The following is a 57,671-nucleotide window of genomic DNA, read 5'->3' as shown; positions in this document are numbered from 1 at the left end:
CTGATGAAAACAATTTGATTAATTAAACTAACGGCTTGTGGATATCGTTTTAGATTTTCATCTTTGGCTTGAGTTTGTGTGATATCGAGAAGGTATTGATCCAAAGCTCGCATGTCAGTGACATATTGTTTTAATGTTTGGTTTTTGTCTTTCATGGTTTGCGTTTTCACGGTTAATTCCTTTCATGGTGAGGTTAATGATGGATTTTGGGACGAAACTTTTTTATGCAGAGTTAAATTGGACATGGCCGGGCCGTGAATAACCTTTCCGTAGCAATCAAAACGTGAACCGTGCGCGGGACAATCCCAGGTTTTTTCGGCTGCATTCCAACACAGTCGCGCTTTGAAATGAGGACAAACTGCTGACATTTCGTGATAATTGCCTTGCTCATCACGATAAACGGCAACTTGTTCTAAGCCGTGTTGAATAATAGCCCCTTGGCCGGGTTTTATTTTTTTTTCCTGTATCTTGGGAGTAGGAATCCATTTCGTATATTGGCATATGACATTCCAATTTTTTTTCGCATAATTTTTAAAAATTTTCCACGGGGCGCGAGAGGGATCATAAATTTCAGCCCAAGGATTGTTGCGTTGCTGAATCAAATCGGTAAGAAGCAGGCCAGCAATCGTGCCATGAGTCATGCCCATGCCGGAATCACCCGTGGCAATATAAATGTTTTTTTCTTCAGCGGGATTAAGACCAATAAAAGCCAAGCCATCGAGCGTTTCCATGATTTCGCCTGACCAAAAATAAATGGGATCACTAGCTTGAGGAAAGTGATTTCTGGTCCATTGACTCAATCGCTGAAAGCGTTCGAAAGAATTTGTTGCTTGGCCAGTTTTATGGTCTTCACCGCCTACGATTAAAATATTTTTCGCATTATCTGTCGGAGTCGTTTCTGATTTTGTCAGACGAATATAATGATACGGATCCCAAGTATCCCAATAGAGACCCGATTTCAAACTCCCAACAGGTATTTCAACGCCAATGGCATAAGTTTGATATGCAGTTTGTTTGGTGTGAATGGCAAATCCATTAATAATGGGTGTATTGGTCGCTAGCACCAAGGCTTTGGCTTCAATTTGAAATCCTTGATCCGTTTTTATTTTAATCGAATCGCCATTTTCTATTTCAGTCATTGCTGTTTGCGTAAAAATTTTTCCTCCACAGTTATGGATTGCTCGCGCTAACCCTTGAAGGTAAAGAAGCGGATGAAATTGTGCTTGGTTAGGAAAAAGTAGATAATCATGATCTTCCAGACCGGTAATAGGCAAACCCGATGCGATTCGAACATCAATTAATCCCGCTCGATGTGCGGCCTCCAATTCTTTTTCAAGTTCGGGAGATTTAGGGTCTGGAGAAAAAAGGCGACCATCTAAACGTTGAAAATCGCAGTCAATATTTTCTCGTTTGATAATGGTCTCAATTTTATCAATAGCTTCGGTATGGCTTTGGGCCGCTAATTTTGCTTTTGCCAAACCATGTAGCTGCTCAATGCGATAGTAACGATCATCAATGGCGTTGGATAAGTGAGCGGTAGTTTTTTGGGTTTCTCCTGCAGCTAAAATTTTAGCCTCTAAAACGATAACGTTAACTCCTTCGCACGCTAAAAAATAGGCGGTCGATAGCCCCGCGATTCCCGCTCCAACTACGCAGACTTCAGTTTTTAAATTGTTGGATAAAGGCGGATGCGAAATTTTGGGCAAACTCTTCATCCAATACGATAGCGTTTGGCTACTCATACTCATAAGCTTGAAATCTTATTTGCGATTTTGTTTAACGTTGCAGCTTGTAAGACTGCAACGTGGTGAGTTAGACAGGAGGATTACGCCGACCAAAGAAGAGTGATATAATGAAAAGCACTAGGAATATGAAAAATAAAATTTTGGCAATTCCTGCGGCTGTTCCTGCAATCACTCCAAATCCTAATACTCCTGCGATAATGGCAATGATTAAAAAAGTAATGGCATAACCTAACATGGCTGCCTTCTTTCTAATTATGGGTTTGTTTCTTCAAACATTTCTTCAACTTCTTCCCGACTTTTTCCAAGTTTTTTTTGGATGTTACCGACGAGTTCGTCTTCTTTTCCTTCAGTGTAAACCAAGTCTTCATCGGTTAATTGTCCATATTTTTGTTTCAATTTACCTTTAATTACGTTCCAGTTTCCTTTTAATGATGTTTTGTTCATACTTTAATCTAAAGAAAAAACGCGATGACGCAAATGAGGCGAGGTTTCATTGCGTTGCTAATGTGTTAATATGTTATTACATTTTTAGTATGACGATTCTTTATGATGAAGCTTGTGCGGAGTATGAAAAAGAGGGGCATCCAGAGGCGGCTTTTCGTGTTCAAGACACTTGGTCTTATTTGCAGCGGCAGCATGGAGAGCGCTGGCATTGGCAAAAGCCTTTGTCATCAGTGATTACAGAATCAGATTTGCAACGGGCGCATGATAAAAATTATTTGGAAGATTTAAAACAGATTCGTAAAGATTTCGATGAGGATACGCCTTGTTATCCTGATGTGTTTCATTACGCCGTGCAAGCTGCGAGCGCAGCTTTAGAAATGATGCATATTGCGAAACAAGGAGAGCCAGTTTTTTCTTTGATGCGTCCGCCAGGGCATCACGCGACACGCGATCAAGCAATGGGTTTTTGTTATTTAAATTCTGTTGTCATTGCTGCTTTGAAAGCGCTAGAGGAAAATGCGAAGGAGCGAATTACGATTTGGGATTTTGATGCGCATCATGGTAATGGAACTGAGGCAATTGTTTTGGGGCATCCGCAGATCCGTTATGTTTCGGTGCATCAATCGTTATGTTATCCTGGCACAGGTTTAGTTTCTCAAGAGAACTGTTTTAATTATCCGGTAGAACCTTATATTTCAGCTCGAGAGCATATGGAAGTTTTGCGTCAATCTTGGAATAAAGTTGTGGATTTTTCGCCTACGCTTGTATTAGTTTCGGCAGGATTCGATGCTTATACTCAGGATCCCTTAACACAGCTTTCTTTGGAGAGAGAAAATTTTGCGGAATTGGGAAATTGGTTGCACCATGCTGGGTTGCCTTCAGGCGCGCTTTTGGAGGGGGGATACAGTCGCGACTTGCCTTATTTAGTGGATGGTTTTTTGGTGGGATGGGATTTAGGTGATTAGTGGAATTTAATTATTTTGCAATTCGTAGGATAGGATACTCAGTGAAAAAATGGCGGCGGTTTCGCTTTTCAGAACGATGGGACCTAATGTGACGGGTTGACAACCTTGAGAAAGAGCGAGATTGATTTCAGCGGGTGTGAAATCGCCTTCGGGACCGATGAGGATGCTAATATGGTTAGGTTTTTTTTGATGGTCTTGATGGTGGCGAGAAAAAATGGTTTTGAATGTCATGGCACCGGGTTGTAAGGAGCCAATTAAACTAAGATCTGAATCAAAACGAGTTTCGAAATAGTCGCGTACGGTTAAAAGGGGGTGGAGTGTTGGTAGCCAGTTTTGACCGCATTGTTTGGCGGCTTCGATGATGAGTTGCTGCCATTTTTCTCGTTTGTTTTCCGCGCGTTGTTCTTCGAGTTGAACGATGGTGCGTTCGGAAATGAGTGGAATAATATCGGTTACGCCCAGTTCTGTGGCTTTTTGCAATAGGTTATCCATTTGTTTTGCTTTGGGGATGGCTTGGACTAGGGTGAGGCGGTAATTGGGGCGCGGGGTGTGATGTAGGTTTAACTGTTTTAAGGTGAGACGATTTTTTTCAACACTCAGGATTTCATTCATGGTTTCATTGCCGCGTCCATCGAATAAAACGATGCGATCTCCGACCTGATGACGAAGGACGTGTAGGCAGTGATGGGCTTCTTCGCCAGTTAGGAGTAGTTCTTGAAGGGTAGGCTGATAAAACCGGTCGATGGCCATGAAGATTATTGTTTGAAGAAGGCTTTGGCTTTTTCAAAGAAGGAGCGATGAGCAGGGTAATTTTCGTGGTGACTGAGTTTGGAAAATTCTTCAAGTTTCTTTTTTTCTTCCACGCTGAGTCGCGTGGGGACTTCGATGGTGGTGCGGATATGGAGATCGCCAGCGATTTTTGTTTTGAGGTCTGGGATGCCTTTGTGACGCAAGCGAAAAACTTTTCCATTTTGTGTGCCTGCGGGAATTTTTAAGGTGGAAGGGCCTTGCAAGGTGGGGATTTCTATTTCACCACCTAGAGCTGCGATGGGAAAGGGAATAGGGATTTCGCATAAGAGATGGTTGCCTTCGCGATGAAAAAGTGGATGCGATTGGACGTGGAGAATGACGTATAAGTCACCTGCTTCACCGGTTCGAAAGCCGGCTTCGCCATTGCCGGTGGAGCGAAGACGCGTGCCGGTTTCCACGCCGGCTGGAATGCGCAACGGGATGGTGGAGGTTTTTTCTACGCGCCCGTGCCCGTGACATTTGTGGCAGGGTTTATCGATGGTTGAGCCTTCGCCTTGGCATTGGGGGCAGGTTTGCATCATGGCAATAAAACCGCCTACAGAAGTTCGGACTTGGCCGACACCATGACAGGTGGAACAGGTAATTTTTTGGGCGCCTTCAGCTGCGCCGTTACCGTGACAGGATTCGCATTGGCTGAGTTTGCGGACTTTAATTTCTTTTTCGCAACCGAAGACAGCTTCTTCGAAAGTGAGCTCTAAATCGTAGCGCAGATCGGCGCCTCGATATTGGTTTTTCTGACGACCGGAAGATGTGCCAAAAAAATCGTCAAAGATGCTGCTACCTCCTCGACCACCTCCGAATACTTCTCGGAAAATTTCGAAGGGGTCGATGTGCATGCCAGCGCCAAATCCGTTGCCACCACCGCCGTTGGCAAATGCGGCGTGACCATAACGGTCGTAAGCGGCGCGTTTGTCAGGATGACTTAATACTTCGTAAGCTTCACCAATTTCTTTAAATTTTTCTTCTGCCGCTTTGTCGTTGGGATTTTTGTCGGGATGATATTTAACAGCCAGTTTACGATAGCATTTTTTAATTTCTTCCGTGCTCGAGCTCCGAGTTATTTCCAGAACTTCATAATAATCTCGTTTGGTGGTCATAATTCGAGGTTTAACGTGGTAATTTAGTAAGAGACTTCTTTTCCTTTAGCTACGATAACGGTTGCGGGTCGCAAGAGACGATCTTTTAGTTTGTAGCCTTTTCGAAGTTGTTGCAAAACGATGCCGTCGTCAGCGGTTTCAACTTCTTGATGTGAGACGGCTTCGTGCCAATGTGGATCGAATGGGTGACCCAAAGCGTCGATGGGTTCGACGCCCACTTGTTTTAAAACGTTGAGGAGTTGATTGTAAGCAAGTTGCATGCCTTGAACAATGGGGTCGGTATTTTCTTTGGCAGCTTCCAAGCCCAGTTCGAAGCTGTCGAGAACGGGCAAGAGTTGTTCTAAGAGTGATTCATTAGCAAATTTGATGGCGTCTTCTTTTTCGCGAGCGGCGCGCTTGCGATAATTATCAAAATCGGCCACGGTTCGGAGCAAACGATCTTTGAGTTGATCGACTTCAGCGATTGGGTCGGAACCTAGATTTTTTAAATAATCGGTTGCTACTAAGGTGCAGGCTGGTTGTATGGGCGAATGTTTATGTGACATAGAGCGTAATTAAGGTAAGGTCATCGGTGGGTAAGGCGGAATCTCGATAGTGTTTGATTTTTTTGATAATATTTTCGAGCAGAAATTGGGCGTGACCCGTTTTGGGGCCATTTTTTTCTATTGTTTCAATTGATTGTTTTAATCTTTCCATTCCAAATTCTTCTTCGTTGTTATTTTGGGTTTCGTTGACACCATCGGTAAAGAAGGTAACGGAATCACCCGATTGCAGTGTGATAACACTGTCTTGAATTAGTCTATCGAAGCGTTCTCCTTTGTCAATGCCCAGGGCCATGCCTGGAGACTCAATAGGGGTAAGTGTGGCTTGAGTGCTATTGTAATGTAGAGGTATTTCGTGGCCGGCTCGAGCGATTGTTAAGCTGTTGTTTTTGATATCGACGATGGCGTAACAGGCGGTGATAAAAAGGTTATCGCAACAATCTGCATTTAATCGTCGATTCATTTCTTTTAATAAAGCGCTGGGAGAAGAGTGGGTAGGTGCCAGGTGACGAAAATGGGTCAGAGCGAGAGTCATTACTAATGCTGCTGGCAAGCCTTTTCCGGCTACGTCGGCAATCAAGATGCCGAGGCAATGGTCGGAGAAAGAAAAAAAGTCGTAAAAATCACCGCTTAAATATTGTGCAGGTTGGTAGGTGCTAGCGAGTTCTAATTGAGCAAAAGTCGGAGGTGTTTTAGGAAGGAGATGTTTTTGAAAAGTGAGCGCTTTGTTAATGTCGCTTTGGGAAAAGGGGGAGGGTAGGGAGGGAGTAGAAGGTTGAGTTGTGGTAGAAATTTTAGATTGCGGCTTTCTTAATGCAAAGAAAATCAGTGTAAGAAAAAGACAAATCAAAAAAACAATCAGAATCAAGGCCATGAGAGACCTTTTAGGGGCTAGGTGGTTGCAGTGGAAGGTTGTTTTTTCTGATTTTTTTGTTTTTTTGCGCTTCGATGAAGGTAGTCGACGACTTCTTGAAATTGTTCGCGGTTGCTTTCTTTAATTTTAATAAGGGTTTCGTGGGCGTCCAACATGGTTTGAGTGGTTTCGGGTTTAGTGGCTTCTTCACCTTGAATCGGTTCCAGAGGTGGAAAGTTGGAAGTGTCAGATGGGCTGGAAGGAATGACGATGAGGGAATCGAGCCCCATATTTCGAATGAGTTCTAGATTACGATTTTGCAAGTTAACTAAAGAAAGCTGAAGGTTAAGTTGGCGTGTTTGTAAAGCTAATCCAGCTAGCACACCAAGAAAAGTGCTGTCGAGGCCGGTGCAGGGATCAAAATCAATTGTTAAATTCACAACTCCTTGATTTAAAATGTCTTGAGTTGTATCTTTAAAAACGCAAGCGTTCTTGTAAGAACCTTTTCCGCGAATCTGAAAATAGGCCTTCTCCTCCTTCTGACTAAACCAAAGGGTTTGTTGTGTCACAGTTGTTATTATAAACCCTGAAAAAGGATCGTCAAATGATGAATTTGAGTAAGTGTTAAGTTTTTTATAATCAAATAATTAATGGATTAAAAAGATGAATCAGCCATTTTGATTTTAAGATAAGTTTTACTTATAACTTACCAAACCATACCTAAGATTACGTTTACTGACAAAGAAGGAGTCTGTTTTCATAAAATTGAGAGTTTGGGTGAGAATGAGGCAGCCTGCGGGCATAAGATCGGCTCGATCTTGGGGCAGAAAGGGATGAGATAACAGATCGGGTAGGGTTAAGGATAAAAGTGTTTCGGTGAATTGTTTGAGAAGGATGGTGGGAAAATGGGAATGGGATTTTTGAGAAGATACCTTTAGCCAAGGTAAAAGACAGGTAATAGCACCTCCCGTGAGAACGACGGTGTGAGAGAGTTGAAGGAAAGAGTGAGGCGAAAGTTGAGTTTCTAAAAATGTTTTCAAATTTTTTTGAGAAGCGGGAGAGATGGGGTAGTGCGTGAAAAATTTTTCTTTTATTCGTACGCAACCGATATCGAGACTGGCTTGAGTGAGTGGTTTGTTTTTTGATAAGCTCTGGTTTGATATGAATTCGACACTGCCTCCACCGAGATCCATGACGAGTAAGGGGGAGGCTTGTGGAATAAGGGGATCGCTTAACACGCCTTGAAAAATCAAAGTTGCTTCTTCCTGGCCGCTAAGAATGCGAGTGGAGAGTTGCAATTTTTTTTCAAGAAGATTGAGCAAAGCTTGAGGATTTTCGCAACTTCTCAAAGCGCTTGTGCCAAATGCGCGAATATCTTTAGCGCCTAAATTTTTTGCCTTTTCATGGAATTTTTCGATCGCTTCGAATGTTCGCTGAACGGCTTGGGAAGAAAGTTGGGGTTGATGTGATAGGCCTTCTGCTAGCCGAGTGGTTAGGGAGGATTCGAAGCGAGGCTGTACGTGATTTTTATGCACGTCGACTACCAAAAGTTTTACGCTATTGGAGCCAATATCAATTACGGCGTGGCGTTGTGGGTCAGTTGTCACGTAAATGAGAAACTATCAGGGAAGGAGTTTTTATTGTGAAGAAAAAAAGAAGTGATAATTTGATAAGAATGAGAATAGCTACTTTCTTGTTTCCTCTGATTTGTTTTGCATTTTACACGCCACCGCTTTGGAGCGCTCAGGTTATTCTTCCTATGGGTGTTGTGGATGAAATATCGACTAAACAAGTTCCATTATTTCCAGTGATTGCATGGAAAGGGAAGGGCGATCCCTTTGCAAGATTGGATGAAGCTTATTTGAAATTAGCGCGTTACACCGTCAGCGAAGGGTTGGAGCCGGTGAAGCCGTTAGTGATAGAATTGCCTGATCTGGATTGGAGTTCCGCTAAGAACGATTGGGAAGCGACGATTTATTTGCCTTTGCCACAATCTCAGGAATGGCATTCTCCAAAAGATAGAAATTTGTATCTTGAAGAGCGTGAAGCCAATCGCGTGATATCATTGGCTTTTCGCGGTGCGTATCAATGGGAGGTAGCCAGGCCGCAGTTAGAGAAATTAAAAAGTTGGTTGAAACAAAATAAAATAGTCATGGCCGGACGTCCACGTTTGCTGCTCTATCATTATCGTTCTTTTCGTCCTAACGGTTGGCGCAGCGCAGAATGGCAATTGCCGGTTCGTTAATTCTTGCTCATTCTTATTCCTGTGCTCGATCTTATTATTAACGACATAGCCTTTGGCGGTGAAGGGGTGGCCCGATATGAAGGTGTTGTGGTGTTTGTGCCATTTGTGATGCAGGGAGAAAAAGTGCGCATCACAATAGAAAAAAAGATGCGTCATTTTTGGCGCGCAAAATTAGTTGAAGTTCTTGAACCCAGCCCGCATCGCATTGCGCCACCTTGTCCTTATTTTTCGCGTTGTGGTGGGTGCCAATATCAGCAAATGACCTACGCCGAACAGTTGCGCGTAAAAGAAGAGCAAGTGCGCCAACTTTTACAACGCATTGGCAAAATTCATGCGCATCCATTTTTGCCCACTATTGGTTCGCCGGAAGGTTATGGTTATCGCAATCGTATCGTGGTGCATTCGGATGGGCGCGTCGTGGGATTTCGAGGGTACGATAATAAGACGTTAGTTGACATTGAGCATTGCGAAATTGCTAGTGAAGAAGTGAATCAAAAATTAATCACGTTACGCGCGACACCTGCGTCGCCCGGTCATTATTCTTTGCGAGAAAGCGCTTTACCGCAAACCGGTTTTTATCAAACGAATCGTTATCTTTTGGACGCCTTTCGTCAGACCGTAAAACAAGCGATGCCAACTCAAGGGAAATTTTTGTTTGAAGGTTATTGCGGCAACGGATTTTTTACAGCCGTGGTAGCAAACTATTTTGAAAAAGTGGTAGCAGTCGAAACGAATTCGGATGCTTTATCTCTAGCGCCTTCCCTTCCTCAGGTTCAATGGCTATGCAATTCGGTTGAGACGGTTTTGGCAAAGGAAAATCCGGATGTTCTCTTGCTCGATCCACCCCGCGAAGGGCTAAGTAAAAAGGTTATAGATTTGATTTTGCAAAAAAAATCTGTTCAGCATTTTATTTATATTTCCTGTAATCCAGCCACTTTTGCTCGCGATCTAGCAAAACTTTCCTCCCGTTTTGTTTTGTGTACTATTCAACTCGTCGATCTTTTTCCTCAAACGGCTCACATTGAATTGGTGGCAGTTTTAAAAAGTTAGAGTTGATTTTAATGATTGAATCGCCTAAGTTATAGCAAAGACAAATTTAGGAGGATTATTATGAAAAAAATATTGAATGTATTTTTATTGTTTTGTGTTTTTACCTTAACCGCAAGTGCGGAATGGCGCGTTTATAAAATGAAAGATAAACGTTCCGAAACATCGCGCGATTTTTTGGTGGAAACAAAAGATTATAACCCAGGCACAAACACTTATACGGTAATTGTTCCTGGCCCTAATTATGATACGAACGCCATTTTCACTTACCGAGCTTTCGGTCGAGTGGCTAGCAATGGGGGGACGCCAACGATTACTGATCCTTTAGCTTTGACGCCTTACGCTACCAGCAACATGAACTCCAAAGGGTTGGTTTTAATGAACGTGAACCCTAATGGTTCTTTATATCCTTCCAACGAAGTGTTTGTGATTCAGAACGGTGTGGTGGTTGATACCAATTATTGGTCATGGGCAGAAATTGAGTTGCCGGATGCCAAAGTTAAACAGTATCGTATTGTTTATCATAAGAACGGCGCTTTTCTGCAAGATCAAGCTCCTAAAGGTAGTAAAAAAATTGAAGTATTTACCGGAGCGGATGTGGTTGGTAAATTACCTAAAAATAAATCGTTTGCTAAAACTTTAAGCAAGCGTCGATTGGGTGATGTTAAATTTTCTCAAGATCCAGATGCCAATGTTCCTTTTGGCCTGAATGGAACTATGGTAACCCGTGAATCGTTAGGGTTACAAAACGACTATATTACCTCCATTACTGGTGATGGTTTGACACGTTATGCTTACAGTAAAAAACTCTCCAATAAAATTGCAGATAAATCGGGTCCGGATGCGGTAACAGCACTTTTGGATGAAAAACCGATCAAAGGAGCTACTCTGATTCAAGATCCTGTCATTGTTCCAGTAGTGTTACCGCCGTTTTGGTCGGAATATTGGTATTTCAATACTTTAACTAATTGGCCAGGAGGAAGCATTGATTTAACTCCTCCCTTTAACAATGGCTACGATAATTTAGGCGGAGACGTGGATATTTTCTAATTTATTATAGCTCTTTCATTTTTAAGCCGACCCTGTCATATCGACTCGGTCGGCTTAATTTTTTTTGTGTTTCTATAAAATGTTGTTAAAAATAAGGGTTTTTACTGATTGGCAATTTGGAAATCATGGATCCTTCATCAATTATCATTCGTGGCGCAAGACAGCATAATCTCAAAAATTTATCTCTTACCATTCCACGCAATCAATTGGTAGTGATCACTGGGTTAAGCGGTTCGGGCAAATCTTCTTTAGCTTTTGACACATTGTTTGCAGAAGGTCAGAGGCGTTACATGGAAAGTTTATCGGCTTATGCGCGTCAATTTTTAGATCAAATGCAAAAGCCGGACGTGGATCATATCGAAGGGCTATCACCGGCCATTGCTATTGAGCAAAGAACAGCCGCGACCAATCCACGTTCCACGATTGCGACTACAACAGAAATTTTTGATTTTTTACGATTGCTTTATGCCAGTATTGGCAAACCTCATCATCCAGTTTCGGGGCATTTGCTGAAACGTTACACTCGCCAGGAAATTGTGGATGAAGTGCTTCGTCTCGAAGGAAAAATGATGGTGTTGGCACCGCTCATCAACAAACAAAAAGGTGAGTTTCGCGATGTGTTAGAAAAATTGCGGAAAGAAGGTTTTATTCGTGCGCGGATTGATGGGGAAATTCAGGAAATCGAAAAACTGAATAAACTGGAAAAAAATCAAAATCACACCATTGAGGCCGTAGTCGATCGTCTCGTTGTTTCCGAAGCCATTCGCAATCGATTGTCCGATTCCATTGAAACAGCTTTGGGAAAAGGAAACGGGTTGGTAACCGTTCTCTGGCAAACGAAAAATGCCGATAGCTGGCAGGAAAAGACTTATAGCATTAACTATTTTGATCCTCTCACAGGTGAAGCATTTGAAAAGTTAACTCCACGCCATTTTTCTTTTAACAGTCCTTTGGGTGCTTGTCCTCGATGTCATGGATTGGGCACACTTCCGGTTTTGGATGAAAAACTCGTGATTCGAGATCCAACTTTATCTTTGGAAAAAGGTGTCATCGCGCCTTGGCGCCACGGGCATCGTCGTCTCATTATTTATTACAAAGCTTTGCTGCATGCTGTAGCACGTCATTTTAATGCTCCCCTTGATAAACCGTGGCACGATTTGGATGTCGATTTTCAGCGTGTTATTTTTTATGGAAGCGGTGAAGAAAAAATTGCATTTATGCACACTAAAGCGGGGAAAACTGTGAAAGTCGAAAAAACTTTTGAAGGAGTGATTCCACAGCTCAAGCGGTTGCATGAAGAAACCAAAAGTCAATTTACCCGTAGCAAAATTGAGCGCTATATGAGTCGTCAACCTTGTGCTGCATGTCAAGGAGCGCGTTTTAAACCTGAAATTTTAGCGGTCACTTTAGGAGGGCCATATTGTTCTGAAACGAAAAATAAAAAACCAGCGAAAGCCGTTGGGAAAAATATTCATGATATTTGTGAGCTGACGATTCACGAAGCGAAGCAATTTTTGGCTCAACTGCAAACTCAGCTAAGTGATACAGAACAAAAAATTTCCCACGAAATTTTTCGAGAAATTTTGCAAAGACTTCAATTTTTGGAAGATGTGGGTTTGAGCTATCTCACCTTAAATCGCGAAAGCGGGACTTTATCCGGCGGTGAAGCTCAGCGCATTCGCTTGGCCACACAAGTCGGTTCAGGACTCACTTCTGTGCTTTATATTTTGGATGAGCCGAGCATTGGTTTGCATCAAAGTGATAATGAGCGATTGTTGGGAACATTAAAAAAACTTCGTGATTTGGGAAATTCCGTCATTGTGGTGGAACATGATGAAGATACGATTTTGGCAGCGGATCATGTGATGGATTTGGGGCCTGCCGCGGGGGCGCGGGGGGGCTATTTGGTAGCGCAAGGCACGCCTCAAGATATTTTTAATCATCCCACTTCTTCAACCGGTCAGTTTTTGCGTGGGGAGCGGGCTGTTCCTATTCCGCGTCGTCGCGAAAGGGGGCATGGCATTTTTTTGACTGTTCAAGGAGCACGTGCTAACAATCTAAAAAATCTTACTGTTCATTTTCCTTTGGGAACTTTGACATGTGTTACGGGAGTGAGCGGATCGGGAAAGAGTTCGTTGGTGAATGATATTCTTTCGCGCGCGTTGTTTCGTCATTTTTATGGAAGTAACGAAATTCCTGGGGAATATGATCAGTTAGTGGGGCTTGAAGAAATTGATAAAGTGATTGAGATTGATCAATCTTCTTTAGGTCGCCATTCGCGAAGTAATCCTGTGACTTATATTGGCGTTTTTAATGAGATTCGAACTTTGTTTGCTGGTTTACCCTTATCGCGAGTGCGTGGTTATAGCAGTGGACGATTTAGTTTTAATGTGAAGGGAGGACGCTGCGAACATTGTCAAGGTGATGGCACGATTAAAATTCCCATGCATTTTTTGCCCGATGTGTATGTGATGTGCGAAATCTGCCTAGGCAGACGTTTCAATCGCGAGACGCTAGAGGTTACTTATCGTGGAAAAACGATTAGTGATGTATTAGAGATGAGTGTGGATGAAGCGTGCGATTTTTTTCGTAATATCCCAAAAATTAAAGATAAATTAGAGTGCCTGTCCCAAGTGGGTGTAGGTTATTTAAAATTGGGGCAATCAGCTGATACATTATCAGGGGGCGAAGCGCAACGGGTTAAATTATCGGCAGAGCTGGCTAAAAAACAGACGGGACGAACGCTTTATTTGTTAGATGAACCGACCACGGGTTTGCACTTTGCAGATGTGGAACTTTTAATTAAAGTATTGTTAAGACTTCGTGATTCAGGAAATACTTTGATTGTGATTGAACATAACTTGGATGTCATTAAATGCGCCGATCATGTGATCGATTTAGGCCCGGGGGGCGGTGTGCAAGGAGGACATATGGTGGCGCAAGGAACGCCCGAAAAAATCGCGGGCGATCCGCACAGTCTGACAGGAAAATATTTGGCTAAAGTTTTAAAAAAGGTTTCGACATGAAATCATCGCGCTTCCTTTTCTTTTTTTTACTAAGCGGTTTTCTGTTTCCATCTTCTCTTGTTTTGCGAGGGCAAAGCGATGAAGAGAAAAGTGAGTTTCAAGTCATTCAGAAAATTATAGATGATGGATTGTTTTTTTATGCTGAAGCAAAATTAAAAAGATTTTTGGCAAATTATCCCGAAAGCGAATTCCAAAGACAGGCGCGTTTATGGTTGGGGCAAAGTCAGTATTCACTCGGTCAGTTTGAGCAAGCCATCGCAACCTTAAAGCCTAATGTGGAAAATAAAAATCATCCTTGGCGCGAAGCCTCACTTTTTTATACCGCAAGCGCTTACGCTGATAACCAACAATGGGATAAAGCAGAAAATTTTTATCGAATGTTGCTTGCTGAAAATTCTCAACCTCGCGATGAAACTATTTTGGGTTTAGGTTGGGTGTTATTAAATCAAAATAAAGTAACGGAAGGTCAGGAACTTTTGAGAGCGGTAGTTGAGGACAAAAAAAATCAGTCCTTGGCGCAACTGGCGGAAATTGTGTTGGCGAAGGACAGGATTCGCCGTAGCGACTTCGAAGGAGCAAAGAAAATCTTAACCGAGTTGAAGGAGGAAAAATTAAGTTCCAAAGTAAAATATGAAGTTGAGCTTTGGTTGGGAAAAATTGCATTTGCGAATAAGAGTTTTTCTGAGGCGAGGCATCATTTTGAAGTCATCACTTTGGATCCTCAGGCTTTTCCCAAATCAGTGGTGGCACAAGCTATTTTAGGATTGGGAGAAAGTCTGCTTTCTCTTGGCGAAGCCGATGAGGCGCTATCCCTTTTTGAAAAAAATATTGTTGCGGCTAAGCAGGAGGGGAATGTATTGGTGGCTACGAAATATTATATTCAAGCTGCTAAGCAGTTGGGTAATCGTGGAGCCAGTGCTTTATCGCATTTACAAGATTTAATTTCCCAAAATTTGGATAAACCCTTTGCAGCGGCGTGTCTGTATGCGATTGGTGAAGCTCAAACCCAGGAACAACAAAAAGAGGCAGCAAAAGTAACGTGGAATCAGATTGTTGATCATTTTCCGGAAACTTCTTGGCATAGTTTGGCGTTGTGTCGTTTGGGAGAAATGGAATGGAAGGGAACCAATGTAGAAAATGCGGTGACTTTATTTCAGCGAGCGATGAAGGAAAAATCGGATCCGGCTTTGGTAAGTGAAGCGCAATTTCGATTGGGTGAAGTTTATTTTTCTAACCAGCAGTACGCCGAGGCTTACACGAATTTTTTAGCAGTTTTAGAAAATTCTGGAGCGGGATCGCTTAAAGAAAAAGCGGTTTTTAACGCTTTATTGGCTTTGTCTAAACAAAATCGGATTGCAGAGTTTGATCAATTGAAATCGCGTTTTGCTTCGTTATTTCCTGAAAGTTTATTGCAGGAGCAGACTATTCAAGAGCAAGCTCAACTGTATGTGCGGTTGGGTCAATGGGAACGCGCTCGCGAAAGATGGCAAATGTTGTTGGATAATTATCCGGAAACAGAATCGCGCGCTCGGGTGATGTTGGCTATAGGGCAATCGTTTTACGATGAAGCCAAATATCAAGAGGCAGTCGATCAACTGACGCAGATAACTCGCAAATTTTCGGAGGGGGACATTTTTGTTTCTGCAGAATTTTTAAAGCTTTGTGCGCTTTATCAGATCGATCGAAAGAATGCCGATAAAATATTAAATCAACTTCAAACTTTGCTTGCACAATTTCCTCAAGCTTCAGTTTCAGGATCGATTCAATTTAAAATGGGCCAAATTTATTTTGATAAAGAGGATTTTCCTAATGCACAGATTCAGTTTGAGACGATGGCGAAAAACTATGCTAAGCATGACTCGGCCGATGAGGCACTTTATTTTGCAGGTTTAGCGGCGTTGCGTCGCGCTAATTGGGAGGCTGCAGTGAGCTTGTTTGAGGAGTTGACGCGACGTTATCCCAATTCGTCAAGAGTTTTGGATGCTCGTTTGGGTCAAGGTGATGCTTTGACTTCACAGGCAAAATTTTCTTCTGCGATAGCGATTTATGATGCAATTATTCAACGATTTTTTGATCAACCGCAAGTAGCTTTGGCCTATTTGGGGCGGGGCCTTTGTTTGTTTCGGTTAGCCGCTGATGCGGAAAGTGAGAAGCGTTATACTGAAGCTTTAGCTGCATTCAATGAAGGTTTGAAGCAAGAAAAAATAAAGGTGGAGTGGAGAAATGAGGCGGGTTGGCGAAAAGGCAAGACATTGGAAAAGTTAGGAAAAACGCAAGAGGCACTGGAAGCTTATTTGGATGTAGTATATGGTCGATGGACGGCAACGACCCAAACTAATCAAGTTTTTCCACCGGAATATTATTGGTTTGGCAAAGCAGTGGTTGAGGCAGGAACTTTGTTGGAACAAAAACAGGATTGGAAAGGGGCCATTGCTCTTTATCGTGTTGCGGAAAAGCAAGGTGGTCCAGAGGTGGGAGCGTGGCGTGATCGGCGTCTTAAATTGCAACGCGATTATTTTATTTATGATTGATTGAAAGTGGTTGTATTATGGTTTGCTTTAAAATTTTGAATTAAGCTTTGTAAATAAAATCCAATTGAGACAATGAGAGCGGATTCTAGTAAAGCGATCCAAATTGAAAAAAGAATATCGCTCGGATAATGGGCGCCAGTATAAATGCGAGCGTAACCCATTAGAAAAAGCCATATAACGATAGGAATACGAAGCGTTGGAAAAAACAAAAAAGCGATGGCAAAGATAGAGACATTATTGGTCATATGTGAGGAAGGGGTGGATCGACCACTAGACTTAGGTTTGATGTGGGTGGTGATTCGAATACGGGGAGCTAGACTTTTTAGTTCCACACGCCGCGCTCCGATTAAAGCTTCGTGAGGTCTCGGACGATGAATCCAATGTCGCAAAGTTGGACTAACGATGCCGTCGTTAATAATGAGAGTGGCTACTGCCAAAATGAGAAAGAAACGGACGCGTTGTGTTCCGCCGATGAGCAAAACGATTCCTAAACCAATCAAAATGGGCATAAATAATTTTTGATCGCAAATAATCGCTGTGAAGTAATCCAGAAAACTGTGCGTCCAATGTTGATTCAATGTCGTGAACGCCATACGATCCCAGTTTAACCATTGCTCCCACATAAGTGGCAGCCTACCTTTAATGACTATGAAGAAACAAGCACTTTTCATCATGAGTTTTATTCTTTCGAGTTTGGTCTCCTCTATTTTGGAAGCTTCTCCTGACACGACTCAGGAAAAATCTTTGCCCTCAACAGTTACTATTATCAAGCGAGTTTGGGCCAATATGAAATGGGAACCTTTTACCATGGTTGGTATTTTACGAGTCCGGAATGAACGTTGGCCTTTGTCTTTGAAGACAAAACCTTATGAAATGGAGTATGAATTCAAAACAGAAGATAATTCCAAAAAGATTCGAGTGACTTATGATCCTCAAGGCTCACATGTTTTGACTCGCTCTCAGGATCGAGAACCTTGGGGGGAATTGCCTGTTGATCAATGGAATCAATCGATTTTAAGAACGGATTTGACTTATGAAGAGCTAGCGCTGGATTTTCTGAGTTGGCCAAAGATAGAAAAGGTGGATGTAGATTCTTTTAAAACGGAGGCTGCTTTTGTTTTGGATGCGTTTCCAGTGAAAAAAACTTCATCTTTTTCAAAAGTCAGATTTTGGGTGAGTCAGCAACATTATGTTTTGATGCGCGCTGATTTTTATAATCAAAACAATCAAATTGCCAAACGTATTGAAGTTAATGGTGTGCAAAAAATAGGGAATGTTTGGGTTTTGAAGGAGCTACAAATTTCCACTCGTTTTTTGGATCGTGATCTTTCTCGCTCCCGCACTTATTTGGAAATTCAAAAAGTGGTGGAGGATAACATTCATTAATTTGGCAAGGCTGAGTAGTTTTTAGCTTAGGAAATAAAATTTTGCGGCTCCTGCTAAAGCTCCAAATAAAATAATGGGCACGACGCGATACTCCAAACGTTTTAAAAGCCAAAAGCATGCTCCGGCAGTAAGAAGAACGAAAAAATTAATTTTGCCTTCTTTTAAGAATGCGGCTTGAGCAAACCAAAATGTTAAACTAGCTAAAACACCTAAAACGGCAGCAGCAATGGCCGCTAAAGCAGCGACAAAATTTTTTTTCTGTTGCAACTTTTCGGTATAGCTAGCACCCAGAAAAATCCATAAAAAACTTGGCACAAATGTGGCCCAAGCGGTAATTCCAGAGCAAAATGTAGCTGTAAGTAAAGGAGGCAAAGAACCGGCTTTGTGCCAACCTCCTAAAAAACCAACAAATTGTAGCACGATGACTAGAGGGCCTGGCGTGGTTTCAGCCAGAGCGAGACCATCCATCATTTGAGCGTGAGTAAGCCACCCAAATTGATCAACTGCGTGTTGGGCAACATAAGGTAAGACGGCATAAGCGCCGCCAAATGTGACTAAGGCTGCTTTGCTAAAAAAAAGACCTTGTTGAAAAAAAACTGATTGCCAACCAGCTAGAATGCCAGCCAATAAAATCGGTCCCCACCAAATCAATAATCCCAAAGTAAGAGTTTTAAAAAATTGATTCCAATTAAATCTCTCTTCTAAAACTAAGGCAGCAGGACCAGTAAGAGGAGTTGTTGGCAAAAGGGAAAGTTCTTTTTTAAAAATGATACCCGTTGCCGCAGCAGATAAAATAATCCACGGAAAAGAAATCTTGAAAAGGGTTAATCCTAAAAAAGCGAACCATGCAATAAGCACTAAAATTTTATTTTGTATTGTTTTTTTTCCTAGTCGTATTACAGCTCCTACGATAATGGCTAAAATCGCAGCTCGTAATCCTTCAAAAATAGAGCTGACCCAAAGCATTTGACCGTATAAAACGTAAAAATAACTCAATAGCCAAAGAATGATCAAGGAAGGCAAAACAAAAAAAATGCCAGCAGCTAACGCACCTCGAGTTCCATGCAGCAGCCAACCCAAATAAATCGCAAGTTGATGTGCTTCAGGGCCCGGCAATATCATGCAAAAGTTGAGAGCGTGTAGGAAATGGTTTTCTTCAATCCACTTTTTACGAGTGACTAGTTCATGATGCAAAATGGCAATCTGACCAGTAGGTCCACCAAAATTAATCCACCCTAGTTTCATCCAAAATCGCAAAGCGTCACGAAAATTGGGGGTGAAAGATTGAATTAACATAAATGTGTTTTACCATTAAGCTGAATTTATCCGAGTTTGCCAATGTTAAAAGAAACCAGAAAATGCTATTTATGCCTTCACAAAATTCTGTATAAAGAAATACTAATGAGCCGTTATTTTTTTTGGAATGCATTTTTTTTATTTTTTATTTTTAGCCAAAACGCTTGGACTCAAGATAATAAGATAGTTTCTTCATCGCAACCCATGAAGTTTACTTTAGCTGAGGCCGTTACTCGCGCTTTAGAAAAAAATCCGGATTTATTGAAGGCCAAGGCAGAAATTCAACGTTTGGCGGGGGTAACTTATGAAGTGCGGGCTGCGGCACTACCGCACTTGACTTTGGAAGGTAGTTTTACCCAAACCGATGAGTATTTATTGGGTCGAAACTCAGGACGGAATTTTAGTTCTCGAAGCAGTAGTTTGGAAGGTCAGGATTTTTCTTCGCAACCGAATTTTGATCAATTCACCGATGAGCAATGGCAGGTAGGTATACGATTTTCTAAACTGCTTTACGATGGGGGAGAGACACGTGCGCGTATTGAACAAGCGAAATTAGGTGAACAAGCTGGTTTTTATCAATTACAAGAAGCCATTTTGGATGTGGTGTTTAATGTGCGTCAAATTTTTTATACGGTTCTTGTCAATCGCGCTCGCATTGCAGTTGAGGAACAGAATATTCATTTACTAAGCGCAGAACTGGATCGGCAGAAAAAATTTCTCGAAGCGGGAACGGTGGCTCGGTTTAATGTTTTGCGGGCCGATGTGGCGGTGTCTAATGCGAAGCCGCAATTGATTGATGCCAAAAATCAGTATCGCATTTCATTGCGACAGCTGGCTAAATTGTTGGCGATTGATGGAGCGGAGAGCGAAGATTTTCATGAAGACACTTTGGAGGTAGTTGGGGATTTGGAAGTCAAACCGAGAAAGGTAGAACTTCGTCCTTTATTGATGTCTGCTTTTAATAAGAGGCCAGCCTTGCAAGTGGCGAAGTTGGGGGTTAGCTCACAACTTGTCGCGATTCGTGTGGCGCGTTCAGGTTATTATCCACGATTGGAAGCGTTTGCTACGTATGGTTATTCACATGAAAATTTTACGGATGAATTATATGCTAATGATGGAGGTTACACAGCGGGTGTTCAAGGTAGTTGGAATATTTGGGATGGGTTGGAAACTAAAGGGCGTGTAGATCAAGCACGAGCGCAATGGCGATCTTCCGTTGTGAATAAAGAAGACGTGGCGCGTGGGATCGATTTGGAAGTGCGCACGGCTTACTCTCATTTTGTTGAGGCTGCAGAGCTGGTCGAATCGCAAAAGGGCAATGTAAAATTGGCTGATGAAGCGTTGCGTTTGGCAGGATCGCGTTTTGAAGCGGGAGCCGGTACGCAACTGGAAACTTTGGATGCCCAAACGGAATTGAATCGCGCTCGTTTGAATGAATTGCAAGCGCGTTATCGTTATCAGGTTGCTTTAGCAGAAATTGCTCGGAGCGCAGGGGGTGACGCTTTCTTTTCGCGAATGCCTTAGTGTACTAACATGACCTAGGCTTGACGTTCGATTAAATTGTGGGGAAAGTGGAGGAATTAATCTTTGCTTAAATTGCGATGCTCTTTAATTCTATTTCCTTTGCGCTCTTTTTTCTGATTGTTTTTGGGGTTTATTGGTCTTTGGTGGATCGTCGTAGCCAGTTGAATTGGATTTTAATTAGCAGCTTTGCTTTTTATGCAGTATGGAGTTTAGCTTATGCGATTATTTTTGTTGGGGTGATCTCTTTGAATTATTGGGTGAGTCTTGCGGTGGCCAAGAGACATTCTAAGACTTTGCTGATTTTTATTCTTATTTTTGATCTAACTTTTTTGGCTTGGCATAAGTATGCGGAATTTTTGTTGGAGAATATTTTAAAATTGGTGGATCTTGTGGGAAGTCGGCCACTGGTTTGGAGTTTGCCAGAGATTTTGTTGCCGTTGGGAATTTCGTTTTATACGTTTCAATTGATTGCTTGTGTGGTGGATATTTATAAGGGACATGCACCGATTCAGTCGTGGCGCAATTTTACTTTGTTTGTGTTGTTTTTTCCGCATCAGTTAGCGGGGCCTATTTTTCGGATTGATGAATTGGTTCCGCAATTTAGAGAGCGCCCGAAGTGGAGTGAGATTCGTTGGCGGGAAGGAGGATGGTGGATTGGTTTGGGTTTGTTTAAAAAGGTGATTCTGGCGGATTCTTTGGGGTTTTATGTCGATGAGGTGTTTGAGGATTTGGATGAGGCGATGCCATTGGGCACGCTACTGGCGGTGTATGGGTTTGCATTTCAGATTTACTTTGATTTTAGCGGTTATTCCAATATTGCGAGGGGAGTGGGCTTGTTGTTGGGTTTTGATATTTTGCATAATTTTAACATTCCTTATTTAGCAAAAAGTTTTCGGGAATTTTGGCAACGTTGGCATATTTCGCTTTCGCGATGGTTGCGCGATTATCTTTATATCCCGCTGGGTGGAAATCGGGAGGGGGTTTTGATGACAAATCGTAATCTTTTGATTACGATGTTGCTTGGGGGTTTATGGCATGGAGCAAATTGGACTTTTATTTTATGGGGTGGTTATCATGGAGTGCTTTTAATCTTAAATCATTGGGCAAGTTCTTTGAAAATTCGGTTACCTGCTTTTCTAAATATTTTGATTGTATTCCATTTGTGTCTTGTTGGGTGGATTTTTTTTCGAGCGGAATCTTGGCAGGATGTTAAGTTAGTTTTTTATCAAGTTAGTCAGGATATGACAGGCTTGTTTGAAGAAAAGTTTTGGAAAGCTATTCATGAGGAACATCCTTTTTTATTTGTGATTCTTTTTGTTTCTTTGGCAGGTCATGTCATTGCAGTTTGGAAGCGACCAAGTTTTTGGTGGTCGTTGCCAGATTGGATATTAGCGGTAGGAGTGGTATTATTGATTTTTGTTATCATTATTTTTGCTCCCGATAATCAACCTTTTATTTATTTTCAATTTTAAATGGAACGCTTTTTTGCTGCTTATCGATTTTGGCTGATTATTATTTCTGGTTTTGTGTTGATGAATGGTTGGGCTTGGTTTTTGATTCATCAGCGTCAACATACGAATGATGCTTTAATTAAAGTGGATCAATTCAAATCGTATGATGAAGTTAATTTGGTTATTTTGGGTAATTCTCGACCGGCTTGTGATGTGGTTCCATCTGTGTTGGATTCCATGTTGAAACGAGCCGGTTTTTCTTTCCGTTCCTATAATTTGGCAATTCCCGGAGTAACCAGCAGTGATATAGGGTTGCTTTATAAGAATTTTGTAAGATCTCGAAATCCTAAAGTTTTATTGCTTCAAACGGATCCGGAATGGCTTGAGTTGGATTATGAAAAAGATGCTGAGCAACGGGTTCATCGACTGTTTTTGCAGCCGTGGGATTTAATTTGGATGTTTCAAAATTCAACTGTTACTTTGGAAGAGGGTTTGGGTTATGCTATGGCTTCTGTTTTGCCACTAGTGCGTTATCGGGCTGAGGTTCGAGAATGGGTTGATAATTTTGATTTTTCATTTTGGGATAAGAGTGCCTACGAAAGTGAGTTGGAGGAAATTGCGGATGGTGGATATAGAGCCTTAGATGGAACGCCAAAAGAATTTAAAGAGCCGGACGAAGTAGCAGAATTTCGTTTAACGGATCCGTTGAAAGTTGTATTAAGAACAGCGAGAGCGGCTCGAAAAGATGGGATTAAGGTTTTTGTAATTGATTATCCGCATTATGATTATTTGACGTCGAACGCTTACCATCAGCAGATTGAAAATTTTTTTGAGAGGGAAGGCTGTGTTTATTTGGATTATTTAAGTGCCCCTGTTTTTCGTGATAAGCGACTTTTTTTTGATAAAGGACATCTTAACCAAAAAGGGGCCGAGCTACTTAGTAAGCAGTTAGCTCAAGATTTAGCGAGGGCTTTGAAACATTTTTGATGAATCCACAATTCTGGAATGGCGACTAAAATGAAAAGAACAGAGGAGTGAGGATCGCTTTGGCCATCGGCGTAGGGATTGGTGTTTTCGATAAAGCAGGGGAAAATGTTTTTTAAAATTCGAGATCGTTTTAAAATGAGAAACTTGGGGGAGTAGAGGGCTGGTGATTTCGGAAGTGTTCATGGCAATAAGATGTCATAACTATGCGATTGATGTGCCCTAAATCGGTAAAAGTTTTGTAAAAAAGTTGTGATTAGTCTGCTGATGGCTTTTTCTTTGTGAGAGAGACTAAAAGTTGGTGCATTCTTTTATTTAACCTATAAACTTTAGGAGTTTTTCCCATCATCATTTCAGTTTCAGCATCAAGAGGGAGACCGTCATAAATAAATCTTTCATCTAAGTATACAGAGTAGTGCACAAGTCTTTTAGAAGTACGGGTAATACCGATAATTGTAAAATCGGGACTAGGGAAGCGTGAGAAAGAAATTCGAGGCATAGTCCATAAATTTACCGCAAGGTGAGTAAACTCATCTTGTTGTTCTTTATTCATTTTCTTACTAAGACTGTTTCCATTAATAGTCATCGTATCGCAACGTGGCACTTTGAGCCCTTCTTGATAACGCGCTAGTGGCCAGCCAGTAGTGAAAATTATAACAATAATCAAAAATAATAATGCTAAGCCTATACTTGTTATTTTTTGAGGAGTGATCATGACAAAGTTAAATCTGTTATGTGGTTTGTTGAAAACTACTCCGATTAATCAATTTCGTCAAAATAACATCTTCTTTTTAGCGATCTGTTTTAGCTGAAACTAAAATTTGGAAGAAGAGGATTGAATAGAAACAGAATTTTTTTCATAAAATCTTTTTAATAAAAGAAAAGAGGCTTAACGAACATCTGGTCAAGCCCCTTTCATGGTAGGTATGTTGGAGGTAAGGAAATTCAATGCAAGAACTTTACTTATTTTTTAAAGTAAGTTGTCAGAACTTTGTAAAAGGTTTGTGAAAAAATTGTGCAGATTGAGTTTTGTGTAATGAATGGATTGGCGGGGGTAAAGAAATGGATTGTTTTTTAAAATACTAAAGGGCTATTCTTTTCTGTTACAGAAAGGAAATTTTATGAAATTAAAGGCATTAATCTTGGCTTTTGTCGGTGTGTTTATTTTTGTTTTTGTTTATGATTGGGTTTTTCATGGTATCATTTTGAAAGATGCTTATGCGGCGACGATGGGATTGTGGCGACCTGAGGCGGAGATGGAGAGTTATTTTAAATGGATTTTAGTAGGTCAAGCGTTGAGCGCTTTTGCCATTACTTTGTTGGTAGCGAGAGCGGCTTTTGGACCGAAGTGCGGGTTAGGTATTGGTGCATTGGTTGGTTTAGTGGTAGTTGCGGGTAATTTAATTGGATATGCTGTCCAGCCGATTCCGCCTAATTTGACATTGGCTTGGTCTATCAGTGCGGTGATTCAAGGTTCTTTAGCTGGAGGAATCGCTGGGTTTCTTTATTTTAAATTTGGCGGGAAAAGTTGTTGTCATCTGGGTAGGACCGATACGCCTTAACAATCGTGAGAGCCTGATTGATGGTGTAAAAAGATTGTAAAATTTGGTTTCCTAAATTGTTTTTAGTGTGTCCATTGTGTATTGTCATATTAATGAGAGTTTTTGGACAATGGGCTATAGTGATGATGTTTTCTTGTTTCCAAAATTTTAATCAGCAAGCACATGCGGGGGATGGGAATGATTTTGCTGTAAATTTTTATCAGCAACTTGCTTTCTCTTCCTCGGATAATTTCTTTTTTTCGCCTTATAGTTTTTCGGAAACTTTTTCAGTTTGTGCTTTGGGCGCTAAAGGTAAGACATTGGAGGAGATTAATTCGATCTTTCATTTTCGATCCGATGCGCTGTTTAAAAAGGGTGTGGATAGCGAGGGTGTGATTTTACAGATTGCCAATGGTATGTGGGTGGAAAAAACATTGGCCTTATTGCCGGAGTTTGAAAAAAGAGCTCGGCAGCAGACTTTGGTGCAAATCGAGTCTGTTGATTTTCGAAATGAAACGGAAAAAGTTAGAAATGGAATTAATCAGTGGGTGGGAAAGCGAACGAAAGAAAAAATTCGTGATTTATTGTCATCAGGTTCGGTCAAACCCATTACGGAATTGGTGATTGCGAATGCGATTTATTTTTTGGGGAAATGGCATGACCCGTTTGATGTGCAATCTATAAAAGAACCGTTTTATTGTGCCGATGGAAAAGAAGTGATGGCAACTTATTTTGCGGATAAGCGTAGGATGCTTTACGCAGAGAAAGAGGACATTCAAGTCGTGCAATTGGATTATGAAGGGGAACAGTTTTCGATGCTTATTTTTCTACCTAAAGATCGCACCGGGTTGTCTGATTGGGAGAGGCAGTTATCAGTGGATCGATTGGAGGATTTGTTAAAGGCTTTATCATCTGAAATAGTTCATTTTCGGATGCCGCGTTTTAAGCAGGAGTTTAAAGTGCTAGCGAATGATCATCTTCAGCGGATGGGATTAAAATTAGCTTTTACAGATAACGCCGATTTTTCGGCCATGGCTAAAAAACCGCTTAAAATTAGTGATGTGATCCATCAAGCTTTTATCGAAGTGAATGAGAAAGGAACTGAGGCGGCAGCAGCTACGGCCATGACTTTGGAGATCGCAACTGCTCGTTTTAATTCGGAACCCATAAAATTTTTTCATGCAGAGCATCCTTTTTTGTTTGCGATTCGCGAAAAGAAAACAGGACAATTTTTTTTCATGGGAAGATGCATGACACCTTAATATTTTTTGTTAATTTGAAAAGGTGAGATACGCTGTTTTTTTGATTAACATTTTTACTATCTTTTCGCTTTTCGCGGAAAAGGGGCCGAATGTTACCTTGGCACCTGAGGAAATTCAGGGTTTTGATCAACTCTCAAAACCCGTTAAAGAAATTTTAAATTTGGCGCTTGGTTTAACAACGCAAAGTTTGAACTATACTTATGGAAGTGCAGATCCCAAGAAGGGTGGCATGGATTGTTCGGGAACGATTTATTATGTTTTGACCCAAGCAGGTTTAGAAAAGGTGCCTCGCTCTTCGTCGGAACAATATCACTGGGTACGAAAAGCTAACTTATTTCATGCGGTGAATAGCACAGCTCAGGACACGTTTGAGCTTGATGCATTAAAGCCGGGTGATGTGATGTTTTGGGTGGGCACTTATGATATTAAAAGAGATCCGCCGATTACGCATGTTATGTTTTACCTAGGTCGATTGAAAAAAGACAATCAACGAGTTATGGTGGGTGCTAGTGATGGCCGTACTTATAATGGCGTTCAGCGCTTTGGGGTGAGCGTGTTTGATTTTAACCTTCCCGGCTTTCCCGTTCCTTCCCGAATCCAGCAATCTAGTAGTCGCTTTATTGGTTATGGATCAGTGCCTGGTTTGATTGAAAAGTAGAGGGATGTTAATAGTGAATTAGAAGAAGAATTTTTAAAAACGCTTGCTATTCGGCAAAAAGAGGCCACTTTATAAGGATTGATTAGATAGTTGAGGGCGTCCAAAGCATGGTAAATCTTCAGGTGAACTTGTTTCAGTGTTGATTTGAAATCCGATGAACGGGAACAGTTTGGAAAGTGCAGAGCAGAGTCTAAGACAATAGACATACATGAGTACAAAACTTTTTGTGGGAAATCTTTCCTATAATGTAACCGAAAATGATTTGCAGGATGCGTTTGCCGCGCATGGCACAGTAGTAGAAGCAAATTTGATGATGGATCGCATGAGCGGTCGACCTCGCGGATTCGCGTTTATTACGATGGGCTCTGCTGAAGAGGCGCAGAAAGCCATCGATGCTATGAATGGAACCGCTTTAGATGGACGTAATATTACGGTGAATCTCGCAAGACCTCGTGAAGATCGTCCTCCAGGCGGTGGTGGTGGAGAAAGAAGAGGCGGCGGTGGACGTAGATTTGGCGGCGGTGGCGGCCATCGTCATCGATAGTTTTTAGCTTTTGCTTAAAAATTTCTTTATTTTAAGACAGGTTTGCTATGCCCTTTTGCGATTTTAGTTTTGGCTCATCCATTGATCGAGCAATTCAGGAAGTGGGCTATGCTGAGCCTACTCCTATTCAAGCTGCGGCCATTCCTAAAATTTTGCTGGGTCAAGATGTCATTGGCATTGCACAAACAGGCACCGGAAAAACGGCGGCTTTTGTTTTGCCGATTTTGGCGCAGTTGGTTAATAAACCTCCTAAAGGCATAGTGAAGACTACGCGGGTTTTGATTTTGGCTCCAACACGTGAGTTGGCAGTGCAAATCGAAGAATCTGTGCGCCTTTACTCGAAATATCTTTCGTTGAAAATGGCGGCTGTTTATGGTGGGGTGGGAGAGCAGCCGCAAATTCGAGCGTTACGAAATCGTGTGGAACTTGTCATTGCAACGCCGGGTAGGCTTTTAGATTTAATGGAGCAGGGCCATGCTAATTTTTCTGGGCTTGAATTTTTAGTGTTAGACGAAGCGGATCGCATGTTGGACATGGGATTTCTTCCTGAGATTCGGCGATTGATTAAGCGGCTTCCGAAACAGCGTCAAACTCTGCTTTTTTCTGCAACCTTATCTCAAGAAATAGAGAAATTGACGCGCGAATTTCTTCATCATCCGCAACTAGTAGAGATTGGGCGTCGCTCGAATCCAGCAGAAACAGTCACACAGTTTGTTTATGAAACATCACCTCGTTTAAAAACGTCGTTATTGCTTCGTTTATTAAGTGATCCTGATTTTAACATGGTGCTGGTTTTTACTCGCACTAAGCATGGAGCTGATCGCGTGGCGGAAAAGCTGCGGCACGAAAAAATTAGCGTAGCAACCTTGCACGCGAATCGTTCGCAAAGTCAGCGTCAAATGGCTTTGAAAAATTTTAAATCAGGAAAAGTGCGTGTTTTAGTTGCAACCGATATCGCGTCGCGCGGCATTGATGTGGATGGCATTTCGCATGTGATTAATTATGATTTCCCCAAGCATCCTGAAGATTATGTGCATCGCATTGGCCGTACGGGTCGAGCTCAAGCAGTCGGTGAAGCGATAAGTTTTGTGACCTTTGAGGATTACAGTGTGCTGCATTCGTTGGAACGTTTTATTGGCAGAGGTTTGACGCGCAAACGAATCGAGGAGAATGGTGATGGGGTTGGCGCTTTAGGGGAAGCAGAAAACACCGAAATTTTGACTTCAGCTTCTCCCACAATTAAATTTTCTCGTTCACGTTCTTCGCGGCGTGGCCATTTTTCATCGCGCCGAAGATCGCGAAGATAGAATATTCATTGTTGCGTTGTTAATCTTTGGATTATCGATTAAAAGGATTTCCAGTATGGTTTTACAAAGTTGCTCCCGGCATCAGTATTATGGGAGGTTGGTATTTCGAACGTTTTTTTGTGGAATAACTTATTTTGGCTTTTTACCTTAATGGTTTTAATTATTGGATTAACAAGGTTAAATAAAAAATATTGATTAGGATGGTCATTAGTAAAAAATTTACTTTTTCTTTTTGGGTAGTTTTTTTCTTTTGGTTTTTGCCACATCTCGCAATTGTTTTTCACTCATGGATTTGTACATGCCGCGTGAAGCGCCTTTGAGTGATGATTTGGGTCGGTTCCCACGTTTGGCTGACAATGCAGCGCCTGCGGCCATTTGTTGTTTTTTTGATTTTGCTGGCATACAAAAACATGCAAAAGAAAAGTTAAAAAGCAAGATTAGGCAGTTTTTGATATTTTTACGGGTTGGAATTATTAACAGATTTTGGGTGTAAGTTCTTTGAGAAGTAATGGGCAGTTCTTGACAGAGTATAAAATATACTTACCGTTCGGTATATGAAAGCTGATTCTTGCGCGAGACAGATTATTTTGGATTCCGCTATTGGCGCTTTTGCACAAAAGGGTTATGCTGGCACTTCTTTGCAAGATATTTTGAAGGCGACTCGCTTATCCAAGCCTACGCTTTATTATTATTTTGAGAGTAAGGCGGGCTTATTTCGTGCGATTTTGGATTTTGCTTATGATGAATGTTTTCGTTTGATGTCTGAAAGAGTCAAACACAAAAGCCGGTGCGAAGAGATTTTGGTGGCTTTGGCAACTGCCTTATTTCGTTTCGCTGAGGATAATAAAGATCTTACTCGTTTGATTTTTTCAACGGTTTTTGCTGCACCTCAGGAGATTCCACGGGGTTCGATTAATAAAGAAAAAAGGAGGCGAAATTTTGAATTGGTGTATGGTTTCATTCGACAAGCTCAGAAGCGTAAAGAGATTGATTTGCGATATAGCACATTGGAGTTGGCGCATGGTATTTATGGGGCTATTAGTCATCAAATTCGCACTCAATTGCTCATTCCAAGGGGGCATTTAAATTGTGCTAAAGCAAAAAGAATTGTTGAATTGTTTTTAAATGGGGCTCGGAAAAAAATATGAAACGACATTATTTTTTAGTCCTTTCAATCGTATGTGGATGGTTAGTGGGGTGTGAGGGGAAGAAATCGCAAAATACGATAGTGGAGCCTTCGGTGACGTCGGTGCAGGTTGCAGTGGTAACTAATGTTTTTTGGGATAAAACACTTCCTGTTATTGGAACGTTGTATCCGATTGATGAAGCAACGATTGCAGCGCAGGTAGAAGGAACGGTAGAGGAAACATTAGTTGATTTTGGTGATCGGGTCAAATATGGAGAGGATTTGGCGACGATTGATCGGGCGGTGTATGAGGCACAATTGGAGCAGGCGATGGGTAATTTGGCCCGAGCTGAGGCGACAGAAGAGAATGCACGCAAGAATTTTGATCGAATCCAAAGATTGCAAAAAAGTGGTGCAGTTTCTATTAGCGAGTTAGACGCTTCGAAGGCTCAAAGGGATCAGACGGAAGCCGAGGTGAAAGCGGCTCAAGGGTCAGAAAAAGTGGCGCGTTTGAATGTGGAGCGGTCGCATGTCCAAGCACCTTTTTCTGGAGCTATTGCTCAACGATTTGTGGAGCGGGGGGATTTTGTCAAAGTGGGGGCGCCTTTATTTAGGGTAGTGAATGACGCGACTTTAAAGTTTGTTTTTCAAGTTCCGGAACGTTATGCCTCTTTAATTAAAAAAGGGTTAGCGGTGAATTTGGGTGTGGATAATTATCCCAACAAAATTTTTCAGGGACAGATTTATTTGATTAATCCAGCGATAGTAACAACCTCGCGATCATTTGATGTGGCGGCAGCCGTGTTGAATGAAGGGCTATCTTTAAAAGCCAATACTTTTGCAAGGGGTGTGATGATTTTGGAGAGAGCAGTGAAAACAACGGTGGTTCCTTTGGAGGCGATTGTCAATTTTGCTGGGGTTACCAAGGTTTTTGTTGCCGAAGGCAATGAAGCTCGGAGCCGTCAGGTGAAAATAGGGCAGATTCGTAATGGTTTGCAAGAAGTGGAAGGGATTGAGGAGGGTGAAAAGGTTATTGTTACAGGTCAAAATAGTTTGATTGATCATGCTTTGATTACGGTTCAAAATCGGTCTTCCTCTTACTTAGAAGAAGAAAAGAATTTATGAGTTTTTCTGAGGCTCAAAAGGATTGGGGTTCCTCTTCAGTTGGCCAAAGTAAAGGGGTTGGCATTGCAGATCTTTGTATTAAAAGACCGGTATTTGCTACAATGATTAATTTATTTTTGGTGGTATTGGGATGGTTTTCTTTTCATGAGTTGGGTGTGGATCAATATCCGAATGTTGAGTTGCCTATTATTACGGTAACAACAACCTTGCGGGGTGCTTCTTCAGAAGAGATGGAAACCAGTGTGACAAAACCTTTGGAGGAAATTATTAATACGATTCAAGGGATTGATGAATTGAGTAGTGTGACGACAGAGGGTGTTTCACGGATTACGATTCAATTTGTTTTAGAGCGTGATCGGGATGTCGCTTCTCAAGATGTGCGGGATAAGGTCAATACTATTTTATCAACTTTGCCTGAGGGAACAGAGTCTCCTATTATTGATAAGTTTGATTTGGATGCGGTACCTGTGATTTCGATCAGTATTAGTGCGCCACGCGATTTAAAAGAAATTAGTTATATTGCTGATAAATCTATTAAACAAAATTTGGAGACGGTACCCGATGTGGGATCGGTAGGTATGGTAGGAACTCGCACTCGAGCTGTGCAAGTATCAGTCGATATTGAAAAATTGCGCGCTTATAATTTGACGATTGAGGAGGTGCGTCAAGCGCTGGAGAGCCAAAATCTTGAGGTGCCGGGAGGGCGTTTGAATCAAAGACCACGCGAGTTGGTAGTGCGAACGCTGGGACGCATGCAATCGGTGGAGGATTTTAATGATTTGATTGTGGCTAATTTTGGGGGGCAACCTGTTTTTTTAAAAGATGTGGCAAAGGTAGAAGATTCTGTGGAGGAGCCGCGGTCATTATCTGAATTAAATGGTGAAAATTGTGTGACTTTGGTGGTGCGCAAACAGTCAGGAAGTAATACGGTCAAGGTGATTGATGCGGTAAAAGAGCGGTTGCAAGAATTGAAGGCCGTGGTGCCGAATGATTTTAATATGAAAGTGATACGGGACCAATCCCGTTTTATTAAGCGTTCTCTAGAGGAGGTAAATTTTCATTTGTTATTGGGCGCTGTGTTGGTGGCTTTAACGACTTTTTTCTTTATGCACGATTGGCGAGGAACGGTTATTGCTTGTATTGCGATTCCAGCTTCAATTGTTGCCACTTTTGTTTTGATGAGAGCGATGGGCTATACCTTAAATAATTTTACGATGTTGGGATTGGTATTTGCAGTGGGAATTGTAATCGATGATGCGATTGTTATTTTGGAAAATATTCATCGCACGATGGAAGAAAAGGGGTGGGATGGTAAAAGGGCGGCGAGTTATGCCACACGGGAAATTGCTTTAGCTGTTATGGCTACCACTTTATCTTTGGTTGTCATTTTTTTGCCTTTAGCCTTTATGAAGGGTCGTGTGGGCATGTTTTTTTCAAGTTATGGTGTTACGGTTGCTTTTGCGATTTTGGTTTCGCTTTTTGTTTCTTTTACTTTAACGCCTATGTTGTCTTCGCGTTTTCTTAAGCATAGTAGTAATGAAAAAGAGCGAGAAAAGAAGGCGCATGGAGGACGGTTCATGCAGGGAATATCAAAACGTTATTTGGGTTTGCTAAAATGGAGTTTGCATCATCGTTGGATAATCATGCTTGCGGCGGGTTTGTGTTTTGCTTCCATTTTACTGCTCGGAAAGTGGACGCGCTTTACTTTTATTCCACAGGATGATTCGAGTGAGTTTGAAATTTCGCTACAAACTCCGGAAGGTTCCGATTTGCAAAAGAGCACGGAAATTGGTGAGCAAATTGTTGAGCAGTTAAAAAAACTTCGTATGAATGGTGAGCCCGTTGTTATCGAGACATTGGTTACCATTGGCGATGTTTCGGGGCGGTTGGGTAAAGGGGAGGGTGATGTGACTCAAGCTTCTATTTATTGCCGTTTGCCAGAGTTGGGCGGGTTGTGGTCAAAAATTTTAGGAAAAACGCGGCGTTGGACACAAGCGCAAGCGATGGGGATGGCGCGTCGTATTTTGTCTCAATTTCCTGATGTTCGTTCTTCAGTGCAATACATTTCGAATATTGGAGGGGGAGGAAGGAACGGAGATATTCAATTTAATTTGTTGGGTCCCGATTTGGGTCAGCTTTCTTTTTATTCTTCCCAAATTATTAGTCGGTTGCGGGAAAGGTCGGGTTTTGTAGATGTGGACTCAACGTTGGCGGACCGAAAACCGGAGTTGCGAGTTAATATCGATCGAACTAAAGCCAGTCAATTTGGCTTGCAGGTGCAAGATATTGCCGATGTTTTTCGAGCTTTAGTGGGAGGAGAGATTGTTGGGACATTTCGAGAAAACGATGATTTATATGATGTCTGGCTTCGTGCGGATCCCAGGGATCGTAGCACTCAGGAGGCGTTAGAAAATATGACGTTGCGTCTTCCATCAGAAAATGGAGGGGGTTTGGTGCAAATGGCAAATTTGGTGCAATTTCAGGAGGCGCGAGGGCCTAATCAAATTGATCGTTTTCAACGGCAACGCAAAGTTACGATCGTGGCAAATTTGGTGGATAAAGCTTTAGGTGATGCAATTGCAGAGGTTCGACAAGTCGTAGAGGATTTGCATTTGAAGCCGGGCTATACGATTACCTTTACAGGGCGCGCTAAAACTCTGCAGGAGACAGGGCAAAATTTTGTTATCGCTTTTGGTTTGGCTATGGTTTTCATGTATATGATTCTTGCAGCGCAATTTGAAAATTTTGTTCATCCTATTTCTATTCTTTTAGCAGTTCCACTTTCGTTGCCTTTTGCCTTATTCACCATGATTGTTTTAAATGAGCCGCTTAATATTTATGCTATTTTTGGTTTATTTATGTTATTTGGAATTGTGAAAAAAAATGGGATTTTGCAAATTGATTACACCAATACCTTACGCGAACGAGGATTAGATCGTGAGACAGCTATTTTGGAGGCGAATCGAGCGCGTTTGCGTCCTATTTTGATGACTACGATGATGTTAGTGGCATCGATGATACCTATTGCTTTAGGACAGGGACCTGGGGCTGCAGGTCGTGCTTCTATGGCTAAGGTGATTATTGGTGGGCAGATGCTTTGTTTGTTACTTTCGCTTTTAGTAACACCCATTAGCTATTCTATTTTCGATGATTGGAGTCGATGGCGGTTTTTGAGAAAAAAACATTCGATGTCTTAAAAAGCGCTCATCACGAATATTAATTTTTTCTTCGGTAATTTTTGAGTTTGGTAAATAAAGTTGCTTCTGTAGCTATTTGTTTTTTTGATTTGGCTAGCATATAAAATCGTGCAAGAGAAAAATTTAAAAGCAATAGAATGTAAATTGTGTTAAAAAACAGTTTGTTTTTTTATGCATGATATTCCTTTAATTACGACTATTGCAGTGGCGGTTACGGCGGCTTTGGTTTTAGGAATTTTGACGCAACGGCTTGGTTTGTCACCGATAGTGGGTTATTTATTAGCGGGCGTTTTGATTGGTCCTTATACACCTGGTTTTGAAGCTGATTTCGATTTGGCACAACAGTTAGCAGAGGTAGGCGTTATTTTACTGATGTTTGGAGTTGGGTTGCAATTTCATTGGAAGGATTTATTGGCAGTGAAGGCGATTGCGATTCCGGGCGCTTTGTTGCAGAGCGCGATAGCGACAGGGGTTTGTACTTGGTTTTTATGGTTGTGGAACTGGAAGTGGCAAGAGGGAATGGTTTTGGGGCTGGCAGTTTCTGTGGCGAGCACGGTGGTTTTAGTTCGCGTGTTAATGGATTCGGATCTTTTGCAAACGGTTCATGGTCATGTAGCGGTGGGATGGTTGGTGGTGGAAGATATTTTAACAGTAGTCATTTTACTTATGTTGCCGGTGTTAGGCGAGATGGGAATGGTTAAAACCATAGGTTCAGAGAACAATTTGTGGCGCGAGTTGGGTGTCACGTTGGGTAAATTTTTGTTGTTAGTCATCATTATTGCAGTTGTGGGACGTCGTTTTATACCGTGGGTTTTAGTGCGAGTGGCAAAATTGCGATCGCGCGAATTGTTTACTTTAACGGTTTTGGTGATGGCAATTGCGTTTGCAGCGGGTGCTGCGAAAGGGTTTGGCGTTTCTTTGGCTTTGGGCGCTTTTTTGGCGGGTATGCTGGTGGGGCAATCGCCTTTGAGTCATCAGGCGGCGGCGGATGCTTTGCCGTTGCGTGACGCGTTTTCTGTTTTGTTTTTTGTTTCAGTGGGGATGTTATTTGACCCCATGTTTGTGATCCGAGAACCGGTTTTGGTGTGTGCGGTTTTGGGAGTGATTTTGGTTGTTAAACCCTTGGTTGCGTGGATTTTGGTTTTGAGTTTTGGTTATTCATTGCGAACGGCGTTGACGGTAGCTTTGGGTCTGGCGCAGATTGGTGAGTTTTCTTTTATCTTGGCTGAATTGGCTTTGCGCGTTGGTCTTTTGCCAGAACAAGGAAGGCATGTTTTGGTTGCAAGCGCCATTTTTTCTATTGTGATTAATCCTTTATGGTTTCGTGGATTAAATCGATGGGAAAAATTTTTCCAGAATCGCCCAAAATTATTGAGTTGCTTTCAAAGGGGAAAGTTTCGTTATGAGACGCCTCCTTTTTTTGAAACAGACGAAAAAGAAATTTTGGCTATTATCGTAGGCTATGGGCCTGTGGGGCAAGCCGTTGAGACGATGTTGTATGAGAGTGGTTTAAAAACAGTGATCATAGAGTTAAATCCTGACACGGTTCGAGCTTTGCGAGGGAAAGGAAAACAAGCGATTTACGGGGATGCTTCGCGTCGAGAAATTTTGCAGGCGGCGGGTGTAGAGAAAGCGAAATATTTGGTGGTGACGTTGCCGCATTCTTTTAATCGGTTGCCTTTGGTAGTAATGGCGCGACAACAAAATTCCGAACTTAAAATTTTGGTTCGCGCGCGCTATTTAGCAGAAGAGGAAGAGTTGAAGCAGGTGGGTGCAACGACGATTTGTATTGAGGAAAAAGAGGCAGCGATTAAGTTGGGCAAGATGATAGCTGAAGAAATTCATGCTAATAAATTTTGAAGTAAATTTTTGGGCATGAGATAAAGTGAATGTGACTTTATGACTCTAGGAAAATTTTCTGCCACATTTTTTCTGCAGATGTTTTTTATTTTAGTGGTATGTCGTTTGGTGGGAAAATTGGCGCAACGTTATTTGGGGCAGCCGCAGGTGGTGGGGGAAATGATTGCGGGTGTTCTTATGGGGCCATCTTTTTTCGGTCTATTTTTTCCGCACGTGCATGCTTATCTTTTTCCTAAGGAATCTTTGAAAATTTTATATGTAGGCGCTCAGTTGGGAGTGGGTTTGTATATGTTTTTAGTGGGGGCGGAGTTTCGTGCGGAATTTTTTCGGGAGCGGGCGAAAAGTGCTGCTAGTGTTTCGATTGCAGGCATGGTGACACCCTTTGTTCTTGGTGCGGGGTTAGCATTTTTTTTGATTAAGGTGCCGGGTTTATTTTCGCAACGGGCAACGTTGCTGGAGATAATTTTATTTTTAGGAGCTGCTATGTCGATTACGGCTTTTCCGATGTTAGCACGAATTATTTATGAGCGTGGACTTTCGGGAACTACTTTGGGCGCGTTGGCTTTAGCAGCTGGTGCGATTGACGATGCAGTGGCTTGGTGTGTTTTGGCGATTGTTTTGGCCAGCTTTGGAGCGGGGGCCAGTGTGGCCATTATCGCAATAGTTGGCGGCTTGGGTTATGCGTTGATTATGATTTTTTGTTTTAGGAAGTGGTTGATGCCTTTGGGTGGATGGGTGGAAAGGGAGGGACGACTAGGAACGGATGTTTTGGCGATAGTTTTGATGTTATTTATGTTGGGGGCGTGGGTCACAGATACTATCGGAATCCATGCGGTGTTTGGCGGTTTTCTTCTGGGAATTGCTATGCCAAGAGGGTTTTTTGCTCAAGAGTTGCGACGGCAATTGGAACCTTTTACGGTAGTTTTTTTGTTGCCGATGTTTTTTACTTTTTCGGGACTCAATACGCGTTTGGATATGGTCAATAACCTACCATTTCTTCTGATTGCAATAGGTATTTTTTGGGCATCGTGTTTGGGAAAGGGTGTGGCATGTTGGGCGGCAGCGCGATTTCATGGCGAGGATAATCGAACGGCATTGGCGGTAGGAGCTTTGATGAATTCAAGAGGTTTGATGGAGTTAATTATTGTTAATATTGGTTTGCAACATGGGGTAATTCAGCCTGCTTTATTTTCGATGATGGTATTGATGGCGATTGTGACAACGTTGATGGCTACACCTGTTTTTGAATGGGTTTATGGTCGACACATAAAAAAGCAAGAGATTGTGAAGGAGTTGGATTTAGAGACTGAATTAATTTGATATCAAACGACTTGGAATGTCGTGCTACTTCGAAATAGTCTAACGATAAAAACGTTTGTAAATCCAGCGCTCCAAAGATGTAAAATAAGGAAAAAGATAGCGCGCGGGGGAGTAAAGGAGTCGAAGACGAATGATGGAAAGCAACATGGAAAGAGAGGTGCGAGCGAGATGAACAGTGGAACCACTTTGATCGGTCCATGTAGTAGGAATTTCGCGAGTGGAATAACCCGCTTGTTTTAAGGCGAAGAGTAAATTGACGTCAAAAGCCATGTCGGAGATGAGAAGTTGTTTTTGCACGGTTGCGACGGCTGAACTTCTTAAAACTTTAGCTCCGCATTGTGTGTCTTTGACTTTGAGTTGGAAAAGAAGTCTGACAATATAATGAAAGCAACGACTGGCAAATCGTCTTCGTTTGGATTGAAGTTTTAAAATTTTCGCACCCTTTACCCATCGCGAACCAATGACGGCATCGACATTTTGGCAGGCTAAGAAAAGATCGTAAAAGGCTTCGGGTGGAGTTGCGCCATCTGCGTCAACATAACCGATAAATTCGCAGCGATGTTGTTCTTTGAGTCCTTCGATCAAAGCGCCACCTTTTCCGATCGGTTTAGGGAATTCTACCCATTGAATTTCGGAAAATTGGGTTTGATGTTGTTCTACGATCTCGCGAGTGTTATCAACGCACCCATTCAAAACGACTAAGACTTCAAATTGAGCTGGTATTTTTTGTCGAAAGTAGGAAATGTATTGCGTTAACATTTTGCCAATGCGCTGGGCTTCATTGTAAGCTGGAATAAGAATGAGGAGCTGCATGGATCTTTTAATTCTTTAAAGAAAAGAGGGGTTGTCTGGCAAGGGTGGAATCGTGAAAAAGGTATGAGTGAAAAGAAAAAAAGCGCTTTGTGGCAGAGTGGGATGATTTTGGCTGCTGCAAATTTTTTGGTGGGGTTAGGAAATTACCTTTTTCAAGGTGTAATGGGCAGGCAATTATCATTAGCAGAATTTGGTTTAATGAATGGAGCTTTGGGGTTGATGGGGTTTTTGTCTCTCCCTGTTTTAGCATTTTGCTTAGGGATTAGCCATTATTTGGCTCATTATCGGGGACAAAGTGATGAAATCCGACTTAATCGTATGTTGCAAACTTTGAAGCGAGGTTTGCTTGGGATAACGTTGGGAAGTTCGGTGTTGGCTATCATCTTAGTTCAACCTTTGTCTTATTTTTTTCATTTTCCACGATTTAGTTTGGGTATTGCTGTTTTGGTTATTGTTCTGATTAATTTATGGGCCAATGTTGTTATTGCCTTTTGTTCGGGCATGGGTTGGTTTAAACGATTGGCGCTTGTTTCATTGGTCGGAGTAATATTGCGTTTATTTTGGGGTTGGAGAACTACTGCGCTTTGGCCTTATGCAGAGTGGGCGATTTATGCAACGGCTGTGTCGGCTTTGTCAAATTTATTGCTTTTGGTTTGGTATCGCAGGCCAAAAGAAAAAGTTAAAATTCCTCACTCTACAGGGCATCGTCGCGAGTTTTTATTTTTTTTAATTGCTACAGCTTCTTTTGTTTTTGGTAATTACACTTTTTCTCAAGGCGATATTTTGGTTGCGCAACGGTATTTTGGAGAGGAGATGTTTGGAAAATACACAGGAGCAGGATTGTTTGGAAGGGCTTTGGTTTATTTTGCTGGACCGCTTTTGGTGCCGCTTTTTATTTCACGTTCGGAAAAAAAGGAAGGCGGAATGGGTCATGAACAAAAAATTTTATTAATTTTATATAGTATTGCCTTAGTTTTAGGGGCGTTAAGTATTGGAGAATTAAGGCATTTCTTAATCCAACTTCTTTTCAATCGTGCAGAACCTGATGCAGCACTGTTAGTAGGAAAATTTGCCTGGGTCATGGCGCTTGTAGCTTTTTTGCAACCGATTGCGATGTGGGCATTAGCGAGTCGACATTTTAAAATTATTTTTTTCTATGGTGCTTTTGGGGGAGTTTATTGGTTGTTATTGTTTTTTTACGGTAGAACGCCAAATCAATTGCTTGCAACTATGGGAATTGTTTCGGGAATAAGTTTAATAATTTTGACTTTGATTGCACGATATCATGGGAAAAGATATGGAAAAAATCTCTAAATCTTTTTCGCACATTGCTGTTTTAGTGGCGGGTGGAATAGGTGATGGATTAATGTTTACGCCTGCTTTGCGTTTGTTGAAGGAAACTTATCCTCATTTGAAAATTGATGTGATTTGCCGAAAAGCAGGGGTTAAAGGGATTTTCGAAAATAACCCTTTGGTTAATCAGGTTAGTAGTTTGGAAATTTCGGATGTGAGTATTTGGAAACTTGTTAAACAAGTGCCCTTTGTGTTAAAGCAGATTTTTTCGCTTAGAAAAAAAGTTTATGATGCTGTGGTAGTAAGTTTTCCTGCTTACCGACGCGAATATAGCGTTTTGGCATTTTTACTAAAATCAAGTTTCAGGATTGGGCATCGCTATCGAAACGGATTTTTTTCACAGTTTCATTGGCTTTATCATCATCAAGAGTGGGTCGATGAGAGTCAGCATAACGTTATTAATAATTTGAATTTATTACGGGTTTTAGGAATTGATTGGCAGACCAAAAAGAATGTTCAGAGTTTGTGTTATGATTTATTTTTATCAAACGAATCTTCGCAAAAGGCTGAATTGCTTTTGAAAAATGAGCCCGAAAAAAAATGGATTGGGCTTCATCCAGGCTCGACTGGAAGCCCGATTGCTTTGATGAAACGATGGCCTACGGAGCGATGGTGTGAGTTAACGCAAAAATTAGTGAATCAGAATTATGCGGTATGGATTTTTGGAGGAAAGGGAGAAGAAGACATAGCACGAACGATTCAATCTTCTGTCAAAGGTTCGGTTTACTCTTCTGCTCAGCTTTCTTTTAATCAGGCGGCAACGCTCGTGACTAAAATGAAGTTGATGATTACGGTGGATAATGGTTTTGGGCATGTAGCTGCTGCATTGAATTGTCCTTTAATTTCGCTGTGGGGTTTTACCAATCCAACGTGGTGCCGCCCATGGAATCCAGGAAAAGTAAAAGTGATTCGTAAAGCACGTTGGGAACCATGGTTTCGTTATGAGTTTAAAACAGAAGCTCCGAAAGGATTGAAAAGTGGGATGGAAGAAATTACTACGGAAGATGTTATAAGTGCCATTCAAGATTTTATGTATAACCTTGAATGAAAGATTGATTTAAACTCATTTGGTAACAAGATAAAGGTGTGTATTAGTTATGGTTTCTTATCCGAAGATTAGTATTGTCATGCCAACGCGTAATGCTGGAAAAATTATTGGCAATTGTTTAGCTTCCCTTTGTCAGCAGAGTTATCCTCGGGAATGTTATGAAATTTTAGTTGTTGATGGGCATTCTACAGATGATACTCGCAAAGTAGCCGAAAGTTATGGTGCTAAAGTTTTTGATGACAAGGGATGGAGTCTGGAAGATGCCAAACGCCAAGCTTTAGAACAAGCAACTGGTGATTATGTTTTATTTTTAGATGCGGATAATGAATTGGCTCATTCAGATTACTTAGAATTAGCCGTGCGTGCTTTAGAAAATCATCAGGAGGCGTTTGGAGTTGAAGCCTATTATTTTGATTCACCTAAAATGACATCACTTTGCGCTTATTTAACACAACTATTGCACATTAGCGATCCGATGTGCTGGATTATGAGTGTAAAGCCAGTGTTTCTAGGCAAAGAAGGTGAAGTGGAGCGCTGGACAATGCCCCAAGGAAGTTTGGCTTATCCCTTAGGTTCGAATGGGTTTCTTTGTCGAAGAAAAGATTTGGTTCAGGTCAAAGCAGAGCAGCTTTTTTCTGATACTCAAGTGGCCATGCTTTTATTTCAGTCAGGTAAACGTTCTTGGTTAAGAATTCAAGGCCGTGGAGTGCATCATTATTATGCGATGACTTTATATGAGTTTTGGCGAAAACGGGTAAGAGCCACTTGTAATTTTTTTAAAATCTTCAAGCAGTTTAGATTTAGTTGGACTGAAAAAAAACCACGAGTGCCATCTTGGTTAGGGTGTCTCTATTGCTTGACAGTTATAGGGCCTGTTTTTCATGCGTGGCAAGGTTGGAGAAAGACAAAAGATTTACGCTGGTGGTGGCATCCTTTAGCCAGTTGGGTTTCTTTAGCGGGTTTGTTATATGGAGTTTTGCTTCATTGGATGCAGGGTGAAAAAGAGGATTTAGTGGCGAGTTGGCAACCCGTGCAATCATTAGAGAAAAAATAATTTTTTAAATTAAATCTGGGAATTTTATTGAAGAGAATTTTTTTTATAGCGAATGGCGTATTTGGCGGGCACATCGCTGGTGGGGATATCCATTTTTGGGAAATGGCCCGGGCGTTAATTCGACAGGGTTTTGAAGTGCATTTGTTAGGAGGTAAAATATTGCAAAACCATCTTCAGCAGTGGCGGCTACCTCTTCAATTGCATTTCACAGAAGACGAACCCGTGACAAATTTGAGTGATGAAACATTATCCGGGCAAATTAAATTATTTCAAATTTATGTTAAACGATGTTGGAAATCTTTAGAGATTCTTCAGCAAGAAGCACAAACAGAAGACGTAATTTATGCGGTATCAGATTTTTGGTTTGATGTTTGGCCTATGGTAAAGTGTCGAGCAAAGTTTAAAGTAGGAGTTTGGCATATGCAATGTCCTGGTTTGCGAGAAATTATTTTTCGCCAGCGAGCGGATGTTTCTTGGGTGCGTTTACCTTCTTTACATTACTGGTTGAGCCAATCGCTTGCTTTGCGTTGGATTAAAAAATGTCCTTATAAAAAAATATTTTATTTGCATCCTAGCATGAAACAACCATTGTTGAAATTAGGGTATAATGAGAATGAAATAAGTCCTATTTCTTATGGGGTGGATGTGGTAACGGCGCAAAAGGTTGAGGAGGTTAAAAAGGAATATGATGTGATTTGGCTGGGTCGTGTGCATCGGCAAAAAGGAATCGATGATATTATTCCTGCTTTGAAATATTTAGCAGAGCGAGTGCCGAATTTTAAAGCGGTTGTTGTCGGAAAAATTAAAGAGTATTTGCTGCCTTTACTTAGTCAAGAGCTAGTGGATAAAGTTTTTTTCCCGGGTTTTGTTTCAGAAGAAGAAAAATTTCGTCTTTTAAAAGCGAGTCGCGTCTTTTTAATGCCGAGTCGGCATGAGGGTTCTCCTCGTGTCATGGCAGAAGCTTTATTGTGTGGAAATCGAGTGGTGGCTTATGAGGTAGAAACTTATCCTGGAGTATTTCATGATTGGATTCAATACGTGACTAAATTTGATTTGGCTTTATTTCAGAAGGAAATTGAACGTCAAATCATTCAATCTCGTGCTAACGAAAGAGTCATCAATAGTTTTGATTTAAATCGATTCGAAAAAGAGAATGCTTGGGAAGCAACGGGAAATCATTTTGTGACGGAAATTAAGAAGCTTATTCATGAATCATAAGCTCACTTTTGGCAAAGCGTTTTCATAACTAAATGGCCAAAAGTTAGATGAAGATCTTCCACGATTTGCATGTCGTTGATATTTACCCACACATGATGTTGGGCAAGTTGCTTGAGTTTGCCTCCATTGAAGCCGCAAATTCCCAAGGTAGTGCCTCCATTTTCATTAGCGTAGTTAATGGCATTTAAAATATTGGGTGAATTACCGCTGCCGGAAATGGCAATGACTAAATCCTTAGGTTCCAGAACATTTTTTAATTGTTCGGAAAAAACTTTTTCGTAGGAGATATCGTTGCTGTAAGCTGTAATTAATCCCATGTTGTCGTTTAGGCAAACGCCGCGAAATTTTTTGCTATGGGTTAAAATCGCAGATTTATTCCAGTCAGTAATATAATGAGAAGCGGTCAAAGCGCTGCCACCATTGCCAAAAATAATAATTTGTCGGTTATTTTGCCATGCCTCGTGAATTAATTGAATGGCATGAGTGACTTGCTCAATATTTAATGCATTAATAGCTTGCAAAGACTGAGTTAAATATTCTTGGACGATTTTAGTAGAGTTCATGGATTATGAATAAATATAATACGACTGCCTTGGCTTTCAAAACGAAAAGGAATAGAGCGCAGTGATTTCAGCTTCTTTTTAATAGCAGAATGTTTTTCTTTGGGCGCGTAAAAGGTGAGAAATCCACCGCTCCCGGCACCAAGTAATTTTCCTCCTAAAGCTCCGGCTTGGCGAGCTTGTTGATACCAGTGATCGATTTGCGAAGTGCTAATATGTGGTGTTAAGGAGCGTTTAAGTTGCCAGTTTTCATCTAAAATTTTACCAAAAGCGCTCAGGTGGTTATTTTGTAATTCTTTTCTTAGAGCAAAAGCTAACTTTACCATAGCTTTTAATGTGGATTGTTTACTTTTCTTTTCTTTTAAAGCATTTTGTTGAGCCTGGAGAACTTCCGAGGCACTGCGGCAAACGCCCGTGTAAAAAGTTAAGAGATTGTCTTGCAATTGAATCAACGTTTTCTTGGGGCAAATGATAGGTTCAACGCGCACACTATCATCTGGATTGAATTGGATAAAATTTAGTCCACCAAAAGCGGAAGCATATTGGTCTTGTTTGCCGATAGGTGCGCCGCAATGTTCGATTTCAATCTCACAACTTTCTTCAGCTAAACGACTCGCTGAAACGTGACGTGATAAGTAAGCGTGTAAAGCATTGAGTAATCCAACGGTAAAAGCGCTCGAAGAGCCTAAGCCGGTTCCCTTGGAAGGAATGTCAGCGATGGAAGTGATTTCAATACCGCCTGGGATGCGTAGTTTTTTAAGTGCTTCGCGAACTAAAGGGTGTTCAATCTGACTTGGCTTATCAACCTCTTCCGTTTGAGAGTAACTTAATCGAATTTTATGATCAAATTTAGGATTTACCGTGACGTATACATATTGATTAATGGCGGTAGAAACGACAGCTCCCCCAAACTGGCGATAGAAAATAGGAAGATCACTTCCTCCGCCTACAAAACTCATACGAAGTGGTGTGCTGCTAATGATCATGTTTAATTTTGTTGGATGATAAACTCCACAGCTTCAAGTAACGAGCCAAAAGTGAAGTTAGGTTTTACTGAGTATTTTTTATCGTGTCCGGCCTGACCTGTTTGGATGAGGATAGATTTTATTTGAGCATTTTTTGCCGTTTGTATATCGGTGGTAGTGTCTCCAATGAACCAAGATTTTTTTCGATCGATATGAAATTGTTCAATGGCTTGTTCTACCATACCAATATTTGGTTTGCGACAGGAACAAGGGATTTTGAGTTCAGTGCGTTCGCCGGGAAATCCTTTTTCAGGATGATGAGGACAAAAATAAATCCTATCTAAAAAAGCATGATTTTGTCCGAGTAAAGTTTCGAGTTTATTGTGAATCATTTGCACATCGGTTTCCGAGCAAAACCCTTTAGCGATCACGGGTTGATTAGTAATTACCAAGGTGCGAATTCCGTGATGATTTAATTTTTGGATCGCTTCGGCAACCGTAGGAAGCAAAAATAATTGTTCATGATGGGTGATGCCTTCCATCCGATCTTCATTAAGAGTGCCATCGCGATCTAGAAAAACTGCTGGTTGTAAATGAGATAGGGAGGCCTTTTCAATCACCTTGGTATTATATTCTTGGCAGACTTTTTGGTATCGTTCTGGAGTGCCAATATCTTTGATGTATTCAGGGCTGCGGTAAGCTTGAAGAAAAGCCTCCTTTTTTAAAAGTTCAGGAAAAAGGTCTTTACCGAAATCTAAAAATTTTTTATTTTTTTTCCAGGGCTTTAGAGCTTTTTTTTTGATTAAATAGAGCGCGGCATTAACTAAATTTTGGCGAAAAATTCCTGGAGAGTGAGGACGATTGTGAAAGGCTAAGATCCGATCGTTAGCATCGGTTTCAATAAGATCAGAGTCGAAAGGATGGTCGTTAGGGTGAACAAAAAGTGTGGCGTCTGCCTGGTGTTGATGATGATAATTTTCGAAACGTTGCAAATCCAAATTTATCATCGTGTCGCCATACATAACCATGAATTCATCGGCCAGATGATCCCATAATTGAAGAACAGCTCCCGCAGTGCCTAAAGGAGTTTTTTCTTGGTAATAGTTTAGTTGGACTCCGAGTTCCTCGCCTTTACCTAAAGTTTTTTGAATTTGATCGGCACCATAGTAAACCAAAAGCCAAATAGATGTGTAACCGTTACGTTTTGCTAAACGGATTTGATGTTCTAAGAGAGAAACTTCACCAATGGGGATAAGAGGTTTAGGTAAGTTACCACAAACGGTTTTAAGACGTGTTCCTTGTCCACCAGCTAAAATCAGAAGTTGCTTAGCTGTTTTCATTCCAAATATCTTGAATGGCACGTTGGATGGCTTGATCGGAGGTGAGTTGAGCTATCCAACCTAGTTCGGAAAGTTTTGTAACATCGTAGCGAAAGTTGGCAACATCGCCTGTCCACCCCTTTGAGCCTCCTGTAAAAGTGATAGCAGCGGTAGAATGAATGTGTTGTAAGAGAGTCTGAGCAATGTGACGAACCGAGGTTTCGCTTCCTTGGGGTGCGATATTAAAATAGTTAAGATCTTTTTGAGCATTTTGATGAATGAAAATCATGGCATTAACAAGATCCGTGACATAGAGGTAGGGTTTGGTTTGGTTTCCATCACCTAAAACTTCTAATTGAGTGGGTGTTTTTTTTAGTTTTTTAATAAAATCGAAAATTACTCCATGTGTGGCTCGGGGGCCAACGACATTAGGAAACCGGAAAATCCAAGTTTTTTGCAAGTAACTTTCAAGCGCAACCGAAATAACCGCTTCGGAAGCTAGTTTCATGGCGCCATAACTAGATATGGGGAAAAGAGGGCCAGCGTTTTCGGCAATATTACCAGGCAATTCACCATAGATAGCGGAGGTAGAAGAAAAAGCGAAATGAGGAATCTGTAAGTGTTTTGCAAGTTTTAGTGCGTTATAAGTAGTGAGAAAGGTTGCATGAAGATCGATATCCGGATTTTTTACACCGGCTTGAATATCTGAATTAGCGGCTAAATGCCAAAGCGTATCAATTTTTTCTTTTTCAATGAGCCGTAAGCAATTTTCTAATTGATTTAAATCTTGTTCATGAAAAATGAAATGGGGATGGGCTAAGGCTTGAGTTAAATTTTTTTTCTGACCCAGACTGAGATTGTCAATACCAATGACACGGTAACCGAGCGAGAGCAATCGATCTACCAAATGGCTTCCAATAAATCCTGCGGCGCCTGTAACTAAATGTGTTTGGTTCATGGGGATAAATAGAAAGTATTAATGGAAATTAAAGTTGACTGCAAAATGCATTGGATCCACTTCGTGCGTTTTCCAATTTTTAAGTAGTTCAAAATCTTCGGATTTATGCATTTCAAATATCCAAAGTATATTGTGCTGAGTGAGCCAATCTCGATAAGTAGAAGATTGCAAAAATTCTTTTTCGTTTCCTTCAATATCCATTTTAATGACTTGAGGAATACCAAAACGTTCAGCTGCTTCTAAAAAAGTGATGCTTTTTCTCTGTCCAGAACCTGAGGTTTTTATTGCTTGGTTTTCCGTATGGGAAGAAGTGGGTGTTGTATAAAAATAGGGTTCAACGGAAAAAGCACCTTCCACGGTCTGAATATTTACTTGGTTGGCGCGAGCGCCTTTTCGTAGGAGATTGATAGCTTTAGGTGAAATATCAAAGGCAATAACCTCATGGCCTTTTTGAGCAGCATTCAAAGAAAAAATTCCTGAGTTTGAGCCAACATCCCAAATTTTAACAGCTTGAGGAGGTAGTAGCGTTGGCTCACAACATATTAATTGGGACACGGGCGATAAACAGTAATGCGGTTGATCCCGGAAATCAAAATAGACGTAGATTCCATCGATTTTTCTGCGAACAGTAAAAGAAGGAGCAAATTTATGCCAGATAGGAGCGAGCTTTCTGCTTAAATTCCAAGGTAACATAAATGGGATCATTCCGATTAACTACAAAAATGCAACTAAATCTTAATGACAGAAGCTGGAATTTAAGGTAGTGAACAAGCATAAGCGCGTTAAGGAGTCATTGGTATGAAGTGGATTTACATTAAAAAAGGGATTAAATTACTTTTCGTAGGAGAGTGGCGCAGAGTTTATAATGAGGTTCATGCCATTATTTATCGAGCGGTTTACGAGTGGATTGGGTTTTTTGCTATGCCCTTGCGTAAAACTGGCAGAAAACGAGTGGAGCCAAGTATTGAGGTAATCACTCAATATCCCATCGCGTTTGAGTCCCCTGATCATATCGCTCCTAAAGGCACTGCAGAAAATAATAGCACGAACAAAAAATTTATTTTGCATATGGATCGTTTATTAAGTAACTCTTTTCCCAAACAAACACTCAACGTTTTGGATTTAGGTTGTTCCGGTGGACAAATGATTAACGATTTTTTGAATTTATGTTGGGTAGGTGTAGGATTAGAAGGTTCGGATTATTCCTTAAAGCGAAAGCGTGCTAATTGGGGAACTTTAGCCAATCGTAATTTATTTACCTGCGATATTACTAAACCCTTTCAAGTGAATTTTGATAAGAGTAAGGCAAAGTTTCATCTGATTACCGCATGGGAGGTTTTGGAGCATATTGCTACGCCGGATTTGTTACAGTTATTTCGTAATATTAGTGATCATCTTGAGGTTGGGGGTTGTTTTATCGCCTCTACCACTCCTACTCCTGACATTCATGAAGGTATTGAATTGCATCAAACTAAGTGGGAAAATGAGCAGTGGAGAAATTTTGTAGAAACAAATTTTCCGGAATTGGAGTATGCGGATGTGGGTTTAAAAATCTATCAATATGTTCGTTATAATCTTTTGCATCCTTCCTTTTTAATTTATCGAAAACGAAGATGATACAAAAATGGATAACTCGGCTGTCGCGTAGTGCGTGTGCAAGAAAATGGGTTAAAAAATTAGGTTTCATTCGTTTAGCGAATCAAAGTCTGAAATTATTTCCTTTAACGAAGACTTTATCGGGAAGTGGTGTGAAATACCGAATGGCTAAAATTGAAAGTGTTGTTTTGAGTGAAGAGATGTTTAGTCAGCAAAATCTTTATGAATCCCATTATTTTCCACAGAGACTTGAGACTTTTGCTGATTTGGGATGTAATGTAGGTTATTTTACATGCTGGCTGACTCATGTTCGGGGAGGAAAACCACTTCGCGGTGTTATGGTAGATGCGAATCCGGAGGCAGTGGCGGAAGCACGTTGGCATGCCAAAGTAAATCATTGGAATGAGGTTGTGGTGTTGCAAGGTTTAGTAGGAGAGATAAATCCTAATGAAACAAAAGATTTTTTTGTTTACGAATCTAATGTTTGTTCTGCGAGCCAGCCCTTAACGCAAGAAGAATTAGGTTTACAAGGTGAATGGGAGAAAATAGCTGTGCCAGGTATTGTCCTAGAGGAAGTGTGGAAAAAAAGGTTTGGTGAAACGCGTTGTCACTTGCTGAAGTTGGACGTAGAAGGTTCGGAGTTGAATTTTTTACAAAAAGAAATTCAATTTCTTCAACGCGTGGATGCTATATGCATTGAATGGCATACCTGGGCCGTGGATTTTGAGACGCTTCGACAAATTTTGGAAAAATCTAATTTTAAATTTGTTAAAATTCTCCACGAAAGTGAACTCATGGGGACTGCTTATTTTGTTAAAGGTTGAGTTGGCTTTTTGGGTTGGTGTTTGAAGAGCTTCTTATTTCTCAGAGATTGGGTGGTGTAATATTCATATCCATGGCTTAATGCTCTAAAGAAACGAGCTAATCGCGGTGTTAATTTTCCAAATTTTTGCCAGCGTTTTTGCTTTTTAGAGGTTAAGCTATAGGTTGCAGTATTGTCCCACGCCGCTTGATAATCACTTTGTTGCGGGGATGTTTCGAAAAGAGTACGCGACACGATTTTTCGAGCTTGGAGTAAAAGATAAATGGGACGAAGGGAAATGAGCTCCACGCGACATTTTATCGTTTTGGGATCATTTGCTTGATACCATTTTCCGTAGGGCCCAACCGGATGTAGGATGAGGCGTTCCACTTCAAAGCCGTTTTCTTCGGAAAAAATTCGATAAAAAAGTTCCGGGCTAAATTGATAAAAGCCGTGACCCATGCAGTTATTGGCGGTGGTGTGGATTATGAGGCGACCATTTTCTTTGAGCATTTCCATGCAGTTTTTAATTGCGACAGGAAAATTGAAAATATGTTCTAAGGAGCCTGTATCATAGACAATGTCGAAACGATTTTTTAGAGAATTGGGCAGGGGCAGATTCATGTCATGAATGGTATTAGCGCCCATGAAATTAGAGGCGTCTAAGGTAGAGATGGATTGCGCACCAAGTGCTTCAAAAATGGGCTCTGCAAAATAGGGTTCTTTTGTCCATAGGTCCCTTATCGATTTTTTTAAGGGGAAGCGATATTGTTTTAGCTCATTTTCAAGGAGGTTCAGATTAATGCCAACTTCAGGTCGACCAACGGTTATAACTTGATTAAAAGAAGCTCCTTGTTGACGTGCGGCGATGAGAAAATAAAGTGCATTAATATCCAGTCCCATACCTCATTCAAGCTTATTTAGACTCAAATTTAACTACATGTGAAGAAAGCTGAATCATGGGCACATCTTTCCACAGCAGATCCCAAAATTCTTTTTTATGAAGTTCTAATATAAAAATAATTTTATGGTCAATAATCCATTTTTTAAATTCTGACGATTTTAAGAAATGTTCTTCAAACCCTTCAATATCCATTTTCAGTAATTTGGGAATTCCATATTGATTTGCTGCTTCTAGATAAGAGATGCTCATAGCATTGGCTATTTCCTTTTGAGCATTGAGTTGGTTGCCTGCAATGGCCGTTTTAGGCGCGACATAAGGAATAGGCTCTAAAGAAAAGGCTCTAGGCACAACTGTAATTTTATCTTGAAGCTGGTTAAGTTGTGCACTTTTTTCAACTAGAGCCGCTGCTTTAGGCGATATATCGAAGGCTATTACACGATGTCCTAAAGAAGCAGCTCGCAAAGAATAAATACCCACATTACAACCCACATCCCAAAAAATGCCATGAAATGAGTTGAAGATAGCCGGAACATTTTCAAGTTGTTCGAAAAATTCTGTTGTCGTATACCAAAAAAAAGGGTGATCTCTCGAGTCAAAACACATCTTTAAACCAAAAACTCGTCTTTTTACAAGGAATGAGGGCATTATATAGCGCCAGATCTTTGCTATTAGGGGACGTGCCTTTTTATAACTAAGAATTTTGTTAATAAAAGATTCTATATACACAGGATTATGATAACATTTAGATGCAAAAGTAAGCTTTGTCTTTTAGAATTAAAAAGATTTTACAAAAGTTCAATTCCTATTTTCTTCTTTAAAAGAAAAAAAATACTTCTTAACTCAAGGTAATGATATTTAAAAAATATACCCATTTTTTATTCCTTTTCATTTCCTTAGTCATCATTTTGCTATTACTGTTCTATCGAAGTTTTGACCCAGATTCCGTTCTATTTTCCAATGATGCGCCTTTAGCTCTCACGGTTCATCCTGCTTTAGAAGGCATGAAGGGATTAAAGGGGGCTTGGTTTGATTTTTACTGGTTGGGGATAAACGGGGGAGCTTTTAATTTTGGGCCTTACGAAATCTTTCGTGCTTTGACTGGAGCCATGTTTGCTGCGAATTGGGCAGTGCCTTTTGTATTGTTTTTGTTGGGGTTAAGTGCGGCAGCTTGGGGTTGGAAAATGCGCTTAGGAAAGGGATTAATCATTATCGCTTTTGCTGCAATGTTAAATTCTACCTATTTTTCTCATGCATGCTGGGGATTACCGGGACCCGCATTATTGGCAGCTTATCTATTATTAGCGATTGGTTTCGTGACTTCTAGACTCAATGCTTTATCACTTATTTTTTCCGGTTTATGCCTTGGGTTGGCAGTAGCATTTGTTCCGGATATCGGTGCTTTTTACAGTTTGTATTTTGCGGCTTACGTAGTTTTTTTGAGTCTTTTAGAGAAAGGTAAAATTAGCAAGCGCTTAGGTTTTGGAATACTTAGGGTAGGTGTCGTTGCTGTCATCGCAGTATTTGCTAGCTGGCGAACTCTGGATGTGATGGTTAATACGCAGATCAAAGGAGTTGTGGGCACTGCTCAGGATACTCAGACAAAAAAACAACGATGGGATTTTGCCACGCAGTGGAGCATGCCGAAGGTGGAAACGATTCGTTTGCTGGTGCCGGGTTTTTGGGGTTATCGCATGGACACACCTGAGGGAGGAAATTATTGGGGGGAGGTGGGTCGTACTCCGGGTTATGAGCAGAGCAAACAAGGTTTTGCTCGTTATTCGGGGGCGGGCGATTATCCGGGTTTGCTCGTTGTGGCAGGAGCAGTTTGGGCATTAGTTAGCACATTTCGTAGAAGAAAACAGGATGAAGAAAACGTGGCATTTTCCGATCGAGAAAGAAAAATTGTTTGGTTTTGGGCAGGGGCTGCAGTGGTTTCTCTTTTGCTGGCTTGGGGAAGGTATGCGCCTTTTTATCAATTTGTTTATGCGTTGCCTTATTTTTCAACCATTCGCAATCCGATTAAATTCATGCATCCTTTTGCCTTATCCATTTTGATTCTTTTTGGCTATGCCTTGCTTGATTGGCAAAGACGTTATTTCAATGCGCCTGCAATAGAAAAAAGTTTAGGAAAAAATGTATCAACGGATCCGGTTAAACGATTTAAGCAATGGTTGAATCAGCAAGCTGAGCCATTTGAGAAAAAATGGGTGCGGGGGAGTCAGGTCGTTTTAGGGTTGGGCGTGGTAGCTTTAATCGGAGTTGTCGGTTCACGAGGCTCGATAGCGGCTTATCTTAAAGCCAATGATTTTGGCGATTTAGTGGATTACATCGTTGCTCATGTGATTACTGAAATGTGGTTTTTTATAGGTTTTTTAACGCTTACTTTGGCAGCTTTAATTGCCGTGGTAGCTGGCTGGTGGCGTGGAAAAAAAGCGATTTGGGGTTGCGCGATTCTTACTTTGATTTTGCTTTTGGATTTGGGAAGAGCCGATTGGCCGTGGATTCAATATTACAATTATAAAGAGCGTTACGCTTCTAACCCCGTGCTGGATGAGTTAAAGAAAAATCCGCCTTATTATGGTCGTGTGTCTATTTTAGCGCGACAATATCCGCTTTATAACGAATGGCATCAACACCATTTTCTTTATTACAATATTCAATGTCTGGAATTTGCTCAATTGCCGCGCGTGCCGGAGGATTACGCCGCTTACATGGGAGCTTTACAGAGTAACCCGTTGCGACTTTGGGAATTGACCAATACCCGATTTTTCTTGGCTGGGTCGGACACGACTGAGCAACTGAATGAGCAGCTTGATCCGCAATACAAACGCTTTCAAACGGTCATGCAGTTTGGTCTGATTCAAAATGAAGAAGGTCAATATGGCATGCAGATTGGGGCTGGGGAGCTGGCACTGATTGAATTTCCCAATGTTTTGCCTCGTGCGCAACTTTATCGAGCTTGGCGTGTGGTGGATGATCAGCAAGCGCTAGCGCTTTTGCCTGATCCTAATTTTGATATTTTTCATGAAGTGCTGGTTTCTAAAGATAGTCCATTAACATTAGGGCCGGTGGGTATTCATGATGCCAGTGGCGATGAAGTTAGCTACGTTTCTTACTCACCGAAACGCATCGTGCTGCGATCCAAAAATGTGGATGCGTGCCTTTTGCTGGTGAATGATAAATACGATCCCAATTGGAAGGTGACTGTGAACGGTCAGCCCACACCGTTATTACGTTGTAATTACCTCATGCGTGGCGTGCAAGTTCCGGCAGGCGAAAATAATGAAATTGTTATGGAGTTTAAACCGTCCTTAATCGGATTTTGGATTTCTGCCTTTGCACTCGTTGCATGGGTTGGATTGGGTCTTTTTTTGATTTTTAGACGTAATCCTACCTGCGACAAAAAAGTTTCAATTTAATGCATTGACAGAACTCTTATTAGATAGTTATAGATAATTTTAATATTAAGTAACAAAGGAAAGAACCCTTATGGCTGGTAATATTCTTGGTCGATCTGCTTGGTCAGGCTTTCGTGCCATAAAAATGGCTCGTAAAATTCGTCGGCTACGTGCTGCAGTTCAAGAAACAAAACACGCTGCTGAATTGCGGCGTGTAGAAGCGGCAAGCAAATTGGCTGAAGCAGGAAAGGCTGCACAAGCAGTAGAGGGAGTTGAAGCGGAGAGTCTCAAAGCGGCAGAAAAACTTCGTGAGGCTAAGCAGACTATGGAAGCAGCTCGGGCTGACTTCGTGCACGCCGATCAAGTGTTGATGTCGGCTGAGAGTGGGACTATCAATCATACTTCCATAGAAAGAGCTAGAGAAATGTTAGAAAGCGCTCGAATTGCTCGTGAGCAAGCGTCTGAAGCTTTGAAGATTGCTGAATCTGAAGCCGGCACAGCATTAGAGAGAGTTCGTGTTGCTAAACGAACTGCGGACGAAGCTCGCGCAGTTGCGGTGCATGCAGACGAGCTTTCACTGGTTGCAGATCAGAGGGTGGGTGATGCTGAAAAAGCATTAGCTCAAGCCCGCTCCGGAAGCGCGGGTGCAGCCATGGTGGTAACGGCACCTGGCACAAGTGAAGCATCAGATCGTCCAGTTGTTGGAGAGACTCAGTCCCTGAGCGCCACGGATGTTGCTTGGGAAGTCGCGGGATTTGTTCCTATTCCTGGTTTTGCAGAAGCAGAAAATTTTTTAATGGAAAATGTGGTAGCGCCTGCAGCAATTTCGGTTATGGATCATGTGGTGGATCCGGGTATTACTGGAATGAATAAATATGTGATTGAGCCTCTTGTTCCTTATGCCGAAGCAGTGCTCTCAATAGTTCCAGGAGGTGAGGGGGCTGTTCAAGCTGTGGTAGTTGCTAAGGCAGAGCAAGCGCAAAGAAGTCTAAACCGAGTATCAGCAAATGCGGATGATGAGGCGATTAATCGAGGGCTTCGAGAAAAAAATATGGATGCCGTATGGGCCGCTGCCGGCAAAAAACCAAATCAAACTCAAGAAACGCAAAATTTTACGCCGATGGATAATTTTACACCAGACACAGCCGATGTATCTCAAGAAACCTGTCAATCGGTTGATCCTGGGGTGGTGGCTCCTGCTTCGCCTAAAATTTCTCCATGATTATTTTTAATATTTTATAGAATTTCTTTTAAATTTAATCTTTTTTTATCCAGAGTTTTTCTATTACAATTAGAGAAATGGGTAAGACAAACACAATATTAAAAGGGATTCGAGGAGGACTCCGCGCGTTTTCTCGCAGAACACGTTATGTAGGAACCGTTGAAGAGCTTGCTCTAGCGGCGCAAGAGCGTGCTACGGCAAAAGTGGCTTTAGAAAAAGCTCGTGAGGTTCTTAAAGTGGCTGAAGGGAAAGCCAAAGGGCTGCACGGCGTCGAGCAAGCAGCCGCTCAAGCTGAAGTTACTGCAGCTAGGAGGGCTGCTTATGAAGCTGAAGCCCTTTTAGGAAAAAAGACAGGACATTACCATTATATTAGATCCAAACTACCTAAAGAATCATCTGTTGCTACCGAGAAAAAACCAGAACTGAATCATTTAGAATTTGAGCCGGATCAAGCTCGTAACGTGCTTGTTAATGAAGCTTTGGAAGCGATAGAGCGAGCGGGCATAGAGAGCGCTGCGGATATTGCTAAAAAAGAGTTGCAAGTGGCAACCCGTATTAGAGATGAAGCTCGGGTTGCTTTCAAAAAAGCGCGCGCCGACTTGAGGATTGCTGAAAAACATCTCGCAGACCTGCATTATAGGGGAGCGTCTTCTGCTGAGATTCAAACCGCGGAGAGGGCTGTAGTAGAAGCAGAAAAATTGACCAAAGCGAGAAGAAGCACGATGGTTTCGAAAGAACAAATTTACGGAAAATGTTTGAAACGAGTTGAAGGAGATATCTCAGCTTGGATTGGAGGCCCTTTGGTTCTTCAAGAAAAAATAGAATCAGGGGAGTCATTAGGTTTTTGGGATGCTATGGACATGATGAATCCCTTAAGTGTGCCAGAAATGGTGGATGCTCTTGTTCAAGGTGAGCCTGTGAGTGTTGCTGATGTTGGTCTTGCGGGTTTAGAGTTTATTGAAAATCCCTTAGATCCTATCATGGATATATCCATCGACTCCAATTTGAGTGCCCTTGAAGTTGCTAAGACTTCACCTACGGTAGCTAGGACAGCGGCTGCAATGGGTAAAGCGGTTCAAGAAATTGCTAAGCAAGAAACAGAAAAACCGTCTGTGTGGGAAATAGCAGAGGGAAAAACGACTGATGTTGTTCCGCAACCTTCATCATCACAATCTATTATCATTTTTTAAATGTGAGGTTTCGGCGCTGTATTAGATTAAAAGGTTTAATTTAAAAAAAGGTTGAAACACCTATTGTAAAAATGAAAAATTATTTTAAATTAGTTTAGTTTGTTATTATGGGTAAAACCTCAAAAATAGTTCAGGCTTTAGATGGAGTGCGCAAGGCACGCAAAGTGCGTGTAGTTCGTGATGCGGCACATGTAGAAAACGCTGCTAAAGCACTTCGGGATTCTGCTGCAGTTCGTGCACGTACTATTCGAGAAGCAGCTGTAGCTTTGACACGTGAAGAGGCTGAAGCAGCATGGCGTGCAGTAGGAAAGTCGAATGTTGAGTATAATATAGCGATTGCTAATGTGAAATCAGCGCAGAAAGCTGTAAAAGAAGCTAAGGAATCTTTATTGGTGGCTCGTGCTCAAGTGAGCGCATTGGGTGAAGGGATTCAAACTCAGGCGGCGGTTACTGAAGCTGAAAGAGAATTGGCTCTCGCTCAAGATAGATTGGAAATTGCCATCAAACTTCGTGAGGAAAAACTCGTGACTGCTAAGCAATTAAGGCAGGATGCTCTACGTTTAGATCCCGAAGTTCAAAGAAGATCGGCTGATGAGGTAGAAAGGCAAGCTCAGGCAATTATTGATGAGTTAGAAAAAACTTTTCAGGAAGCTGAAGTAGCGCATGAAAATTTAGTGCAAGCCCGTGATGCTTTTAAAACGGCTGAAAGGAATATCGAAATGATTCGCGCGAGGAGGGTTACCGATCCGAAAATGCTTGCCGAAGCTGAAGCAGAAGTTGAAAGAACCCGGGAAATTTGGGGGAAAGCACGAGAAATTACTAAGGAAAAGGTGTCGAAATATGATTATGCGATGCAAAAAGCTGAACGTTTAGCCGATACTTCTTTCAGAGAAGCAGGAGTGCCATCTGTAAGAAATTCAGATCAAACACCTTTTCAAGCTAACGTTGAACTTGCTTCTGCTGAACTTGAAAAAGCGCGTATTGCTTTAAGAGAATCCCGTTCACTTGCTACTGCCGCCAAGAATAAAGTTGCATCGTTGCGTAAACAAGGAGCTAAAAAAGAAATTATCGATGCGGCTGTGGCTGAGCATGACGCTGCGGAATTGGCAGTGAGAAAGGCGAAGAGTAGTTATTCTAGCAAATGGCAAATTCTTAAACGTTTTCGTGATCGTTTGGGAGGAGGTGTTGCTGTTACTGGCGGAGCGCAAAATTTGAGTGAAGAAGACAAGCCTTACCCCATTGTTGAGACGGTAGGAGGAACTGTTTTGGGTGTTGTGGATACCGTGGAAGAAGTTATTGCTGATGGAGCGAGTATCGGGCCTTGTATTATGAGTGGCTTTACTGTTTGCGATGCTGGCGACAGAGCTGAAACTTCCGAGAAAAAGATCGTAGAAAAGGTTGTTATACCAGTGTTAACCTCTGAGACAGCAGCGCCTGTAGTAGATCCGTTGATTGGAGGGTTGGGCAAAGCTTCCGATGGGATTGATCGATCGTTAACAGTAGGCATTAAAGGCATGGAGTCCGCAGGAAGCGCGGTAGTGAATGCTTTTACGCCTCGGGGTGGGACGATCCGTAGCGCTTTGGCGCAAATTGAAGAGGCGAAAGCTCAAAGCCAGCAAGGAGCAATCACTAACAGTGGAGTTGTGAAAGACAATCGTGCTGTGTGGGCTTTGGCGGAGGCAGCTGGTAGAAAAAAAGGGGTTTCGGAAAAACAAGCAGAAGCTCCAGAAGTGGGAGGCGCAAATTTTACACTGAGGGATAACTTCACGCCAGACACAATCGATGCAGCTTCTCAACCTATATTTTCCCTGATGCCTTAAAGTTCTAAGTCAAAAATTTCAATTCATAATCGATGCTATTTGTGGGGATTTTTAATTTATTTTTCCTTTTTATTGCGAATCTTTTTCTTTAAGTTTAAGTCATGGGTAAGAGCAAAATCCTACTGAAAGGAGCTCGTTATATTGCTCAAATTCGTAAAGTGCATTCGATGATGGCTATAGAGCAGGAGGTGGCCAAAGCGATTGCAGAACGAGATACTGCTCGTCTGGCTTTAAAAGCAGCTCGTGACATTCTTAAGATGGCTGAGAAAAGAGCCGATCAACTCCACGGTGCTGAAAAAATAGTTGCAAATAGAGAGGTGGCTACAGCAAAAAAATCAGTGGATAATGCAAGGAGAATTTATAATTCCAAAGTGGGTAGATATCATTACCTAAAAAAGCTTCATGATAAAGCGTCTGCCGATATTGCTATTATTAAAGAGGAAGTAGTAGGTGATTTGGCGGTGGCACCGGATCAATTGCGTTCCGTACTGGTTGAGGAGGCGTCTATTGCTATT

General features: G+C 41.5%; 53 protein-coding genes (2 of these 53 cut by a window edge). 31 read left to right on the top strand and 22 right to left on the bottom strand.

The genetic code is table 11. The features are described from left to right. From K1X66_00575 to K1X66_00560, 4 genes are all read right to left on the bottom strand, one after another. On the bottom strand, positions 1–170 hold the start of the coding sequence (locus tag K1X66_00575) for a hypothetical protein (GenBank protein MBX7156868.1). Its footprint begins 421 nt before the window's first position; only the first 170 of its 591 coding nucleotides appear in the window; its start codon is at positions 168–170; its stop codon lies off the left edge, out of view. Positions 171–182: 12 nt separating this feature from the next. Continuing rightward, a complete protein-coding gene (locus tag K1X66_00570; protein ID MBX7156867.1) occupies positions 183–1,715 on the bottom strand; it encodes an FAD-dependent oxidoreductase in 1,533 nt (510 codons plus the stop codon). 97 nt (positions 1,716–1,812) lie between these two features. Then, positions 1,813–1,980: a DUF1328 domain-containing protein gene (locus K1X66_00565; GenBank protein MBX7156866.1), complete on the bottom strand. Its 168-nt coding sequence runs from the start codon at positions 1,978–1,980 to the stop codon at positions 1,813–1,815. Between the two features lie 17 nt (positions 1,981–1,997). Next, complete coding sequence (locus tag K1X66_00560; GenBank protein ID MBX7156865.1) at positions 1,998–2,189, bottom strand: CsbD family protein; 192 nt, start codon at positions 2,187–2,189, stop codon at positions 1,998–2,000. A gap of 89 nt (positions 2,190–2,278) precedes the next feature. On the opposite strand from K1X66_00560, the gene K1X66_00555 reads away from it, so the two are divergent. Next, positions 2,279–3,154, top strand: a complete 876-nt coding sequence (locus tag K1X66_00555) for a histone deacetylase (protein MBX7156864.1) — start codon at positions 2,279–2,281, stop codon at positions 3,152–3,154. A gap of 6 nt (positions 3,155–3,160) precedes the next feature. Here K1X66_00555 and K1X66_00550 read toward each other — a convergent pair whose 3' ends face one another. From K1X66_00550 to K1X66_00525, 6 genes are all read right to left on the bottom strand, one after another. Beyond that, positions 3,161–3,904, bottom strand: coding sequence for a 16S rRNA (uracil(1498)-N(3))-methyltransferase (locus tag K1X66_00550; protein ID MBX7156863.1), 744 nt, complete (start codon positions 3,902–3,904; stop codon positions 3,161–3,163). 5 nt (positions 3,905–3,909) lie between these two features. Continuing rightward, complete coding sequence (gene dnaJ / locus K1X66_00545; GenBank protein ID MBX7156862.1) at positions 3,910–5,061, bottom strand: molecular chaperone DnaJ; 1,152 nt, start codon at positions 5,059–5,061, stop codon at positions 3,910–3,912. Between the two features lie 23 nt (positions 5,062–5,084). Next, entirely contained in the window at positions 5,085–5,606 is a 522-nt protein-coding gene (grpE, locus tag K1X66_00540) for a nucleotide exchange factor GrpE (protein ID MBX7156861.1), read from the bottom strand. After that, complete coding sequence (locus K1X66_00535; protein MBX7156860.1) at positions 5,596–6,477, bottom strand: serine/threonine-protein phosphatase; 882 nt, start codon at positions 6,475–6,477, stop codon at positions 5,596–5,598. Before K1X66_00535 ends, grpE begins: the two co-directional genes overlap by 11 nt. 17 nt (positions 6,478–6,494) lie before the next feature. Beyond that, on the bottom strand, positions 6,495–7,025 hold the full coding sequence (locus tag K1X66_00530) for an STAS domain-containing protein (protein ID MBX7156859.1): 531 nt from the start codon (positions 7,023–7,025) through the stop codon (positions 6,495–6,497). 126 nt (positions 7,026–7,151) lie between these two features. Next, positions 7,152–8,063 (bottom strand): hypothetical protein, encoded by a 912-nt coding sequence (locus K1X66_00525; protein ID MBX7156858.1) that lies wholly within the window; start codon positions 8,061–8,063, stop codon positions 7,152–7,154. A gap of 68 nt (positions 8,064–8,131) precedes the next feature. On the opposite strand from K1X66_00525, the gene K1X66_00520 reads away from it, so the two are divergent. From K1X66_00520 to K1X66_00500, 5 genes are all read left to right on the top strand, one after another. Next, positions 8,132–8,701 carry a heme-binding protein gene (locus K1X66_00520; GenBank protein MBX7156857.1) on the top strand — a complete coding sequence of 190 codons (570 nt, stop codon included), beginning with the start codon at positions 8,132–8,134 and terminating at the stop codon, positions 8,699–8,701. Positions 8,702–8,704: 3 nt separating this feature from the next. Beyond that, positions 8,705–9,751, top strand: coding sequence for a TRAM domain-containing protein (locus tag K1X66_00515; protein ID MBX7156856.1), 1,047 nt, complete (start codon positions 8,705–8,707; stop codon positions 9,749–9,751). A gap of 60 nt (positions 9,752–9,811) precedes the next feature. Next, a complete protein-coding gene (locus K1X66_00510) occupies positions 9,812–10,798 on the top strand; it encodes a hypothetical protein (protein ID MBX7156855.1) in 987 nt (328 codons plus the stop codon). Between the two features lie 125 nt (positions 10,799–10,923). After that, positions 10,924–13,824, top strand: a complete 2,901-nt coding sequence (uvrA, locus tag K1X66_00505; GenBank protein MBX7156854.1) for an excinuclease ABC subunit UvrA — start codon at positions 10,924–10,926, stop codon at positions 13,822–13,824. Then, the gene (locus K1X66_00500) at positions 13,821–16,355 is read left to right on the top strand and encodes a tetratricopeptide repeat protein (protein ID MBX7156853.1); all 2,535 of its coding nucleotides are present in this window, start codon (positions 13,821–13,823) and stop codon (positions 16,353–16,355) included. The genes uvrA and K1X66_00500 overlap by 4 nt, the downstream gene beginning before the upstream one ends. On the opposite strand, the gene K1X66_00495 is transcribed toward K1X66_00500, so the two are convergent. After that, positions 16,346–16,978 (bottom strand): phosphatase PAP2 family protein, encoded by a 633-nt coding sequence (locus tag K1X66_00495; protein MBX7156852.1) that lies wholly within the window; start codon positions 16,976–16,978, stop codon positions 16,346–16,348. The two genes, K1X66_00500 and K1X66_00495, sit on opposite strands and share 10 nt — an antisense overlap. A gap of 25 nt (positions 16,979–17,003) precedes the next feature. Between K1X66_00495 and K1X66_00490 the strand changes: the two genes are divergently transcribed. Next, a complete protein-coding gene (locus K1X66_00490; protein MBX7156851.1) occupies positions 17,004–17,741 on the top strand; it encodes an outer membrane lipoprotein-sorting protein in 738 nt (245 codons plus the stop codon). A gap of 21 nt (positions 17,742–17,762) precedes the next feature. Here the strand turns inward: K1X66_00490 and chrA are convergent, their stop codons facing one another. Continuing rightward, positions 17,763–19,037, bottom strand: a complete 1,275-nt coding sequence (gene chrA / locus K1X66_00485) for a chromate efflux transporter (GenBank protein MBX7156850.1) — start codon at positions 19,035–19,037, stop codon at positions 17,763–17,765. Positions 19,038–19,142: 105 nt separating this feature from the next. Between chrA and K1X66_00480 the strand changes: the two genes are divergently transcribed. The 3 genes from K1X66_00480 to K1X66_00470 all read left to right on the top strand — a co-directional run bounded on the left by K1X66_00480 (position 19,143) and on the right by K1X66_00470 (position 22,999). Then, positions 19,143–20,561, top strand: a complete 1,419-nt coding sequence (locus K1X66_00480) for a TolC family protein (protein ID MBX7156849.1) — start codon at positions 19,143–19,145, stop codon at positions 20,559–20,561. A 77-nt stretch (positions 20,562–20,638) separates the two neighbouring features. Beyond that, positions 20,639–22,033 carry an MBOAT family protein gene (locus K1X66_00475; GenBank protein ID MBX7156848.1) on the top strand — a complete coding sequence of 465 codons (1,395 nt, stop codon included), beginning with the start codon at positions 20,639–20,641 and terminating at the stop codon, positions 22,031–22,033. After that, positions 22,034–22,999: a hypothetical protein gene (locus K1X66_00470; protein MBX7156847.1), complete on the top strand. Its 966-nt coding sequence runs from the start codon at positions 22,034–22,036 to the stop codon at positions 22,997–22,999. 253 nt (positions 23,000–23,252) lie between these two features. On the opposite strand, the gene K1X66_00465 is transcribed toward K1X66_00470, so the two are convergent. After that, positions 23,253–23,711, bottom strand: a complete 459-nt coding sequence (locus K1X66_00465; GenBank protein ID MBX7156846.1) for a hypothetical protein — start codon at positions 23,709–23,711, stop codon at positions 23,253–23,255. A gap of 406 nt (positions 23,712–24,117) precedes the next feature. Between K1X66_00465 and K1X66_00460 the strand changes: the two genes are divergently transcribed. From K1X66_00460 to K1X66_00440, 5 genes are all read left to right on the top strand, one after another. Next, positions 24,118–24,558, top strand: coding sequence for a hypothetical protein (locus K1X66_00460; protein ID MBX7156845.1), 441 nt, complete (start codon positions 24,118–24,120; stop codon positions 24,556–24,558). Positions 24,559–24,677: 119 nt separating this feature from the next. Further along, positions 24,678–25,799, top strand: a complete 1,122-nt coding sequence (locus tag K1X66_00455) for a serpin family protein (GenBank protein MBX7156844.1) — start codon at positions 24,678–24,680, stop codon at positions 25,797–25,799. Between the two features lie 22 nt (positions 25,800–25,821). Beyond that, on the top strand, positions 25,822–26,457 hold the full coding sequence (locus K1X66_00450; GenBank protein MBX7156843.1) for a C40 family peptidase: 636 nt from the start codon (positions 25,822–25,824) through the stop codon (positions 26,455–26,457). Between the two features lie 208 nt (positions 26,458–26,665). After that, positions 26,666–27,001, top strand: coding sequence for an RNA-binding protein (locus tag K1X66_00445; protein ID MBX7156842.1), 336 nt, complete (start codon positions 26,666–26,668; stop codon positions 26,999–27,001). A 47-nt stretch (positions 27,002–27,048) separates the two neighbouring features. Then, entirely contained in the window at positions 27,049–28,308 is a 1,260-nt protein-coding gene (locus K1X66_00440; GenBank protein MBX7156841.1) for a DEAD/DEAH box helicase, read from the top strand. Between the two features lie 219 nt (positions 28,309–28,527). Here K1X66_00440 and K1X66_00435 read toward each other — a convergent pair whose 3' ends face one another. Beyond that, the gene (locus K1X66_00435) at positions 28,528–28,710 is read right to left on the bottom strand and encodes a DUF3008 family protein (GenBank protein MBX7156840.1); all 183 of its coding nucleotides are present in this window, start codon (positions 28,708–28,710) and stop codon (positions 28,528–28,530) included. Between the two features lie 152 nt (positions 28,711–28,862). Here K1X66_00435 and K1X66_00430 point away from each other — a divergent pair, with 152 nt between their 5' ends. The 5 genes from K1X66_00430 to K1X66_00410 all read left to right on the top strand — a co-directional run bounded on the left by K1X66_00430 (position 28,863) and on the right by K1X66_00410 (position 36,936). Then, positions 28,863–29,456: a TetR/AcrR family transcriptional regulator gene (locus tag K1X66_00430; GenBank protein ID MBX7156839.1), complete on the top strand. Its 594-nt coding sequence runs from the start codon at positions 28,863–28,865 to the stop codon at positions 29,454–29,456. After that, on the top strand, positions 29,453–30,559 hold the full coding sequence (locus K1X66_00425) for an efflux RND transporter periplasmic adaptor subunit (protein ID MBX7156838.1): 1,107 nt from the start codon (positions 29,453–29,455) through the stop codon (positions 30,557–30,559). The genes K1X66_00430 and K1X66_00425 overlap by 4 nt, the downstream gene beginning before the upstream one ends. Further along, positions 30,556–33,756, top strand: coding sequence for an efflux RND transporter permease subunit (locus tag K1X66_00420; protein MBX7156837.1), 3,201 nt, complete (start codon positions 30,556–30,558; stop codon positions 33,754–33,756). The genes K1X66_00425 and K1X66_00420 overlap by 4 nt, the downstream gene beginning before the upstream one ends. Before the next feature lie 171 nt (positions 33,757–33,927). Continuing rightward, positions 33,928–35,616 carry a cation:proton antiporter gene (locus K1X66_00415; protein MBX7156836.1) on the top strand — a complete coding sequence of 563 codons (1,689 nt, stop codon included), beginning with the start codon at positions 33,928–33,930 and terminating at the stop codon, positions 35,614–35,616. A 39-nt stretch (positions 35,617–35,655) separates the two neighbouring features. Beyond that, a complete protein-coding gene (locus K1X66_00410) occupies positions 35,656–36,936 on the top strand; it encodes a cation:proton antiporter (protein MBX7156835.1) in 1,281 nt (426 codons plus the stop codon). A gap of 39 nt (positions 36,937–36,975) precedes the next feature. On the opposite strand, the gene K1X66_00405 is transcribed toward K1X66_00410, so the two are convergent. Next, positions 36,976–37,749, bottom strand: a complete 774-nt coding sequence (locus tag K1X66_00405; protein ID MBX7156834.1) for a glycosyltransferase — start codon at positions 37,747–37,749, stop codon at positions 36,976–36,978. Between the two features lie 63 nt (positions 37,750–37,812). On the opposite strand from K1X66_00405, the gene K1X66_00400 reads away from it, so the two are divergent. The 4 genes from K1X66_00400 to K1X66_00385 are packed head-to-tail and all read left to right on the top strand — an operon-like array spanning position 37,813 to position 42,422. After that, positions 37,813–39,063, top strand: coding sequence for a hypothetical protein (locus tag K1X66_00400; protein MBX7156833.1), 1,251 nt, complete (start codon positions 37,813–37,815; stop codon positions 39,061–39,063). Continuing rightward, positions 39,047–40,150 carry a glycosyltransferase family 9 protein gene (locus tag K1X66_00395; protein MBX7156832.1) on the top strand — a complete coding sequence of 368 codons (1,104 nt, stop codon included), beginning with the start codon at positions 39,047–39,049 and terminating at the stop codon, positions 40,148–40,150. The genes K1X66_00400 and K1X66_00395 overlap by 17 nt, the downstream gene beginning before the upstream one ends. A 49-nt stretch (positions 40,151–40,199) precedes the next feature. Further along, positions 40,200–41,204, top strand: a complete 1,005-nt coding sequence (locus K1X66_00390; GenBank protein MBX7156831.1) for a glycosyltransferase family 2 protein — start codon at positions 40,200–40,202, stop codon at positions 41,202–41,204. Between the two features lie 27 nt (positions 41,205–41,231). Then, on the top strand, positions 41,232–42,422 hold the full coding sequence (locus K1X66_00385; GenBank protein ID MBX7156830.1) for a glycosyltransferase family 4 protein: 1,191 nt from the start codon (positions 41,232–41,234) through the stop codon (positions 42,420–42,422). Positions 42,423–42,424: 2 nt separating this feature from the next. Here K1X66_00385 and K1X66_00380 read toward each other — a convergent pair whose 3' ends face one another. Genes K1X66_00380 through K1X66_00360 form a run of 5 tightly spaced genes read right to left on the bottom strand, consistent with a single transcriptional unit; the run spans position 42,425 to position 46,689 of the window. Beyond that, a complete protein-coding gene (locus K1X66_00380) occupies positions 42,425–42,985 on the bottom strand; it encodes an SIS domain-containing protein (protein MBX7156829.1) in 561 nt (186 codons plus the stop codon). Continuing rightward, complete coding sequence (locus tag K1X66_00375; GenBank protein MBX7156828.1) at positions 42,982–43,968, bottom strand: GHMP kinase; 987 nt, start codon at positions 43,966–43,968, stop codon at positions 42,982–42,984. Before K1X66_00375 ends, K1X66_00380 begins: the two co-directional genes overlap by 4 nt. A gap of 2 nt (positions 43,969–43,970) precedes the next feature. Continuing rightward, entirely contained in the window at positions 43,971–45,287 is a 1,317-nt protein-coding gene (locus tag K1X66_00370) for an HAD-IIIA family hydrolase (GenBank protein ID MBX7156827.1), read from the bottom strand. Beyond that, complete coding sequence (locus tag K1X66_00365) at positions 45,274–46,224, bottom strand: NAD-dependent epimerase/dehydratase family protein (GenBank protein ID MBX7156826.1); 951 nt, start codon at positions 46,222–46,224, stop codon at positions 45,274–45,276. The genes K1X66_00370 and K1X66_00365 overlap by 14 nt, the downstream gene beginning before the upstream one ends. An 18-nt stretch (positions 46,225–46,242) precedes the next feature. Continuing rightward, the gene (locus tag K1X66_00360) at positions 46,243–46,689 is read right to left on the bottom strand and encodes an FkbM family methyltransferase (protein MBX7156825.1); all 447 of its coding nucleotides are present in this window, start codon (positions 46,687–46,689) and stop codon (positions 46,243–46,245) included. 333 nt (positions 46,690–47,022) lie between these two features. Here K1X66_00360 and K1X66_00355 point away from each other — a divergent pair, with 333 nt between their 5' ends. Together K1X66_00355 and K1X66_00350 are read left to right on the top strand one after the other, a co-directional pair. Further along, a complete protein-coding gene (locus K1X66_00355) occupies positions 47,023–47,841 on the top strand; it encodes a class I SAM-dependent methyltransferase (protein ID MBX7156824.1) in 819 nt (272 codons plus the stop codon). Next, positions 47,838–48,644 (top strand): FkbM family methyltransferase, encoded by an 807-nt coding sequence (locus K1X66_00350; GenBank protein ID MBX7156823.1) that lies wholly within the window; start codon positions 47,838–47,840, stop codon positions 48,642–48,644. The genes K1X66_00355 and K1X66_00350 overlap by 4 nt, the downstream gene beginning before the upstream one ends. Here the strand turns inward: K1X66_00350 and K1X66_00345 are convergent. Both K1X66_00345 and K1X66_00340 read right to left on the bottom strand, forming a co-directional pair. Then, entirely contained in the window at positions 48,626–49,525 is a 900-nt protein-coding gene (locus tag K1X66_00345; GenBank protein MBX7156822.1) for a class I SAM-dependent methyltransferase, read from the bottom strand. The two genes, K1X66_00350 and K1X66_00345, sit on opposite strands and share 19 nt — an antisense overlap. A gap of 13 nt (positions 49,526–49,538) precedes the next feature. Next, positions 49,539–50,252 (bottom strand): FkbM family methyltransferase, encoded by a 714-nt coding sequence (locus K1X66_00340; protein MBX7156821.1) that lies wholly within the window; start codon positions 50,250–50,252, stop codon positions 49,539–49,541. Between the two features lie 179 nt (positions 50,253–50,431). Between K1X66_00340 and K1X66_00335 the strand changes: the two genes are divergently transcribed. From K1X66_00335 to K1X66_00315, 5 genes are all read left to right on the top strand, one after another. After that, positions 50,432–52,945, top strand: a complete 2,514-nt coding sequence (locus tag K1X66_00335; GenBank protein MBX7156820.1) for a YfhO family protein — start codon at positions 50,432–50,434, stop codon at positions 52,943–52,945. 70 nt (positions 52,946–53,015) lie between these two features. After that, positions 53,016–54,146 (top strand): hypothetical protein, encoded by a 1,131-nt coding sequence (locus K1X66_00330; GenBank protein MBX7156819.1) that lies wholly within the window; start codon positions 53,016–53,018, stop codon positions 54,144–54,146. A gap of 77 nt (positions 54,147–54,223) precedes the next feature. Continuing rightward, entirely contained in the window at positions 54,224–55,336 is a 1,113-nt protein-coding gene (locus tag K1X66_00325; GenBank protein ID MBX7156818.1) for a hypothetical protein, read from the top strand. A gap of 107 nt (positions 55,337–55,443) precedes the next feature. Then, a complete protein-coding gene (locus K1X66_00320) occupies positions 55,444–57,156 on the top strand; it encodes a hypothetical protein (GenBank protein MBX7156817.1) in 1,713 nt (570 codons plus the stop codon). 101 nt (positions 57,157–57,257) lie between these two features. Further along, positions 57,258–57,671, top strand: partial view of a hypothetical protein gene (locus tag K1X66_00315; protein MBX7156816.1) — the 5' end (the start) only. Its footprint extends 423 nt past the window's final position; the window shows 414 of its 837 coding nt (coding positions 1–414); the start codon lies at positions 57,258–57,260; its stop codon lies off the right edge, out of view.

Source organism: Verrucomicrobiia bacterium (genome assembly GCA_019694135.1).
GTDB lineage: Bacteria > Verrucomicrobiota > Verrucomicrobiia > JADLBR01 > JAIBCM01 > JAIBCM01.
This window is presented reverse-complemented; position numbering and strand designations above follow the sequence as displayed.

Coding starts and splice junctions, on each gene's coding strand:
- K1X66_00320 (MBX7156817.1), top strand. CDS start 55,444: ATGGGTAAAACCTCAAAAATAGTTCAGGCTTTAGATGGAGTGCGCAAG.
- K1X66_00570 (MBX7156867.1), bottom strand. CDS start 1,715: ATGAAGAGTTTGCCCAAAATTTCGCATCCGCCTTTATCCAACAATTTA.
- K1X66_00400 (MBX7156833.1), top strand. CDS start 37,813: ATGAGTGAAAAGAAAAAAAGCGCTTTGTGGCAGAGTGGGATGATTTTG.
- K1X66_00490 (MBX7156851.1), top strand. CDS start 17,004: ATGAAGAAACAAGCACTTTTCATCATGAGTTTTATTCTTTCGAGTTTG.
- K1X66_00475 (MBX7156848.1), top strand. CDS start 20,639: ATGCTCTTTAATTCTATTTCCTTTGCGCTCTTTTTTCTGATTGTTTTT.
- K1X66_00325 (MBX7156818.1), top strand. CDS start 54,224: ATGGGTAAGACAAACACAATATTAAAAGGGATTCGAGGAGGACTCCGC.
- K1X66_00355 (MBX7156824.1), top strand. CDS start 47,023: ATGAAGTGGATTTACATTAAAAAAGGGATTAAATTACTTTTCGTAGGA.
- K1X66_00370 (MBX7156827.1), bottom strand. CDS start 45,287: ATGAAAACAGCTAAGCAACTTCTGATTTTAGCTGGTGGACAAGGAACA.
- K1X66_00560 (MBX7156865.1), bottom strand. CDS start 2,189: ATGAACAAAACATCATTAAAAGGAAACTGGAACGTAATTAAAGGTAAA.
- K1X66_00495 (MBX7156852.1), bottom strand. CDS start 16,978: ATGTGGGAGCAATGGTTAAACTGGGATCGTATGGCGTTCACGACATTG.
- K1X66_00470 (MBX7156847.1), top strand. CDS start 22,034: ATGGAACGCTTTTTTGCTGCTTATCGATTTTGGCTGATTATTATTTCT.
- grpE (MBX7156861.1), bottom strand. CDS start 5,606: ATGTCACATAAACATTCGCCCATACAACCAGCCTGCACCTTAGTAGCA.
- K1X66_00365 (MBX7156826.1), bottom strand. CDS start 46,224: ATGAACCAAACACATTTAGTTACAGGCGCCGCAGGATTTATTGGAAGC.
- K1X66_00390 (MBX7156831.1), top strand. CDS start 40,200: ATGGTTTCTTATCCGAAGATTAGTATTGTCATGCCAACGCGTAATGCT.
- K1X66_00415 (MBX7156836.1), top strand. CDS start 33,928: ATGCATGATATTCCTTTAATTACGACTATTGCAGTGGCGGTTACGGCG.
- K1X66_00440 (MBX7156841.1), top strand. CDS start 27,049: ATGCCCTTTTGCGATTTTAGTTTTGGCTCATCCATTGATCGAGCAATT.
- K1X66_00410 (MBX7156835.1), top strand. CDS start 35,656: ATGACTCTAGGAAAATTTTCTGCCACATTTTTTCTGCAGATGTTTTTT.
- K1X66_00430 (MBX7156839.1), top strand. CDS start 28,863: ATGAAAGCTGATTCTTGCGCGAGACAGATTATTTTGGATTCCGCTATT.
- K1X66_00380 (MBX7156829.1), bottom strand. CDS start 42,985: ATGAACTCTACTAAAATCGTCCAAGAATATTTAACTCAGTCTTTGCAA.
- K1X66_00425 (MBX7156838.1), top strand. CDS start 29,453: ATGAAACGACATTATTTTTTAGTCCTTTCAATCGTATGTGGATGGTTA.
- K1X66_00555 (MBX7156864.1), top strand. CDS start 2,279: ATGACGATTCTTTATGATGAAGCTTGTGCGGAGTATGAAAAAGAGGGG.
- K1X66_00565 (MBX7156866.1), bottom strand. CDS start 1,980: ATGTTAGGTTATGCCATTACTTTTTTAATCATTGCCATTATCGCAGGA.
- K1X66_00465 (MBX7156846.1), bottom strand. CDS start 23,711: ATGATCACTCCTCAAAAAATAACAAGTATAGGCTTAGCATTATTATTT.
- K1X66_00480 (MBX7156849.1), top strand. CDS start 19,143: ATGAGCCGTTATTTTTTTTGGAATGCATTTTTTTTATTTTTTATTTTT.
- K1X66_00345 (MBX7156822.1), bottom strand. CDS start 49,525: ATGGGACTGGATATTAATGCACTTTATTTTCTCATCGCCGCACGTCAA.
- K1X66_00445 (MBX7156842.1), top strand. CDS start 26,666: ATGAGTACAAAACTTTTTGTGGGAAATCTTTCCTATAATGTAACCGAA.
- K1X66_00435 (MBX7156840.1), bottom strand. CDS start 28,710: ATGCCAGCAAAATCAAAAAAACAACAAATGGCCGCAGGCGCTGCATTG.
- chrA (MBX7156850.1), bottom strand. CDS start 19,037: ATGTTAATTCAATCTTTCACCCCCAATTTTCGTGACGCTTTGCGATTT.
- K1X66_00330 (MBX7156819.1), top strand. CDS start 53,016: ATGGCTGGTAATATTCTTGGTCGATCTGCTTGGTCAGGCTTTCGTGCC.
- K1X66_00460 (MBX7156845.1), top strand. CDS start 24,118: ATGAAATTAAAGGCATTAATCTTGGCTTTTGTCGGTGTGTTTATTTTT.
- uvrA (MBX7156854.1), top strand. CDS start 10,924: ATGGATCCTTCATCAATTATCATTCGTGGCGCAAGACAGCATAATCTC.
- dnaJ (MBX7156862.1), bottom strand. CDS start 5,061: ATGACCACCAAACGAGATTATTATGAAGTTCTGGAAATAACTCGGAGC.
- K1X66_00350 (MBX7156823.1), top strand. CDS start 47,838: ATGATACAAAAATGGATAACTCGGCTGTCGCGTAGTGCGTGTGCAAGA.
- K1X66_00520 (MBX7156857.1), top strand. CDS start 8,132: ATGAGAATAGCTACTTTCTTGTTTCCTCTGATTTGTTTTGCATTTTAC.
- K1X66_00405 (MBX7156834.1), bottom strand. CDS start 37,749: ATGCAGCTCCTCATTCTTATTCCAGCTTACAATGAAGCCCAGCGCATT.
- K1X66_00395 (MBX7156832.1), top strand. CDS start 39,047: ATGGAAAAAATCTCTAAATCTTTTTCGCACATTGCTGTTTTAGTGGCG.
- K1X66_00535 (MBX7156860.1), bottom strand. CDS start 6,477: ATGGCCTTGATTCTGATTGTTTTTTTGATTTGTCTTTTTCTTACACTG.
- K1X66_00550 (MBX7156863.1), bottom strand. CDS start 3,904: ATGGCCATCGACCGGTTTTATCAGCCTACCCTTCAAGAACTACTCCTA.
- K1X66_00420 (MBX7156837.1), top strand. CDS start 30,556: ATGAGTTTTTCTGAGGCTCAAAAGGATTGGGGTTCCTCTTCAGTTGGC.
- K1X66_00510 (MBX7156855.1), top strand. CDS start 9,812: ATGAAAAAAATATTGAATGTATTTTTATTGTTTTGTGTTTTTACCTTA.
- K1X66_00375 (MBX7156828.1), bottom strand. CDS start 43,968: ATGATCATTAGCAGCACACCACTTCGTATGAGTTTTGTAGGCGGAGGA.
- K1X66_00500 (MBX7156853.1), top strand. CDS start 13,821: ATGAAATCATCGCGCTTCCTTTTCTTTTTTTTACTAAGCGGTTTTCTG.